Source organism: Funiculus sociatus GB2-C1 (genome assembly GCF_039962115.1).
GTDB lineage: Bacteria > Cyanobacteriota > Cyanobacteriia > Cyanobacteriales > FACHB-T130 > Funiculus > Funiculus sociatus.
The window spans coordinates 57672-115342 of sequence record NZ_JAMPKJ010000002.1 but is presented as its reverse complement, the minus strand read 5'-3'; the positions used below and the strand labels follow the sequence as shown (position 1 = coordinate 115342).

The 57671-nt window shown below is 46.0% G+C and carries 50 protein-coding genes and 1 tRNA gene (2 of these 51 cut by a window edge); 27 read left to right on the top strand and 24 right to left on the bottom strand.

Features of this window, described 5'->3' with window-relative positions:
• From NDI42_RS01760 to NDI42_RS01745, 4 genes are all read left to right on the top strand, one after another.
• Window positions 1–2299 carry the final stretch of a beta strand repeat-containing protein gene (locus tag NDI42_RS01760; RefSeq protein ID WP_190455854.1) on the top strand. It extends 3452 nt beyond the left edge of the window, so the window shows 2299 of its 5751 coding nt (coding positions 3453–5751); its start codon lies beyond the left edge, outside the window; the stop codon is at window positions 2297–2299.
• A 217-nt stretch (window positions 2300–2516) separates the two neighbouring features.
• Window positions 2517–3134, top strand: a complete 618-nt coding sequence (locus NDI42_RS01755; protein WP_190455853.1) for an rRNA large subunit pseudouridine synthase E — start codon at window positions 2517–2519, stop codon at window positions 3132–3134.
• Between the two features lie 459 nt (window positions 3135–3593).
• Window positions 3594–5804, top strand: a complete 2211-nt coding sequence (locus tag NDI42_RS01750) for a serine/threonine phosphatase (RefSeq protein WP_190455851.1) — start codon at window positions 3594–3596, stop codon at window positions 5802–5804.
• Between the two features lie 105 nt (window positions 5805–5909).
• Window positions 5910–7235 carry an FHA domain-containing serine/threonine-protein kinase gene (locus tag NDI42_RS01745; protein WP_190455849.1) on the top strand — a complete coding sequence of 442 codons (1326 nt, stop codon included), beginning with the start codon at window positions 5910–5912 and terminating at the stop codon, window positions 7233–7235.
• On the opposite strand, the gene NDI42_RS01740 is transcribed toward NDI42_RS01745, so the two are convergent.
• On the bottom strand, window positions 7232–7453 hold the full coding sequence (locus tag NDI42_RS01740) for a DUF4327 family protein (protein ID WP_190421959.1): 222 nt from the start codon (window positions 7451–7453) through the stop codon (window positions 7232–7234). The genes NDI42_RS01745 and NDI42_RS01740 overlap by 4 nt on opposite strands.
• Window positions 7454–7862: 409 nt before the next feature.
• Between NDI42_RS01740 and NDI42_RS01735 the strand changes: the two genes are divergently transcribed.
• Window positions 7863–8750: a lipid kinase gene (locus tag NDI42_RS01735; RefSeq protein WP_190455847.1), complete on the top strand. Its 888-nt coding sequence runs from the start codon at window positions 7863–7865 to the stop codon at window positions 8748–8750.
• On the opposite strand, the gene NDI42_RS01730 is transcribed toward NDI42_RS01735, so the two are convergent.
• Window positions 8747–9466 (bottom strand): Uma2 family endonuclease, encoded by a 720-nt coding sequence (locus NDI42_RS01730; RefSeq protein ID WP_190455845.1) that lies wholly within the window; start codon window positions 9464–9466, stop codon window positions 8747–8749. The two genes, NDI42_RS01735 and NDI42_RS01730, sit on opposite strands and share 4 nt — an antisense overlap.
• A gap of 41 nt (window positions 9467–9507) precedes the next feature.
• Window positions 9508–9723, bottom strand: coding sequence for a hypothetical protein (locus NDI42_RS01725; RefSeq protein ID WP_190455843.1), 216 nt, complete (start codon window positions 9721–9723; stop codon window positions 9508–9510).
• A 73-nt stretch (window positions 9724–9796) separates the two neighbouring features.
• On the opposite strand from NDI42_RS01725, the gene NDI42_RS01720 reads away from it, so the two are divergent.
• Window positions 9797–10039, top strand: a complete 243-nt coding sequence (locus NDI42_RS01720) for a helix-turn-helix domain-containing protein (protein ID WP_190455842.1) — start codon at window positions 9797–9799, stop codon at window positions 10037–10039.
• A gap of 56 nt (window positions 10040–10095) precedes the next feature.
• On the opposite strand, the gene cimA is transcribed toward NDI42_RS01720, so the two are convergent.
• Entirely contained in the window at window positions 10096–11739 is a 1644-nt protein-coding gene (gene cimA, locus NDI42_RS01715; protein WP_190455840.1) for a citramalate synthase, read from the bottom strand.
• 102 nt (window positions 11740–11841) lie between these two features.
• On the opposite strand from cimA, the gene NDI42_RS01710 reads away from it, so the two are divergent.
• The 3 genes from NDI42_RS01710 to NDI42_RS01700 all read left to right on the top strand — a co-directional run bounded on the left by NDI42_RS01710 (window position 11842) and on the right by NDI42_RS01700 (window position 13866).
• Entirely contained in the window at window positions 11842–12171 is a 330-nt protein-coding gene (locus NDI42_RS01710) for a 2Fe-2S iron-sulfur cluster-binding protein (RefSeq protein WP_190455837.1), read from the top strand.
• Between the two features lie 162 nt (window positions 12172–12333).
• Window positions 12334–12840 (top strand): hypothetical protein, encoded by a 507-nt coding sequence (locus NDI42_RS01705; RefSeq protein ID WP_199311192.1) that lies wholly within the window; start codon window positions 12334–12336, stop codon window positions 12838–12840.
• Between the two features lie 261 nt (window positions 12841–13101).
• Window positions 13102–13866 carry an ABC transporter ATP-binding protein gene (locus NDI42_RS01700; RefSeq protein ID WP_190455834.1) on the top strand — a complete coding sequence of 255 codons (765 nt, stop codon included), beginning with the start codon at window positions 13102–13104 and terminating at the stop codon, window positions 13864–13866.
• On the opposite strand, the gene NDI42_RS01695 is transcribed toward NDI42_RS01700, so the two are convergent.
• On the bottom strand, window positions 13863–14636 hold the full coding sequence (locus NDI42_RS01695; protein ID WP_190455832.1) for a winged helix-turn-helix domain-containing protein: 774 nt from the start codon (window positions 14634–14636) through the stop codon (window positions 13863–13865). The genes NDI42_RS01700 and NDI42_RS01695 overlap by 4 nt on opposite strands.
• A gap of 340 nt (window positions 14637–14976) precedes the next feature.
• On the opposite strand from NDI42_RS01695, the gene NDI42_RS01690 reads away from it, so the two are divergent.
• Entirely contained in the window at window positions 14977–15333 is a 357-nt protein-coding gene (locus NDI42_RS01690) for a hypothetical protein (protein WP_190455830.1), read from the top strand.
• A gap of 154 nt (window positions 15334–15487) precedes the next feature.
• Window positions 15488–15742: a DUF6761 family protein gene (locus NDI42_RS01685; RefSeq protein ID WP_190456026.1), complete on the top strand. Its 255-nt coding sequence runs from the start codon at window positions 15488–15490 to the stop codon at window positions 15740–15742.
• Between the two features lie 474 nt (window positions 15743–16216).
• Here NDI42_RS01685 and grxD read toward each other — a convergent pair whose 3' ends face one another.
• The 3 genes from grxD to NDI42_RS01670 form a co-directional block, all read right to left on the bottom strand.
• Entirely contained in the window at window positions 16217–16540 is a 324-nt protein-coding gene (gene grxD, locus NDI42_RS01680; RefSeq protein ID WP_190421978.1) for a Grx4 family monothiol glutaredoxin, read from the bottom strand.
• 72 nt (window positions 16541–16612) lie between these two features.
• On the bottom strand, window positions 16613–16870 hold the full coding sequence (locus tag NDI42_RS01675; RefSeq protein ID WP_190421980.1) for a BolA family protein: 258 nt from the start codon (window positions 16868–16870) through the stop codon (window positions 16613–16615).
• A gap of 44 nt (window positions 16871–16914) precedes the next feature.
• Entirely contained in the window at window positions 16915–17547 is a 633-nt protein-coding gene (locus tag NDI42_RS01670) for a hypothetical protein (RefSeq protein WP_190438914.1), read from the bottom strand.
• Between the two features lie 482 nt (window positions 17548–18029).
• On the opposite strand from NDI42_RS01670, the gene NDI42_RS01665 reads away from it, so the two are divergent.
• The 3 genes from NDI42_RS01665 to NDI42_RS01655 are packed head-to-tail and all read left to right on the top strand — an operon-like array spanning window position 18030 to window position 25152.
• Window positions 18030–20672 carry a response regulator gene (locus NDI42_RS01665; RefSeq protein WP_190455829.1) on the top strand — a complete coding sequence of 881 codons (2643 nt, stop codon included), beginning with the start codon at window positions 18030–18032 and terminating at the stop codon, window positions 20670–20672.
• Window positions 20651–23017 carry a GAF domain-containing protein gene (locus NDI42_RS01660; RefSeq protein WP_190455827.1) on the top strand — a complete coding sequence of 789 codons (2367 nt, stop codon included), beginning with the start codon at window positions 20651–20653 and terminating at the stop codon, window positions 23015–23017. Before NDI42_RS01665 ends, NDI42_RS01660 begins: the two co-directional genes overlap by 22 nt.
• A 56-nt stretch (window positions 23018–23073) precedes the next feature.
• Complete coding sequence (locus NDI42_RS01655; protein ID WP_190455825.1) at window positions 23074–25152, top strand: S8 family serine peptidase; 2079 nt, start codon at window positions 23074–23076, stop codon at window positions 25150–25152.
• Between the two features lie 45 nt (window positions 25153–25197).
• Here NDI42_RS01655 and NDI42_RS01650 read toward each other — a convergent pair whose 3' ends face one another.
• The 4 genes from NDI42_RS01650 to NDI42_RS01635 all read right to left on the bottom strand — a co-directional run bounded on the left by NDI42_RS01650 (window position 25198) and on the right by NDI42_RS01635 (window position 29731).
• Window positions 25198–25977 (bottom strand): lysophospholipid acyltransferase family protein, encoded by a 780-nt coding sequence (locus NDI42_RS01650; protein WP_190455824.1) that lies wholly within the window; start codon window positions 25975–25977, stop codon window positions 25198–25200.
• 164 nt (window positions 25978–26141) lie between these two features.
• Entirely contained in the window at window positions 26142–26630 is a 489-nt protein-coding gene (gene tadA / locus NDI42_RS01645; protein ID WP_190438701.1) for a tRNA adenosine(34) deaminase TadA, read from the bottom strand.
• 80 nt (window positions 26631–26710) lie between these two features.
• The gene (gene grxC / locus NDI42_RS01640; RefSeq protein ID WP_190421992.1) at window positions 26711–27025 is read right to left on the bottom strand and encodes a glutaredoxin 3; all 315 of its coding nucleotides are present in this window, start codon (window positions 27023–27025) and stop codon (window positions 26711–26713) included.
• Window positions 27026–27067: 42 nt separating this feature from the next.
• On the bottom strand, window positions 27068–29731 hold the full coding sequence (locus NDI42_RS01635) for a bifunctional diguanylate cyclase/phosphodiesterase (protein ID WP_199311178.1): 2664 nt from the start codon (window positions 29729–29731) through the stop codon (window positions 27068–27070).
• Window positions 29732–29927: 196 nt separating this feature from the next.
• Between NDI42_RS01635 and NDI42_RS01630 the strand changes: the two genes are divergently transcribed.
• The 5 genes from NDI42_RS01630 to thyD all read left to right on the top strand — a co-directional run bounded on the left by NDI42_RS01630 (window position 29928) and on the right by thyD (window position 34687).
• Window positions 29928–31223, top strand: a complete 1296-nt coding sequence (locus NDI42_RS01630) for an FAD-binding oxidoreductase (RefSeq protein ID WP_190455822.1) — start codon at window positions 29928–29930, stop codon at window positions 31221–31223.
• A 77-nt stretch (window positions 31224–31300) separates the two neighbouring features.
• Window positions 31301–32626 (top strand): (Fe-S)-binding protein, encoded by a 1326-nt coding sequence (locus NDI42_RS01625; RefSeq protein ID WP_190455820.1) that lies wholly within the window; start codon window positions 31301–31303, stop codon window positions 32624–32626.
• Between the two features lie 52 nt (window positions 32627–32678).
• A complete protein-coding gene (locus tag NDI42_RS01620) occupies window positions 32679–33248 on the top strand; it encodes a Uma2 family endonuclease (protein WP_190455818.1) in 570 nt (189 codons plus the stop codon).
• Window positions 33249–33386: 138 nt separating this feature from the next.
• The gene (gene psb28, locus NDI42_RS01615) at window positions 33387–33788 is read left to right on the top strand and encodes a photosystem II reaction center protein Psb28 (RefSeq protein ID WP_190455816.1); all 402 of its coding nucleotides are present in this window, start codon (window positions 33387–33389) and stop codon (window positions 33786–33788) included.
• Window positions 33785–34687 carry a thylakoid membrane protein ThyD gene (thyD, locus tag NDI42_RS01610; RefSeq protein WP_190455814.1) on the top strand — a complete coding sequence of 301 codons (903 nt, stop codon included), beginning with the start codon at window positions 33785–33787 and terminating at the stop codon, window positions 34685–34687. The genes psb28 and thyD overlap by 4 nt, the downstream gene beginning before the upstream one ends.
• Before the next feature lie 97 nt (window positions 34688–34784).
• Here thyD and murA read toward each other — a convergent pair whose 3' ends face one another.
• A complete protein-coding gene (gene murA / locus NDI42_RS01605) occupies window positions 34785–36155 on the bottom strand; it encodes a UDP-N-acetylglucosamine 1-carboxyvinyltransferase (RefSeq protein ID WP_206755928.1) in 1371 nt (456 codons plus the stop codon).
• A 211-nt stretch (window positions 36156–36366) separates the two neighbouring features.
• Between murA and NDI42_RS01600 the strand changes: the two genes are divergently transcribed.
• Both NDI42_RS01600 and NDI42_RS01595 read left to right on the top strand, forming a co-directional pair.
• Window positions 36367–36450: transfer RNA gene (locus NDI42_RS01600), tRNA-Leu, on the top strand.
• Window positions 36451–36558: 108 nt separating this feature from the next.
• Window positions 36559–37347, top strand: a complete 789-nt coding sequence (locus NDI42_RS01595) for a TrmH family RNA methyltransferase (protein ID WP_190455811.1) — start codon at window positions 36559–36561, stop codon at window positions 37345–37347.
• 52 nt (window positions 37348–37399) lie between these two features.
• Here the strand turns inward: NDI42_RS01595 and NDI42_RS01590 are convergent, their stop codons facing one another.
• Window positions 37400–37624, bottom strand: coding sequence for a hypothetical protein (locus tag NDI42_RS01590; RefSeq protein ID WP_190455808.1), 225 nt, complete (start codon window positions 37622–37624; stop codon window positions 37400–37402).
• A 222-nt stretch (window positions 37625–37846) separates the two neighbouring features.
• Between NDI42_RS01590 and lpdA the strand changes: the two genes are divergently transcribed.
• The 5 genes from lpdA (at window position 37847) to NDI42_RS01565 (ending at window position 43778) form a co-directional block, all read left to right on the top strand.
• A complete protein-coding gene (gene lpdA, locus NDI42_RS01585) occupies window positions 37847–39280 on the top strand; it encodes a dihydrolipoyl dehydrogenase (RefSeq protein ID WP_190455805.1) in 1434 nt (477 codons plus the stop codon).
• Between the two features lie 117 nt (window positions 39281–39397).
• Complete coding sequence (trpC, locus tag NDI42_RS01580) at window positions 39398–40282, top strand: indole-3-glycerol phosphate synthase TrpC (protein WP_190455802.1); 885 nt, start codon at window positions 39398–39400, stop codon at window positions 40280–40282.
• A gap of 398 nt (window positions 40283–40680) precedes the next feature.
• Window positions 40681–40962 carry a DUF5340 domain-containing protein gene (locus tag NDI42_RS01575; protein WP_190455799.1) on the top strand — a complete coding sequence of 94 codons (282 nt, stop codon included), beginning with the start codon at window positions 40681–40683 and terminating at the stop codon, window positions 40960–40962.
• Between the two features lie 112 nt (window positions 40963–41074).
• The gene (locus tag NDI42_RS01570) at window positions 41075–42397 is read left to right on the top strand and encodes a coiled-coil domain-containing protein (RefSeq protein WP_190455796.1); all 1323 of its coding nucleotides are present in this window, start codon (window positions 41075–41077) and stop codon (window positions 42395–42397) included.
• A gap of 226 nt (window positions 42398–42623) precedes the next feature.
• Window positions 42624–43778: a pyridoxal-phosphate-dependent aminotransferase family protein gene (locus tag NDI42_RS01565; RefSeq protein ID WP_190422018.1), complete on the top strand. Its 1155-nt coding sequence runs from the start codon at window positions 42624–42626 to the stop codon at window positions 43776–43778.
• Between the two features lie 513 nt (window positions 43779–44291).
• Here the strand turns inward: NDI42_RS01565 and NDI42_RS01560 are convergent.
• From NDI42_RS01560 to NDI42_RS01535, 6 genes are all read right to left on the bottom strand, one after another.
• Window positions 44292–44483: a DUF2949 domain-containing protein gene (locus tag NDI42_RS01560; RefSeq protein WP_190455793.1), complete on the bottom strand. Its 192-nt coding sequence runs from the start codon at window positions 44481–44483 to the stop codon at window positions 44292–44294.
• A 612-nt stretch (window positions 44484–45095) separates the two neighbouring features.
• Window positions 45096–45710, bottom strand: a complete 615-nt coding sequence (locus NDI42_RS01555) for a DUF192 domain-containing protein (protein ID WP_313931133.1) — start codon at window positions 45708–45710, stop codon at window positions 45096–45098.
• Window positions 45711–45733: 23 nt separating this feature from the next.
• Window positions 45734–46429 carry a response regulator transcription factor NblR gene (gene nblR, locus NDI42_RS01550; protein ID WP_190422023.1) on the bottom strand — a complete coding sequence of 232 codons (696 nt, stop codon included), beginning with the start codon at window positions 46427–46429 and terminating at the stop codon, window positions 45734–45736.
• Window positions 46430–46672: 243 nt separating this feature from the next.
• The gene (locus NDI42_RS01545; RefSeq protein ID WP_190455790.1) at window positions 46673–47371 is read right to left on the bottom strand and encodes a pirin family protein; all 699 of its coding nucleotides are present in this window, start codon (window positions 47369–47371) and stop codon (window positions 46673–46675) included.
• 554 nt (window positions 47372–47925) lie between these two features.
• Window positions 47926–48366 carry a Uma2 family endonuclease gene (locus tag NDI42_RS01540; RefSeq protein WP_242017662.1) on the bottom strand — a complete coding sequence of 147 codons (441 nt, stop codon included), beginning with the start codon at window positions 48364–48366 and terminating at the stop codon, window positions 47926–47928.
• Window positions 48367–48387: 21 nt separating this feature from the next.
• Entirely contained in the window at window positions 48388–48567 is a 180-nt protein-coding gene (locus tag NDI42_RS01535; protein ID WP_199311177.1) for a hypothetical protein, read from the bottom strand.
• A gap of 98 nt (window positions 48568–48665) precedes the next feature.
• Here NDI42_RS01535 and metH point away from each other — a divergent pair, with 98 nt between their 5' ends.
• A complete protein-coding gene (gene metH, locus NDI42_RS01530; protein WP_190455787.1) occupies window positions 48666–52250 on the top strand; it encodes a methionine synthase in 3585 nt (1194 codons plus the stop codon).
• A 100-nt stretch (window positions 52251–52350) separates the two neighbouring features.
• Here metH and NDI42_RS01525 read toward each other — a convergent pair whose 3' ends face one another.
• The 4 genes from NDI42_RS01525 to NDI42_RS01510 form a co-directional block, all read right to left on the bottom strand.
• A complete protein-coding gene (locus tag NDI42_RS01525) occupies window positions 52351–53130 on the bottom strand; it encodes a Uma2 family endonuclease (protein WP_190456017.1) in 780 nt (259 codons plus the stop codon).
• A 294-nt stretch (window positions 53131–53424) separates the two neighbouring features.
• Complete coding sequence (locus NDI42_RS01520; RefSeq protein ID WP_190455785.1) at window positions 53425–54759, bottom strand: MFS transporter; 1335 nt, start codon at window positions 54757–54759, stop codon at window positions 53425–53427.
• A gap of 579 nt (window positions 54760–55338) precedes the next feature.
• On the bottom strand, window positions 55339–56502 hold the full coding sequence (locus NDI42_RS01515) for a PepSY-associated TM helix domain-containing protein (protein ID WP_190455782.1): 1164 nt from the start codon (window positions 56500–56502) through the stop codon (window positions 55339–55341).
• A gap of 40 nt (window positions 56503–56542) precedes the next feature.
• Window positions 56543–57671, bottom strand: partial view of a TonB-dependent receptor domain-containing protein gene (locus NDI42_RS01510; RefSeq protein WP_190455780.1) — the 3' end only. It continues 1691 nt past the right edge of the window; 1129 of the gene's 2820 nt are visible here — the last part of the coding sequence; its start codon lies beyond the right edge, outside the window; its stop codon occupies window positions 56543–56545.

The window sequence follows — 57671 nt, the reverse complement described above, 5'->3', positions numbered from 1 at the left end:
GGTGGTCATCAAGTTCCGTGCTACGGTGACGGCGGCGGCGAATACGACGATTGCCAACCAAGCGAGTGCAACATCAGTGGGAGGATTGAGTCCTTCGATTACAGATGCGGTAGCAGGGCCTAGCGATTTGCCCCAGGGATTGGATGATGGAACTAATCAAGGAAACCAGGGCAATACTGGGGATGACGATCCGACATTGTTGACGGTGGTGGCAACGCCTGTGGTTTCGGGGACAAAAGCTGTCGCTATAGCTACCGATGCAGATGGTACGGGTTCGGTGACGACCGGTGATCGCGTCCGCTATACAATTACTTACACCAATACTGGTGCCGGGGCTGCCAATAGTTTCCAAATCAACGATGTCTTACCTGCTGGATTGACTCTCGCGGCAACGCCTACTGTAACCCCTTCTGGAAGCGGTACAGTGGCAGCAGTAAACCCAAGTTATAACGGAACGAACGCACCTACTTTACTCGCGGCTGGGGCTGTTCTAGCGCCCAATGGCACGATTACCGTCACCGTAGATGCCACCGTTAATAGTGGAGTTACCGGAAATTTATTTAACCAAGCGATCGCGTCCTCTCCCGCACCCGGATTCCCATCTGCCGGAGTACCCACCGATGCGATCACTCCGCCAGGTAGCATTAATCAATCCCCCTACGGCGATACAGGGCCAAGCGATCGCACCGGATTAACCATCGGCTTACTTTCCGTCCCCACCCTCAACAAATCCGTCCGCTTTGTCAGCGACAACGACAATACCACCTCACTCACCATCGGCGATGACATTCAATACACGATCATCGTCAGAAATCCCACATCGAGTCCCATCAATAACTTAGTCATCAGCGACGTAATTCCCGTTCAGTTGCTGGTGCTAAGAAATACCATAACTGTAGAGGGTCTTGCCCTTGCTGCAAGTCTGCCAGGTAGCGACTTCAACGGCACAGGCAACCCTGTGACATTAACCCAACCAGGAACCCTACCCCCTGGTGCCACCGTAACCCTAAGATTTAACGCCCGTCTCAGACCAGGGGCCGCTAATCCGATTACTAACCAAGCACGCGCTAACTACGCTGGAGATAACGGCACACCCCTACTTTCTGATGCCAGTAACTCCACCAACCCCACCGCACCCGGTTCCGGAGATAATCCAGGCAATCCCGGTAATATTGGCTCTGGCGGTAACGTCAACCAACCCAATCAAGGTAGTGCTGACCCCACCATTATTAACTTTGTTAACCCTGTTTCCCCCAGCGGTTCCAAATCCGTCCGTCTGTTCGCCGACACCGATGGCAGTGGCACTATAACCACTGGCGATGTAATAGAATACACCATCACTTACATCAACACTAACCCCACAGATGCCGTTAGCAACTTCTTAGCGATTGACAGCATCAACCCCAGCCAGTTGAGGTTTGTTCCCGGCAGTTATAGCTTTACGACAACTGGGACAACAGTAACCGAAAACCCCAGCTACAACGGCACAACCGACACAAACCTTACCAATCCCACCACTAGAGGTCAACTGAATGCAGGTGGCGGCAGGATAGCGATCGCATTCCGTGCCACTATAACGGCAGGGGCTGATGCCCAAATTAGCAACCAAGCCAGTGCAACATCCACAGGCGGAACCGTCAATAACTCTTTGACAGATGCTGTAGCAGGAGCAAACGATGTGCCACAGCTATTAGATGATGGAGTTAATCTTGGCAACTTAGCCGATCCTGGAGATGATGAACCTACTGTGCTGGTCATCGCTTCCCCACCATCACCGCGTCTGCGTTTGATCAAGCGAATTACAAATGCCACCAGAGGCGGTGTACCGCTGGGGGGTATCAATTTCGGTCAATTTGTGGATGATCCGGCTGATTCCAATGACAATGTTCCCGGCTTTTCTCAACTGTTGCCCATCGGAGTGAGTAAGTTGGGAGAAGAAACACCTTTGACAAGCGGTGATGAGGTAGACTACACCATCTATTTCCTCTCTGATGGTACTGGCTCAGTTAACAATGTTAGATTCTGCGACCTGATTCCATCTGGGACAACGTTTGTCCCTAATAGTTTTGGAGTTGGTGCCGGAATTTCGTTAAATCGAGCCGGGACAACGGGTTCGGTGACTAATGCGACGGATACAGATGCAGGGACATTTTTCTCACCGTTAACTCCTTTACCTCAGGGTAATGCTTGTCCTAGTCAAAATAACCCTGATGGTGCAGTTATTTTGAATTTGGGTAATGTTTCTAACACTTCTGGCAATAACTTTGGTTTTATCCGCTTCCGGGTCAAAATCAATTAATTGTCAGAAATTTCGTAGGCTGGGTTGAAGAACGAAACCCAGCACACTAATAAACTTATCCGCTAATTAACCTAGAACCCTGATAGATCAAGGGTCAAAACCTAATTTTCGGATATGTCTGATATGCCAGTTGTCAGAAATTGAGTAGGCTTCTTTTGAAGAATGAAACCGATTACGTTTGTTGGGTTTCTCGCCAACCCCCAATCCCCAATCCCCAATGACTCCTGACTACCGATATTTGCTTTTTTACAAGCCTTATGGTGTATTAACGCAGTTCACGGACAATAGCGTCGGAGAAGCTAAGCGTAGTACGCTAAAGGATTATATCCCGGTGCCGGATGTTTACCCGGTGGGTCGTCTTGACCATGATAGTGAAGGATTGCTGCTGTTGACTAATGATGGACAGTTGCAGCATCGTTTGAGTAATCCTCGATTTGGGCATCCTCGGACATACTGGGTGCAGGTGGAAAGGATTCCGGATGAAGATGCTCTGGAGCGTTTGCGTCAAGGTGTAGTTATTCAAGATTACCGGACGCGACGGGCAAAGGTGCAGTTGTTGCCAGCAGAACCATCGCTACCACCGAGAGATCCGCCGATTCGATTTCGGAAAAATGTGCCGACAGCTTGGTTAGAGATGACTTTGTTTGAAGGAAAGAATCGCCAGGTGCGGCGGATGACGGCGGCGGCGGGGTTTCCGACCTTGCGACTGGTGAGAGTAGCGATCGCTCATCTGAGTATTGTTGGTCTAGACCCCGGACAGTGGCGGGATTTAAGCTTAGTTGAGCTAGAACTATTAAAGAAGCTATGTCAGACTAATGGTAGTCGCATTAAGTAGTTGTTAGTTGTCAGCGATCGGTGAACAACTGTCAAGCACACCTCTAGGTAGTAGCTAGACTGCAAAGCCGTTGCTAGATTCTATCTAGCGTGATCGCGCAAAAGCAAAACTTATAGTTTAGGCATATCTCATCGGGTGCTATGCTTGCCTATTGCGTCAAAGTCGAATGGCATGCCCTACAATAAAGGACTCTTCGAGAAGCCCCTGGGCATCTACGAGGCTGATAACTGACAACCCGTTTCAAGGAGTTGAAAGTTTAGCCTACTTTAGCTTTAAGCCGGAAATTTATTTTTTCCTTTCAACCAGCCAATGCCATTCCATCAAAGTCTATTGACGCATACTAGAAACTTCTGCCTAATGAGGTTGGAAGCTTCGAGTGCGACATGGCAAACTAGAAAAGCAGTTAGTTTGTCTTTGTTTCCATTCAACACACCACAAGGGAATTGAGGAAGTTCCGCCATGCTTGTTTGTCCCCAGTGTCAATTTGAAAACCCCAATACCAACAAGTTTTGTCAAAAATGTGGAACTTCCCTAACCCACAAAGTTTGCCCTCAATGCACTACTCATGTGCCTTTTAATCTAGAAACTTGCCCCAATTGTGGTGAGGAGACGGGAACTGTCAGGTGGGCGATTCTTTCTATCGAGCCAAAATTGTCAGTTGTCCCACAAGCAACTTCAGAAGCGTCAGCGGATTCTGCCGATAAGGTTGCAGAAATTGTTTCTACAACTCAAACAATACAGCCGTCATCTGATGTCTCAGTCGTTCAGACAATACCAGCAGAAATTATTGTAGAACAGGAAGACATTACTACAGTCCCGCTACTGGATACCCCCAAGGTAGAGGTATCACCTGCATCTGTAGAGACCACAGAAGACACTCTCGATTTGACCTCAACTGCATCTCCAGTATCACCAGCGGTTTCTGTTTCATCATCTGATGACCAAACACAACCGTTGGGAGTAAATGAAGCAATTGACTTAAGTCCGGCTGAGGAAAGTTCTGATGATCAACAGAGCGTTGATAGCAGTATTCCAGAAACAGACAAAGAAACAAAGCCACCAGAACAAACATATTTAGACCAGCAAAAGCGTTATCAATTGCTGGATAGTCCGCCTCAAAATTCCGGAGTCACTGAGGTCATGGTGAGAGTTTTGGATACTCAACCGTTTCAACAGTCTTTGTTGGAAGCTGTCGTTGATAGTGCAACGTCAGAATCTACGACAGCTTCAGAAGACACTCTCTCCGCCAAAAGCATTCCGGGCATAGTTAGAGCATATTTGGATTTACACAATAAGTTTTACCCAACTGTGCCAGCAATTCACGATGCGTGGCAAGAAAATGAAACTTCGGTGGTGCTACTAGAAGACCGCTCCGAATTGCCTCTGCTCATCGAGCTGTGGAAAAATGCCCAAATGCCAATGTTGCAGATTTTGTACTGGCTAGATGAGATGGCAAAATTGTGGGCATCACTGGAACCCTGGCAGATGCGTCAGAGTTTGCTGGAATTGTCGAATCTGCGGGTGGATGAAGACCAAATACTTTGTCTGCAAAGGTTGTATGCAGAATCAGAAGATACGCCAATAACGTTACACGATCTAGGGCAAATGTGGCAGGGGTTATTCTACCAGTCCCAGCGAACGCAATTTAATTCTTTGGATCAATTGTTTCGGGATTTGCGCGGGAGTAAGATTTCTACAGCTTCAGAAGTGCGATCGCGTCTAGAAGAGATCGCTAGTGAAATCGAATCCAACCAACAACAAAAAATCAGTCGTCAGGATTTGCCCACATCAGCAGACAGCAGCGAGGGCGATGATATGCCCACCATCATCCTACCCATGCAGTTGCTCAGTCTCGATGATGCTGGTTACACCGATATTGGGCGACAACGCGAACACAATGAGGACAACTTCGGCATCCAGACACAAGTCAAGAAGCAGGAAACTCCATTAGGTCGCACTGTGCAGGCGCGTGGTTTATACATTCTCTGCGATGGCATGGGGGGTCACGCTGGCGGGGAAGTAGCGTCATTGATGGCTGTGGACACGCTGAAGCGATATTTCAAAGCTAATTGGCAAGACCATCTGCCATCGGAAGACAGCATCCGTGAAGCGATACATTTAGCCAACAAAGCAATTTACGATACTAACCAACAAAACGCCCGATCTGGCAGCGGCCGCATGGGTACTACTCTGGTGTTGGTGTTGGTGGAGGATACTAAGGTAGCGATCGCTCACGTCGGCGATAGTCGTCTCTATCGCCTCAGCCGCAAACTCGGCTTAGAGCAAGTCACCGTGGATCACGAAGTCGGTCAACGGGAAATACAGCGAGGAGTAGAACCCACGCTCGCCTACTCTCGCCCCGATGCCTACCAGCTTACCCAAGCCTTGGGGCCGCGAGATGAACAGTTTGTTCGTCCTGATGTCCAGTTTATCGAACTTAATGAAGATACTTTGCTAATTCTATGTTCCGACGGTCTATCAGATAATGACCTGCTTGAAACTCATTGGCAAACTCACTTGTTGCCTCTCCTCAGTTCCAGAGCTAACCTGGATCAGGGGCTGATGCAATTGATTGATCTGGCCAATCAGCACAACGGTCACGATAACATTACAGCAGTGGTAATCCGGGCGAAAGTGCGACCCGACCTGGAGCATCAGCAGCTTTTCTAAAAGTTGGGGGTTTTGGGTTTTGAGTTTTGAATTAAAGACTTAAAGCACAAAACTCAAAACTCCGGAGCAACGGAAATCTACGGCTCCGCAAACCTCAAAATGATTATGGTTACGCTGACCCTTCTAGATTCACAGTCATCCGCCCCCCAAGAGCATTGGGAATTCCAGCACGACACCATTAGGATTGGTCGCGCTCCTGATAATGACGTGGTTCTCAATGATGGCATGGTTTCCCGGCATCACCTGGAACTTCGGAGAATTGGCAATTCTGAAGCAAACAGTAATGGGACTCCTACGTCCGGACAATGGCTGCTAGTTAATCAAGGTACGAATGGTACCTTTGTTAATGGCATCCTGATGTCCCACGGAATTGTATCTGATGATTGCCTGATCCAGTTGGCGCGAGGGGGGCCAGTGCTGAAATTTCAAATCAGCGCCCAATCCTATGCGATCGCTCCAAGCTCTCTCCCAGCGCCAGTCCCGCTTCCCCTCATTCCCCCCTATAACCAAGGGGGGGATAAAGGAATTCTGCTAGGTGGAGGGCGTAAGCCCCTCCTATCCCCAATCTTAAACCCTTGCGCCCACCAAGGCAATCCACCTGGTAATTTGTTCTGCATTCACTGCGGTCAACCTGTGGTTCAGGTGCAGCGGTTCATTCATCATTACCAAGTTTTGCGGACGCTGGGACAAGGCGGAATGGGAACCACCTATCAAGCTTTGGACTCTCAACGTCCGCGTGGCGCATCTTTAGTGGTGCTAAAGGAAATGAACGCCGACATGGCTCAAAATTCCAAAGCTAAAGAACTCTTTGAACGCGAAGCCCGCACTCTAAAAACCCTGAATCATCCCGGAATTCCTCAGTATTATGACTTTTTTGTGGAAGAAGGCAAGAAATACCTGGCGATGGAACTAATCCAGGGGGAAGATTTAGAAAAACGCATATATAAAAAAGGGCCAGTCCTACTCAATCAGGCAATTGAGTGGATGATTCAAACCTGCGACATTTTGGGCTATATCCATAGCCAAAGCCCGCCCCTAATCCACCGCGACATTAAACCCGCTAATTTGATGGTGCGCTACCGCGACAATCAAATAGTCGTCTTAGATTTTGGGGCGGTAAAAGAAATTGGCACGCCTCCAGGGACGCGCATCGGTGCGCCAGATTACAGTGCGCCAGAACAAGACCGAGGTCAGCCAGTCACCCAATCAGATTTATATGCCATTGGCCCGACACTGATTTTCCTTTTAAGCGGCGAAAGCCCCCAAAAGTATTATCAACGGCGGGGTATGGGATACCGATTTAATGTAGAAGGGGTGCCGACAATTACACCCCAAGTGCGGCAACTGATTGAAAAGGCGACAGAACCCAGACCAAGCGATCGCTATCAGACAGCAAAAGAACTGTCTGAAGCTTTAACCGCCTGCCTTTAGTCCTCGTCGTCCCAGGCTTCCACCTCTAAAAAGGCGCTGACTGGATCTTGCATCGTGAAGTCAAATTCAAGTAGTTCTTTTTTCCAGTGAGGCCACTCATCGCCATAAAGGAAAGCAATTTTCCAGAGGCTATCAGTGGGCTTGAGGATATTGGATTCTACAAGTGAATGCACCTGACGCTGCATTTTCACCATTGGGTGAATAACTTGCTGTCTCATATAGTAGAAATCAGTTTTGCAAATACTAAAGTGAAAAAGCTTCCCGCTTCTTTTTATTGCGTGGAGTTCGGTGCGCTCGCGGAAGCAATCCTTATCTCTTGTAGCGTAAAATGGTGCATTCTGGCAAGTCTTTTTGGGACTAATGTACGGTAATTACTACCACCCGCCAATCGATTTTGGATTTTGAATTTTTGATTTTGGATTGTTAAATCTCAATTTTGGATTGGGAAATCCTTGCCCCTAGCCTGTTTGAGAAATTTAACCGGGAAAAATCTAACCCTGCTTGAGCGATTTGCAGCTTCCCCACATAATAAATACTACCTGATGCTGCAACCCTAATCATATACTTGAGGCTTGAAGGATGGCGGTGATTTCTTTCTCCTACGACTGATTGCCTTAAAAAATGCAGATGAGTCAGCGGGCATTACTATTAATTAATCCTAAGTCTCGACGCGGTTACAACGCTCGGCAGCAAGCAATGCAACAATTGCAACACCTAGGCTTTGAATTGCTGGAGCCACACAGTGAAAACCCCAAACAGTATTCGGAATTGATCCGGCAATACCGCCAACAGGTTGATATGGTCATTGTTGGAGGTGGAGATGGCAGTGTCAATGCCTCTGTGGAGGGATTGTTAGATACAGATTTACCTTTAGGAATTCTACCTTTAGGTACAGCCAATAATCTTGCCAGAACCCTCGGCATTCCCCAGTCATTGCCAGAAGCTTGTAAAATTATTGCCAGTGGTCAAGTTCACCAAATTGACTTGGGCTGGGTGAATGGTCAGTATTTTTTTAATATTGCAAGTCTTGGGCTGAGTGCGGAAGTAAATCGCCGAGTTTCCAAAAAATTAAAGCGGCATTGGGGAGTTTTAGCCTATATTGTCACCGCGTTACAGGTAATCTGGACAGTGCGACCGTTTTGGGTAGATGTTCTGTCGGATGGCCAATCTATCGAGTTTAAAACCTTGCAGATTACTGTGGCCAATGGTCGGTATTACGGCAGTGGCTTGGTGATTGCCGATGATGCCACCATTGACGACCAACGGCTGGATCTGCATAGCTTGGAAATTCAGCACTGGTGGGAAATGCTGCCGCTAATACCACCTGCATTATTGGGTAAATCTGTCAAGGGTAAGGGAGTGAGAACTATTAGCGGCAAAGACATCGAGTTACATACTCGCAAGCCTTACCCAATCAACACTGATGGCGAACGCACAACCGAAACGCCAGCACGATTCCGAGTTATCCCGAAAGCATTGTCAGTTATTGTGCCGTCATCTTTCCAGAGATATTAATCTGGATCTAGACCAAGCGATCGCAATCGTTCAGCCAGCAGTTGAGTGCGAAGGCGTTCTTGTTCTAATTCCGCTTGAGCTTGTTGAGCTTGGGCTTGAGCTTGTTGAGCGTTTTGGATTGCTTCTTGAGCTGCTTCCTCTGGTGTCGGTACGCGATCGCCTTCTGGAGTAAAATAACGTAGTTGCCCTTGTTCCACACCCAGATACAAGCCTAGTTCCTCACTCCAACCCCAGCCCATGTCGTTAAGGGCAATTTCCTGATACCGATTCCCCATCAGCCTCCAGCCCTCAAATTCCAGCGTATCTGGGGAAAACCAAAAGTATTCCGGTGTACGAAAGCGGTCTTGATACAAATCTTTCTTTAAAGTCCGGTCTGTCGTAGCGGTAGAAGTTGATAGCAACTCGATAATCAAATTGGGATACTTGCCATCTTCTTCCCAAACAACCCAAGCATTGCGAGGACGCTTTTGGGTTTGCTTGACTAAGAAAAAGTCAGGGCCGCGAAAATCGCGATTTCGCAGTTGTTGGCGACTAAAATATATTGTGAGATTGGCACCGATAAAAAAATCTTCTCTGTCACGCCACAGCCATTCTAGACAGCTGACGAGCAACAGCAGTTGCATATAGTGTAAGGAACTTTCCATTTCTGGCTCATCGCTATACAGCTGGGTAGCATCAGGCATCATCTCTTCTAGTTCCTGGGCAGATAGAACCATTTGCCTATACCTCGCAGTGACTTAGTTTTATTGTCGCTGATTCAATTAATCGGAATCCGCCGCCTCAAGATACTCATCACCTCGCCAGGATTTGAAGCAGCTGACAGCGGACTCCACTCGCTAACCTCCGCAAAACCCAAGCGGTACAGCGTGAGAATCTTACAGCTGACACCTTTGTTAGAACCAATCACCAACACCTTCGCTAGATGTTTCGCTTGCTTGGGAAAGAAGACAAAAACGTTAACAAGTAAGTTCACAGTTTAATCATACGTTATGTGAACAAATAAATTTACATTTACTAGATCATCCTCCTCTGAGACGATTAGAGGCATGGGAAGAGCAGGTCAAGCCCTCAAGCAGACGTTAGAAACCTACAGTATCAGCCAGAACAAGTTAGCGGTGGCTTTAGGCATCGAGAGAACGATTGTAAATCGTTGGTTTCACGAACGAGCCGATCCCACCGCTGAGACGGTTGCAGATATTGTTAAAGCTTTGAAGGGAATTGAGCCAGCCGCCGCTAAAAAGTTTGTAGAACTGTATCTAGGTGAGCTGGTTGAGGATGAGAATGAGTAGTGATCCTGTTCTTTTTAGGACATTGAGCAGGCGAGATGCCTGCGCTACGGGATTGGTCATATCTTTGTAGGAGAGGGGTTTCGCCTGTCATTTCGCCTTGCTCCCAACAGCAAACCGTATTCAATCCCTTCGACAACTGCCTGATAAGAAGCTTCCAGAATATTGCTGGAAACGCCTACAGTAGCCCAGCGCTGATGCCCATTACTTGATTCCACCAGCACGCGAGTTTTCGCCGCAGTACCCGCGCCACTGTCTAAGATTCGCACTTTGTAGTCTGTCAAGTAAAATGCGGCAATTTCCGGGTAGAAGTTCACCAACGCCTTGCGTAATGCTTCATCCAGCGCCGAAACTGGGCCATTTCCTTCCGCAGCTTCTAGAATGTCTTTGCCATTGACGGCGACTTTCACAGTAGCGAGGGCATTGGCATTCTGCACGATATCGCAGTGAACTTGAAAGCCTTTGAGTTCAAACATTTGCTCTCGCTGTCCCAAAGCTTCGCGCATCAGCAAGTCAAAACTCGCCTCAGCTGCCTCAAACTGAAAGCCTTCATTCTCCAGTTCCTTGAGTCGGCGCAGGATGTCGCGACAGGCGGGATCTCCCTTATCTAGGTCTATGCCAAAGCTACGCGCTTTTGCCAAAACATTACTTAATCCGGCTTGGTCGGAAACAACGATTCGGCGGAGGTTGCCTACCTGTTGTGGCTGAATGTGTTCGTAAGTAAAGGGGTTGCGTTCGACGGCGGAAACGTGAATGCCGCCTTTGTGTGCAAAGGCAGAACGCCCGACAAAGGGGGCGTATTCGTCGGGGGCGAGATTGACGATTTCGCTAATCAGGCGAGAAGCTTCTGTAAGTTGAGCTAGTTGTTCGTCTTGGATACAGCTATATCCCATTTTTAGCTGCAAGTTGGGAATTACTGAGCAGAGGTTAGCGTTGCCGCAGCGTTCCCCGTAGCCGTTGATGGTGCCTTGAACCATTCTGGCTCCTTCCATGACAGCTGCGATCGCATTCGCCACCGCTGCATCAGAATCGTTGTGAGTGTGAATCCCTATCTGGGGAGTTGGGAATTGGGAATTAGGAATTGAAAATTGCGAAATTGCTGTGACGACATTTTTCACAATTTGACTAATTTCGTGGGGAAGGGTGCCGCCGTTGGTGTCGCACAGTATCACCCATTCTGCACCAGCAGCGATCGCACTCTCTAACGTCTGCATCGCATAATCTGGATTCTGCTTGTAACCATCAAACCAGTGTTCCGCGTCGTAAAACACTCGCCGTCCCTGACTTCGCAGATACTCAATCGTATCCCGGATCATCTCTATATTTTCTTCTAGGCTGGTCTTCAGCCCCTCTGTAACGTGCAAATCCCAGGATTTGCCGAAAATTGTCACCGAACGAGTACCAGCCGCCAGAATCGCTTGCAGCATCGGATCTTCAGCCGCACTGATGTTGGGGCGGCGAGTCGAACAAAACGCCACTACTTCCGCTTGGGTGAGTGGTTCTTCTTTGAGTTGCCAGAAAAATTGCACATCCTTGGGATTCGCCCCAGGCCAACCGCCCTCAATGAAGGGAATGCCCATTTTGTCTAACTTTCGGGCAATCCGCAATTTGTCTTCCAACGACAGCGATAGTCCTTCGCGTTGTGCGCCGTCGCGCAGTGTCGTGTCGTATATCCAAATCTGGTTTGTTTGATCTGAGTTCATGGACAGGTTAGATGGGGAGATAATTTAGAAACTTTTTGTAAATAAATGTAAAAATATACTTAACAAAAGTAACCAGTTAGCAGAGTCATTGAATTAATCATTATGCCAAAGGTGACAGCTCAAGGGAAAACATTTGAGTGCAGTCAGGGTGCGAATCTTCGCCAAGTTTTACTCTCAAATGACATCGACCTGTACAACGGCAACGCGAAAATTATAAATTGTATGGGAATTGGCACCTGCGGCACTTGTGCAGTCGAGGTAGAAGGGGAAGTTTCCCAACCGAACTGGAAGGATAAAACCAGGCGATCGCTTCCTCCCCATTCTCCCACTTCAAATCTTCGATTAGCCTGCCAAACTCAGGTTTTAGGCGATATCAAAGTCTCTAAATATGACGGCTTCTGGGGACAAGGTTCGTCCCTCGTCTGGAGTTAATTTCTCGTTCCCAGGCCTAAGCCCGAAGAATGTCAGTAGCAAGGCAAAAGCGTCGTTTTGAGGAGCTTGCTTCATCTATATCAGTTTAAAGCCGTGTCAACAAACCTTGAATTAGAATCACAATCTATTTTCCGCATTTCGCCGCTGATTCGGATCACGCTAATGGCGCTATACTTGGCGCTAACGATTCCCTTACCGTTTTTGGCGCAAGTGTCAGATACTCCCATCTCACCTAAGTTACTTTGGGTGGGAATTGGCTTAGGGTTTATGGCGCTTTATGCTGCCTTAAGCGAACGGGTAATTCTGGATGAGGAAAAAATCCAGGTGACTTATCCTAAATGGGTTCCCCGTTTTTTCCGCAAGGGTTGGTCGTTACCTTGGGCAGATGTGAAGGAATTAAAACTTCGCACTACTGGGCAAGGTGGAATAGTTTACTATTTTGTCAGCAAGTCGGAACAAAAAGCTTATTTGCTGCCGATGCGGGTAGTTGGTTTTGTGCGGTTGGTTAAGTTGGTGGAAGCGAAGACGGGAATTGATACAACCGATGTGCGTCCTTTGGCGCAACCCTGGATGTATCTAATTTTGTTGGGGTTTACGCTGTTGCTGTTGTTGATAGATGGTTGGACAGTGTGGACGGCGACGACTCAAGGAATCTTAGGAGGTGTCTAAGAGGATGTTTGAAAAGTGCTTTTTCAAACGCTATGGGTTAGAGATCGCCCTTGCATCCCCCTTAAAAAGGGGGACTTTGAAGATTTCCCCCCCTTTTTAAGGGGGGCTAGGGGGGAGCTCCAAGATTTCAGCGTCACATAGATAACTTTTCAAACATCCTCTAAGCACCACCTCACCCCCTAACCCCCTCTCTCCACTGCCTAGAGGGGAAGAAGAAAAATAATCTCAAATTGTTTTTATACGCCTTTTTAATCTAATTTTTTGAACTACGAAGACACTAAGACAAAAAGAGAAGTGTTGCGGCTAGAACTGGTGAGTTTAGCGGCTTCGGTGGGTTCGCAGTATTTGCTTAAGGATATTTCTTTTGAGGTATTCTCAGGCGATCGCATTACTATCATCGGCCCTTCTGGTGCCGGGAAAACTTCGCTGTTGCGCCTATTAAATCGCCTAAGTCAACCAACATCTGGCAAGATTTATCTGGAAAATCAAGAATACGGTCAAATCCCCGTTATTCAGTTGCGACGGCAAGTGATGCTGGTTCTTCAAGAACCAAAACTCTTGGGTATGACTGTCAGAGATGCTTTAGCTTACCCTTTGGTTTTAAAGGGCAGCACAAAGCAGGAAATTAGTCAACAATTGCTACAGGTAAGCGAACAACTGCACATCCCCGAAGATTGGTTAGGCCGCACGGAGGTGCAATTATCGGTAGGACAACGGCAACTGGTAGCGATCGCGCGTGCTTTAGTCATCCAACCGAAAATATTATTACTTGATGAGCCGACATCTGCTCTAGATGCTGGTCGTAGCGATCGCGTTCTACAAGTTTTGACCCAGCTTTGCCTACAGGGATGTGCGGTGGTGATGGTCAATCACCAGTTAGATTTAGCCCAGATGTTTTGCGATCGCGTTTTATATTTGCAGGATGGTCGTCTGCTTACCGACAAAACAGCACATCAAGTAAACTGGGCTAATCTACGCGAAACCCTGATTCAGGCAGAAGCTCAGGCAGCTGAAGAATGGAGTTAATAACTGGTAAGCGCCGAACGCTGACCGTTTCCATTTCCATTTCTGGTGCGAGTCTCTCTACCATTTGTCTTGGGTTCCAGCGCATTGAGAATCTCCGGATTAAACCGATAGCCGACGTTGCGGACAGTTTGAATCAAACTGGGTTGTCGCGGCACATTCTCAATTTTTTTCCGTAGGGACAAAACGTGAGTATCAATAGTGCGCGGGTTATCGATGGCATCAGGCCAAGCGCGGCGCAGCAGTTCCGAACGGCTTAAGGGCAATCCCCCAGCCTGAGCCAGTACATAAAGTAAACTGAACTCCTGGGGCGTTAAGTCAATAAACTCCTCTTTGAAACGGACTCGACGCTGTACTAAGTCTATTTTCAGGTCGCCATAATCTAAATACATGGGCGCTGCTGTGACTCGCACACGGCGAACCAAAGCCTCAACCCGTGCCATAAATTCTTGCATCCCAAAAGGCTTAGTTAGATAGTCGTCAGCTCCCGCTTTTAAACCATTAACGATATCTGCTTCTGTGTTGCGGGCAGACAGCATCAAGATGAGTGATTGTCCCTGTTCCTGGAGCCATCGGCAAAACTCGATACCATCACCATCCGGTAAGTCGGAATCAAGGATAACGACTGTAGGTTGGCGGGTGAGATATATCTCTCTAGCGTGATGAATTCCAGCAGATTGACACACCCAGTAGCTTGCTTGCTGTAAATGCCAGCCCAGTAGCGATCGCAGGTGCGGGTTTCCCTCGATGATCTGAATACAAATCGATCCCACGGCAGCAGGCTTCCTTCAAGCTGGTGTGTTTCACATTAACAAAGCTAATGTCATGATTCTGTAACTACTGCTACGGAGGCGCGTTATCCCACCCCATTTTTGATTTTGGCCCTTCGATCTAAACTCAATAGTGGGATCGCCGCTCGCATCTAGTTACAATAAAGTTAACGAAGCTTAACGTTTAGTAATCATCCCCTGAACGATGCTATGTCAGAACCCTAGAGTTAGTAAAAAATTTTCCCCGCTTACCTAAAGAGTGTCTCCCACTCTGGAAAATAGCTTAAGGAATCCACGAGCAGATAGTAGAGAAGCGATCGCTCTCTAAAGCAGGTTGTAGCAGATGAATCCAAAATGGGTAGGTTGGTGGAAACAGAACATTGTAGAAATCGCCCAAGGGATGTATGCCGCTGATGCTCTAGTTTTCTACGATAGAAGTAATCAAGGAAGCGATCGCTTTTGGTGTACGCGCTCTAAAAAGCACCTCGCCTCTATCGTTCGCCCCGGAGATATGAGTTTTGATGTTTCTCTGAGGTACAAAATCAAGGACGTCCCGCAGCGGCAATGCTGGATGCCTCCCGACGCTTGCTACAAAGGCACTGACACCTTTTTAAAGGCAATTACTCAAGGAACACAATCGAGATTTCCACCATCACAAAATTTGTATATAACAGAAGAGTGTTTTGGGCTATTCGGCTGAAAAAAGACCTGTAGTTCTGGCTATGGAATTTTCAGATAAAGTAGGCGATCGCTATAGCCCACCGCCCAAACGGCCTAACAACCCGCAGAACCAAACTTTCCTTGTTCCTGCTTCACCCTTTATACTTCATAATTCACACTTCTTACTTCCGACCATGCTACAGGATACACAAACCATCCGCTACTACCAAAGACTCACCGACGCCCTCGTCGAAATGTGGAACCGGGGTTATCGCTTCGATGATTTGCGGCTGTTTTTAGATGGCTATCTCGCCGCCCTGCGTCAAACTAGCGCCCTCGAACCGTTTCATATACACCGCTTAGAAGAAGAAGTCAGCAGATACATTTACGATCCGTCCAACTTTGAAATGACACAGACACAGACACAGCCAAAATCGGACTACTATTAGCTATTTTGGGTTGCATTGGTAAAAAGAAACATCTTTCAAATCGTTGCCTGTGGATAATTAATGATTTTGTTACGAACTTGTCCACAGGCTGGCGATTTTTGGTTAATAGAATCCATTTTTTGAAGTCTCAGAAATATCCTACTTTGAGTACGATTGCCCTCCTATCAAATTGAATTAATAAAAAATACCCTCAGATAAATCTTTATTTTAAAGAACTTTCTGAGGGTATTTTTTTGTTAGTTCCAGACTGTTCACTTAAGAATAATCGTAGAACGAAACCTAACGAATGCTTATTCGTGTTGGCTTTCGTTCCTCAACCCAACCTAAGTAGGTTTTGGATCTTGAACTTCTAAGTGAACTGTATTGAGGTTCGATGGAGTGGTAAAGAAACCCAACGAGTATGCTGGGTTTCGTTCCAAGGGTTTAGCCTACAAAATTTTTCAAAATTGATGAACAGCGATGCAAGATATGAGTTTAAGAAGCCAGAGCAACTTCAACCATTTCCTGCAATTCACCCTTCTGGTACAGCTCAATCAAAATATCCGAGCCGCCAACAAACTCGCCATTAATGTAAACTTGGGGAATTGTAGGCCAGCTGGAATACTCCTTAATTCCCTGCCGAATTTCCCAATCATCCAGAATGTCAACAGTCTGGTAGGGAACACCCAGAGTATTTAAAATCTGCACCACATTGTTAGAAAAACCACATTGGGGCATCAGCTTGTTGCCCTTCATAAAGACCACAATTTTGTTTTCTTTGAGCAAGCTATCAATCCGCTCTTTTAGTTCTGGGGTCATAATTTTGCTTGAAATGCCTCTATTGTCTAGTTTACTTCTAGTGCGCTTGCATAGCACCGTCCTCAGGTAGGCTTAAACAACCCTAACTGCCTCCCAATCCTGGGGAGTATAAGTTTTCAGGGCTAGAGCGTGAATAGCTTCAGTTGCCATAGCTTGCTGCACAGCACCATAAACAATCTGGTGCTGTTGCACGAGCCGTTTACCTTCAAACTGAGACGAAACCACAGTCACCTGATAATGGTCGCCACCGCCAGTCAAATCTTGAACCTGTACCTGAGCATCCGGCAACTTTGCCTTGATCATTTCCTCTACTTGAGCTGGGCTAACCATTTCTACTCCCGTTTACACTTCACAATTCAATCTTTAACTCTAATTTAGCGTTGGGGGGCAGAAGAAGATGAGGCGGGGGGATTATTGCTGGCGGGAGTGGTGCTGGGTGTATCGATAAAGCCTAGTTCCACTAGCTGCTGATAAGCCTTCTTCCCTAAGTCACGAGTTGGCTGCTGAGAGCGCACAATCTGAATCAACAAAGGTACTGCCAAATCTGGCTGATTTTGCGCTCGATGTACAAGTGCCAACTGATAAGTCGCCTCATCCCGAAGTTGGGCAGCTTGTACTGCCTTTTGGCGTTGACTTTCGTAAACTCGGTTATCAATTCCCGAAAAACTAGAACCTAGTTGTTGATAAAAATTAGATAGCTGGTTGAAAACTTGACGAGCGTCTTGGAGTTTCTTGGCAGCGATCGCGTAGTTTTGGGACGAAATCGCACTATTGGCTTCCGATAGCAAACGTTGCCCTCCCGGCATACTCAGGAGGCTACTATCTTGACTCAAGGGACGGATATTGTTCGGATCGGTAAAATCCGGCTGTGACTGACTGGCGTCTTCTGGTAGAGCAGGAACCTGGGTCTGAGCCTGCACGGGTTGTAGCAGGGTCAAAGTCACACTCAAGGGTAAAAAAGCAAGGCAGGTAAAGCCGAGGCGGCAAGCAGTTCCAGAAGATACCATAAACTAACTTAAGAGTGAGAGGGATGAAAACACGACGATGATAAACTTTGGGTATATTAACATTGCCTGGTTCTACTGCGAAAAGAAACAGCAGCAGTAAAAGCCCCAAAGCCTTGCATGGTCGGACTCACAGAACGCTCAAAAAGTTCCTGAATTTCTAAGGATGCAAGCCGGGCATATCCATACCCCTAGCACCTCTAATCGCTAAATTTTTTTTTTTAAAATCGGCGGAACTGACTCAACACCAGAAAACACGCTGGTAGCGTGTTTGTGAAAGTCTCAGTTTTATTTTAACTACAGAAAAGAAAGGGAAATTAATTTACGCCTCTAGCCTTGATGAATCTTGTACCATTAATATTTGTAATATATAATATACGATTTTAATTATTGGCACTTCCGAAATATTTTTGATTATTTAATCTTAGTTTTAGCTACCCTATTTTAGCTACCCTATTAATTAAACCTTAGATAAAAATCCTTTGATGATTCCTACTAATGAACTAGAGCGACTAGCAGCCGTTCGTCGATATAATATCCTTGACACTCCCCCCGATGGAGCCTTTGACCGCATTACAGCCTTAGCTGCCCGTTCCTTCAACGTCCCCATCTCAATTGTCACTATCGTTGATCATGACCGGATTTGGTTTAAATCCCATCACGGATTAGACGTACAGCAGATTGGGCGGGAACCTGGACTTTGTGCTAGTGCGATTTTGCAAGACGAAGTTTACACCGTCTTAGATGCCAAAGTAGACCCGCGCACCTTAGCTAATCCATTGGTAGCTGGAGAGTTTGGACTGCAATTTTATGCAGCAGCTCCCTTGCTTACCCGCGATGGTTTTAGGTTGGGAACGTTATGCGTCATCGACTACGAACCTCGTGAGGTGACAGAAGCAGAAATGCAAACTCTCAGGGAACTAGCCGCGATTGTTATTGATGAACTAGATTTACGACTTGCTGCTCAAAGAACCGTGCAGGCTGAAGTTGCCTTACGAATGGCAGCAATGCAAGCTAGCCGTGCCAAAAGTGAGTTTTTGGCAATGATGAGCCATGAAATCCGCACTCCCATGAATGGGGTAATTGGCATGGCAGAGTTGTTACTACTGACCGACTTAACACCTCAACAAAAAAACTTTGCCGAAACAATTCGTACCAGCGGCGATGTATTGCTGACAATAATTAACGATATACTTGATTTCTCAAAAATAGAATCAAAAAAGCTGGAATTGGAAGAACAACCCTTTAGTTTAATAAGTTGCCTTGAGGGAGTATTAGATTTATTAGCGCCTAAAGCAGCTGAAAAAGGTTTAGAGCTAGCATATTTGATCGAGCCAGGAACGCCTAAGACAATTGTGGGCGATGTTACAAGAGTGCGGCAAATTTTGCTGAACTTAGTGAGTAATGCTGTTAAATTTACCGCCCAAGGAGAAGTGACGGTATTAGTATCAGCAAAAAAACTCATTAATAATCGAGAATCGGTAATAGGTAACAACGGTGAACCCCAATTATCAATTACCAATGGTAGCTCGGAAGTCAGTCATTATGAAATTAAATTTGTTGTTAAAGATACAGGCGTTGGCATTCCTTTAGACCGCAAAAATCGCCTATTTCAACCATTTAGTCAGGTTGATTCTTCCACTACTCGTCAATATGGTGGTACCGGGTTGGGATTGGCGATTAGCAAGCAGTTGAGCGAAATGATGAGCGGGCGAATGTGGTTTGAAAGTGAATTAGGGCGCGGTTCTAGCTTCTATTTCACGATGCTTACCCAGTGTTCTGCTGACGGCGTGGAAGATGATGATTTTAAGTCGCAATTAATTGGAAAGCGACTGCTAATTGTAAATAACAATGCCACTAATCGTAAAAATTTAATTTCAAAAGCCAAATCCTGGGGAATGTCTAGCCAAACAGTTGCATCGGGAGTTGAAGCTTTAAGCTGTTTGCGTTCAGGAAGCGGCATTGATGTTGCAATTCTGGATATTCAAATGCCAGAAATGGAGCATTTGAGGTTAGCGAGAGAGATTCGCTCATTACCGGGTGGTAAGACACTACCTTTAGTAATATTGACTCCGTTGGGTAGGCAAGAAAAAGAGAAACAGGTAGAAGAACTAAACGCGACTTTGTTATACAAGCCGATTAAACAATCCCAACTTTATGATGTTTTGGTAGGGATTTTAGCGCCAGAACAATTGAAGCTACGAGAAAGTGATGAAACTCTCCAGCGATCGCTTTCTACTTCTACTTTATCTCAAGCTGACTTTCTAGTAGAGCAAAGGCTACCTTTGCGGATTCTCTTAGCTGAAGACAATCAGATAAATCAGCAAGTAGCGTTACATCTACTAAAAAAAGTTGGCTATGAAGCTGATGTAGCTAATAATGGGTTAGAAGTGTTAGAAGCTTTGCGCCACAAATCTTATGATGTGGTGCTGATGGACGTGCAGATGCCAGAAATGGATGGATTGGAAACAACAAGGCACATTTGTCAAGACTGGCAGTTATTTGGAAGCCAGCAGAATGCGCGATTACAAAGACCTCGAATTATTGCCATGACAGCTAATGCTATGGAAAGCGATCGCTTAGCTTGTCTTGAAGCTGGTATGGACGATTATATCAGTAAGCCGATTCGATTTGAAGAGTTGATTTCCACTTTGAGGAAGTGTCAACCTTTAAACGGGAGTGAGGCTAAAAAGCTGATGGCTGAGCAAGAAGAATCGCTAAAAATGTCAATAAAAGAATCGTCATCCTCGTCTTTACCCATAGACTTCAGGGATGCCATTAATACCGAAGTGCTGCAATCATTTTTGGAACAAATGGGTGGAATTAACTCGGATTTAGTAGAAGATTTAGTTGAGTGCTATCTAGAAGATTCCCCCCAATTACTGCAAAAAATGAAAAAAGCTATTAGCAATGGAGATGCGATCGCGCTTGAGGGAGCAGCCCACACTTGGAAGGCAAACAGCGCTACTTTTGGAGCTATACAACTAGCCGAACTTTGTAGACAGATGGAACTCATGAGTCATGAGAAAAACTTTTCCGCTGCATCCGCTTTAATTTCTGCTATGGAATTAGAGTATGGCAAAGTTAAAGCTGCTTTACAGGTGGAATGTCAGCCCAGTCAGGTATGAATATAAATTCCTCGTCAACGCTGAATACCGCCGCAACTGGAAAACAACCTTACCTAGTCTTGATTGTCGAAGACGACAGGTTAACCCGGCTTCAGCTGCGCGCCATGATGGAAAAAGACGGATATCGGGTAGCAGAGGCGAGTGATGGTGCGGAAGCTTTAGCTGAGTATTTTCGACTGCGCCCAGATATTGTTTTACTAGATGCCTTGATGCCGACAATCAATGGCTTTAATTGTTGTACCCTGCTGCGAAAACTTCCTCAAGGCGATCGCATTCCTGTTTTAATTATCACTGCTCTTGAAGATTCTCATTCAGTGGATCGGGCGTTTGCTTCTGGTGCTACCGATTACATTACCAAGCCTATCCACTGGGCAGTGCTACGTCAACGGGTGCGCCGTCTTCTTGATGCTAGTCGAGCTACAGCAGAATTGCAACAGCAAAACGATCGGTTGCGGTTGATGGGAAATATTACCCAGCAAATCCGTCAGTCTTTAGATTTAAGAGAAATTCTTCAGACTACAGTAACTCAAGTAAGAGAATTTTTGCAAACGGATCGCGTCGTTATTTATCGTTTCCTATCCAACTGGAGTGGATTTATAGAAGTAGAATCTGTAGATGAACGCTACAAACCTATTTTAGGCTCAAAAATTACAGATCCCTGTTTTAATGAAAAGTATATTAACCTTTACAAACAAGGTCGGGTCAAAGCAACAACGGATGTTAACAATGGTGGGTTAAGCCGGTGTCACCTTGATTTACTAACCAGTTTTCAAGTTAGAGCTAATTTGGTAGTACCAATTCTGCAATCAGAAGCAATCGAAGATGAGCTAAATGATGCAGCCAATGATGAAGGAAAAATAATAAACTATGAACAAGTTTCAGAGCTTCATCCCTCATCCCCAAAGCCTAATCGTACCAAGTTATGGGGATTGCTAGTTGCTCATCATTGTTCCTCAACCAGACAATGGAATCAGTTAGAGATTGATTGTCTTTCTTCATTGGCAACCCAAGCAGCGATCGCTATTCAACAATCTGAACTTTACCAACAAGTGCAGCGGCTTAACAGCAACCTCGAACGTCAGGTACAGGAACGTACAGCTCAGTTGCAGCAAGCTCTCAAATTTGAAGCGATGCTAAAACGAATTACTGACAAAGTGCGTGACAGCCTCGACGAAAGCCAAATTCTACAAACAGCCGTACAAGAATTAGCCATTGGACTTGAAGTAGGTTACTGTGGTACAGCCTTGTACAACCTTGAAGAAGCAACTTCCACTATTTGCCAAGAATATACAACTTATCTGCCTTCACATCAGAATTATGCAGTGCAAATGGCTGCTTTTACTGAGATTTATTCTAACCTTTTGCAAGGGCAGTATCTGCAATTTTGCCAATTAGATTCTAAACTTACTAATCCTATCCCTAGTCATGTTGCAGCACTGGCTTGTCCTATTTTTGATAACCAAGGAGTTTTAGGGAACTTGTGGTTACTTCATCACCAGGAATATCTGTTTAATGAATTAGAAATTCGATTGGTGCAACAAGTAGCGAATCAATGCGCGATCGCAATTCGACAAGCCCGCCTTTTCCAAGCGACTCTTGTTCAAGTAAAGGAACTAGAGAAAGTCAACCAGCTAAAAGATGATTTTCTCAGTACAGTTTCTCACGAATTACGCACGCCTATATCCAACATGAAGATGGCAATTGAAATGTTGGAAGATATAATAATTCAAACGAATAATTCTTTCGGTAATTCAACAGCAGAAAATCCAGATAATAGCCAATCTATTATCTACCTGGAGATGTTGAATGACGAATGCGAACGAGAAATAAATTTGATTAACGATTTACTGCAATTGCAGCAAGTAAATGCGGGTTTATACCCTTTAGAAAGAATAGATATTGAACTCCAACACTGGATTCCTTATGTAATGGAGCCTTTTGAACAGCGAACCAAAAACCAGCAGCAAATTTTCCAAGTAGAAATATCCAAAGAATTGCCTATTTTATATTCCGACTCCTTCAGTTTGGAGCGGATAATTACAGAGTTAGTAAATAATGCTTGTAAGTACACTCCCCCAGGCGAAAAAATAACCGTGGCTGTCCGTGAAGTGGCGGGAATGATTCAGATAAGCGTGAGCAATTCTGGTGTTGAGATTCCAGAAAGCGAATTACCCCGCGTTTTCGACCAATTTTACCGCATTCCCAGTAACGATCGCTGGAAACATGGTGGAACTGGTCTAGGACTGGCGCTAGTGCAGAAATTGATAACCTATTTAGGAGGTTCAATTCAAGTAGAAAGTAAATTGGGGAATACTTGCTTTTTGGTTGAGTTACCGATTACCTAAATGGGACTGGGTAAGATAATGAGCAATATTTCAATCCTTCAATTAGCAATACTTCAATGACCAATTACCAATCCGCTAGTGGTGTACCAGAAGAGAGTGTAGGGAATATTTTACAACGGGGAGGAGAAGAATTGGCGCTGGAGAAAGTGAGCGATCGCTTTACAGTCCGCCCAACTTCACAAGCAGCTGACGTAACCCAAAGTGTCCCCGCCAAACCAACTTTAGAAATTCCTAAAGCCGACTTACAAGAATTTATAGTAGACCCATCCGGGCGAGACAAAGCAATGCAAGCGGCACGAGCATCAGAAGATGTTGCCTTTGCCAGCCACGTCTACCAGCTCAAAGAGAATCCGCAAACGCTAGTTTACCTCACAGATCAGGTGACAATACAATTTGCGCCCTCTGTGGAGGAAGAAACGAGGAATGCGATCGCATCCGAACATGGTTTACAACTACTCAAACCAGTCAACGGCATTCCCAACACCTTCGTCTTTCACCTTACCCCACAAGCCACAGAAAACCCCGTCAAAATAGCTAACCGACTCATGGGGCGAAAAGAGGTACTAACCGCCGAACCTAATATCGTCGTGCGACAAGAGCAACACTACCGCCCCAAAGATTCCCTCTATCCCCAGCAATGGTATCTCAACAACACAGGTGCTAATCAAGTAACAGCTAGTTCCCATATTTCAGTTGAGAAAGCCTGGGATATCACTCGCGGCGTGCGTTCCGTAGTCGTCGCCGTAACCGATGATGGCTTTGACCTCAACCACCCAGACTTTCAAGGTGCCGGAAAAATCGTCGCCCCCAAAGACTTCAAAGACCAAGACTTCTTGCCCCTACCGGGAGAGCAAGACGAAAACCACGGTACCGCCTGCGCTGGAGTTGCAGTTGCCGAAGAAACTGGCAGTGGCATTGTGGGAGTTGCGCCTGGTTGTGCCTTAATGCCCCTCCGCACCACAGGATTCTTAGATGACGAAAGCATCGAACAACTATTTGAGTGGGCAATCCAAAACGGTGCCAGCGTCATCTCCTGTAGCTGGGGGCCAGCAGCCGTATACTTTCCTCTTTCCCTACGACAACGCGCCGCCCTCACCCGTGCTGCTACAATAGGACGCGATCGCAAAGGCTGCGTCATCGTCTTTGCTGCTGGTAACGCCAATCGCCCCATCAGCGGTACCATCAACGAACAAGGCTGGCCAAATAACCTCCTAAAAGGCCCCACCCAGTGGCTAGGCGGTTTCACCGTTCATCCAGACGTAATCACCGTTTCCGCCTGTACCAGCCTGAGTAAAAAATCCGCCTACAGTAACTGGGGGAACGTAACCATCTCTGCCCCCAGCAACAACGCCCCACCGGGGATGTGGTTTGAACAAACCGGATATATCAGCACCGCCCCGGAAGTCCGAACCGCCCTGCCCGGACTAGGAGTCTTAACCGCTGACCGACTAGGCGCAGCCGGATACTCCTCTAACAACTTTACCAACGATTTCGGCGGCACCTCCAGCGCTTGTCCCGTCGTCGCAGGTGTCGCCGCCCTAGTTTTGTCAGCCAACCCCGATTTAACTGCACAAGAAGTCAGGCGAATTTTGCAACAAACCGCCGACAAAATTGTAGACCCCGACCCTGACCCCCAACTTGCTTTTCGGCTAGGCACTTACGATGTCAACGGTTACTCCCAATGGTTCGGTTATGGCAAAGTCAATGCTTTTAAAGCCGTTCAAGCTGCCAAAGAACAACGAGTCCAACAGTCCAAACCCTCCCAAGTCTTGAATGGACGTAACAACAACAGCCTAGCCATTCCGGACGACAACCCTCAAGGTATCACCAGTCCCATTCAAGTTCCCCAAACCGGAAGCGTTCGGGATATTCACATTGGTATCAATATTGAACACAGCTTCCTGGGGGATATCGAGGTGAGTTTAATCCCACCCACAGGACAAACTGTACTGTTGCAAGGTCGCACCTTGGGTTCTGCAACCCAGTTGCAAGGCACCTACACGCTGCAAAACACACCCGCACTCAAGCAACTACTCGATTCACCCGCAGCAGGAGTTTGGCACCTGTTAGTAGTGGACTATGCTCAGTTAGACACAGGTACTGTAAAAAGCTGGGAATTAACCTTGGGTATCTGATATTTTCCTCACCCCTCGTTCCTAGTCGGAGGCTGGAAGGAGCATCTATCCTTGAGCGCTTGATACCTTCTCTAATGGAGTTGGCGCACAAACCGTATCCACCGTCACCGCTTCGCTTTCATCCAACTGTATCAGCGCAGCTTCTAAATCAGCAGTCAATTTTTTCGCACTTGTTTTCGGCTTACCAGTACAAGAATAATTCGCCACTGAGATCGGAGTACCGATGTTAACCTTGACACCGCAACCCCAGTGTGGTACTCGGCTGCCGTAACGAATACTGATTGGGACAATTTTAACGCCCAATCCTGGATTTTCCGATTCTACTTGCACTGCGATCCGCGCCAAGCCAGCTTTCAAGGGATGAAGTCGCCCATCCTGGTAGATGTTACCCTCTGGGAAAATGACCATCACTTCCCCTCTTTCGAGAAGTTCGACACCATGACGAAAACTGCCTAAGCCCGGATTTCTCGTATCTACCGGGAAACCTCCCATGCGACTGATAAACCAGCCTTGTAACCCTGTCATTTCATCCGCTGATACCATAATCCGCAAGTCACGACCTGTGACTGGTTTCCCAACTGCGTAAGGTACGACAAAGGCATCCCAGCGAGAGCGATGGGTAGGAGCTAGGATGACAGGACCAGTAGCGGGGAGATTTTCCTGTCCAGTTATTTCGCTGCTGCCAATGTAAAACGGCATAACAACGCAGCTTGTCAGCTTGTAGCCTGCGGACGCTAGCCAGGGTAAGACGCGGGAATTAACTGAAACTCCTTTGGCAGGGGTTGCAGTTGCTATGGTTGTTTCAGAGGGGTCGAGCTGAGTCATCGCGGATAAAATTTCTCACGGCATCCATAATTACACCTTAAGTATTATTAAGGCATCTGTCTTCTATAAGATGGACAGTTTTCCGGCTGTCATTGATAAGACAAAATAAAGACAAAATTAAAAACCTAAAAGAAAAGAATTTGTCTTTTTTTCGATTCTAATTTTTAGTTTGTACTTTTTGAGCGCCGTTGGGCAAACCAGGATTGCAGTTGTTGGCGACAGACAGATTCTAAGATACCACCCAATACAGGCAAGTGGTGATTAGAGCAGGCACTATCTGGGATATTAGCAACTGTACGAATGGCACCAGTTTTTGCGTCGTCGGCTCCGTAAACTAGAAGCCGCAGACGTGCTAGGACAATTGCACCAGCGCACATTGGGCAAGGCTCCAAGGTAACGTAGAGGGTGCATTGATTGAGGTGCCAGTTTTGCCTCGCTTGCCCCGCTGTTCTAATAGCGATAATTTCGGCGTGGGCTGTGGGGTCTTTGTCGCGCTCTTTGCGATTTTCACCTTCTGCTATTAAGTTACCATCCACGTCAACTATCACTGCTCCGACTGGGACTTCCCCAGCTTCACCAGCATTTTGAGCGAGTTCTATCGCCCGGCTCATCCATTGTCGATGAATTAGATATGCCGGATTGTCAATTGTCATAGTCGCTCCTTGCCCTCAGCCGTCTATGCTACGGCTACGCCCCTTTCAGTAAACGGGAGACAGAGGCAGGTTTTGCCTGTCTAAACAGCTGCTTGAACCAGTAGGGGATCTAGTTTCCCTTCTTTATCCATCTGATACATATCATCACATCCACCAATGTGCTGCTCGTTGATGAAAATCTGGGGGACGCTGCGCCGCCCGTTGGCACGTTGGGCCATTTTCGCTCTGGCTGCTTCATCGCCATCAATTTTATATTCTTTGTAGTTGACTCCTTTCCACCAGAGGAGCATTTTGGCGCGGATGCAGTAGGGGCAAGTTTGCCAGGTGTAGATTTCGACGTCGGCTTTGATGCGCTCTGGATCGCGCCCTAACAGAGGATTAAGAAAGTTTAGCATTTTCAATTTCCCAAGTTGTGAATTTTTTGTGTGCTATGAAATCTAGTTTTTCATATTTAATTTTCCATTTTTAATAATTTCCGTTGCTGCTTGGGCGGCTACAGGCGGACTAAATAAATAACCTTGCAAACCATCACACTCAACCGAGCGCAAAAACTCCAATTGTTCTGGTGTTTCCACTCCCTCAGCAATCACTTTTAAATTCAGTCCATGACCCAGAGCCATGATGGCCTTGACAATAGCCGCATCATGGGGATTCCTCATCAAGTCACGAATAAAAGAGCGGTCAATTTTCAGCGTATCTAGAGGAAAATGTTTCAGATAACTGAGCGAAGAATAACCAGTTCCAAAATCATCCATTGAAATTTGGATTCCCATATTTTGCAACTTTCGCAACACAGAAATAGTCAAATCCACATCCTGCATAGCAATACTTTCAGTAATTTCCAGCTCCAAAAAATAAGGTTCCAGACCCGTTTCAGCGAGAATCTGACCGATAATTTTTAGCAGGTTATTTTGCTGAAACTGACGCGCTGAAAGATTTACTGCAATGCGGAATTGGGGCAATCCTTGAGACTGCCAGAGGCGATTTTGGGCGCAAGCTGTCCGCAAAACCCATTCCCCAATTGGGCAAATAAGACCAGTTTCTTCTGCCAGTGGAATAAATTGATAAGGCGAAATAAATCCTAAATCGCTAGAGTTCCAGCGAATCAGCGCTTCCATCCCCACAATCTGACCCGTGATTAAATTCACTTGCGGCTGGTAATGCAACAGAAATTCCTCGCGTTCCAACGCTTTGTAAAGTCTGTTTTCTAACACCAATCGCTCTAGCGCTCTTGCCCCCAGTGCTGGCGTGTATAGCTGATAGTTATTTCGACCTTGCTGCTTGGCTCTATACATAGCAGCATCGGCGTTTTTCAAGAGAGTTTCTGCATCTTCTCCATCGTAAGGAGCCAGAGCGATTCCCAAACTTGCTTTAATATAAAGTTCCTGTTCCTCAAAACGAAAAGGAACATTTAGTCCGCCTAAAATTCGCTGGGCAATTTTAGTGGCATCATCGGCACAGGTGACGGGGGAAAGCATAATAGTGAATTCATCTCCACCCCAACGAGCAACAATGTCAGTGTCCCGCAGACAATCCTTTAAGCGTCGCGCCGCAGCTTGCAGTAGCTGGTCGCCTACAGCATGACCCAGAGTATCGTTGATCCGCTTGAAGCCATCCAGGTCGAGAAACACCACCGCCAGCATTTCATCGCGGCTGAGATGGGCGTTTGCCAACGCTAAAGAAAGTCTGTCATTAAATAGCAACCGATTCGGCAACCCCGTCAGGAGGTCGTGAGATGCCTGATGCCGGATTGTATCCTCCACGCGCCTTTGCATCACAGCCATGTAGAGGTGAGTTCCAATAGCTTGAGCTAGTTTGAGTTCTTCGGGACTCCATTCTTTGGCTTGTGCTTGCTTGATTTCTCGCCATGCTTCAAAAGATAGACGGGGGCGCAGGTTGCGGCCGTCGAGATTCTGTTTTCCTGCCCATAAGGTTTCGGTACTGATCTCATTGCGGAAGATGGTGAGGCACCCGACGCACTGCTGATGATATCTCAAAGGCACGATGAGAATAGACCGAATGGTAGTTAACCCGAAACTAGAGGCTAAAGACTTTAGTTGCGGTTCTCGGTAGAGATCCTTAATGGTGTAAGGAGAGGATGAAGGATGAAGGATGAAGGATGACTTTATGCTTCTGCCTTCGGAATTGTGAAGATTGTGAGACTGGATATCTTGATTGTTTTCTCTGTAAGACTGACTAGCGACACCTTTTTCCCCATTAAGGATGCTTTGCCACAAGGAAGTTTCTTCTAGCCAGGGCAAACTGGGCTGATCGCCATAGGTATAAATTTGAGCAGGTCTTCCTGTGGCATCTGCGGTAATAAACAGTCTGCCACCATTGCCCTGTAAGGCTTCGACAGTTTCTTCTAGAACGGCTTGCCGGATTTCTGTAAGTTTAAGTGGGGAGTGAAGCAGGCTGCTAATGTGGTTGATCGCTGCTTCATGGTGAGCCTGTTGTCTGGCTGTGTGGAGAAGATGGGATTGAGCGATCGCAATCGACATCTGATCCACCAACAGCTGCACAACTTGCAACTCTTGTTCGCTAAATCGTCGCTGTATCGCGTTGTGGCACGCCAACAGTCCCCACAAGGTGTTTTGATGCAAAATCGGAATGGTTAGAGAGGATTTCACCCCCATCGCCATCAGATATTCGATATGGCAAGGATCGACTGGGGAATAGCGGATGTCTTCGCTGGCAAAAGTTTTGCCACTTGAGGGGCAATCTAACTGCTCTTGAGTCTTGTGTCCAGTGGCTACATTTATAATCACTCGCTGACGAGCTTTGACAAACATTTTGCGGGCTTGGGGAGGAATGTCCTCGGCTGGAAACCGCAGCCCCAGCAGGGAAGGCAGGCGATTTTCCCGGATCGACTCGGCAATGACTTCGCCACTCCCATCCAGAGCAAATCGGTAAATTTTGACCCGATCCATACCCAAAAAAGTACGGATTTCTCGCGCCGTTGTCGCCAAAATCTCTTGCAATTCTAAAGACTGGCGAATTCGGGTAGTAATCCGATTCAGCAAACTCTCCCGATCGTAGGAGCCAGCTGGCATTGTCCGTACTTTTTGCTGTATGGCTTGTGTCTTTTTTCGTCGAACCATTCAGTTAAACCTACCCCTGGAGAGTGTCATTTACCTCTACTACAAGTATGAAACCTTGGACTCTATCCTAAGAAATAAAATACAAATTTATTATTAATATTACAAAGGATTAAGTGTTACTTATGTGTAAAGCTCGTGCAATGCTCGTATTTAGCTCCACTCTAAATGTGTTTTAGCCTAGCTGTCTTTATAAGCCATGAATAGCGTAGCCCAAAAATTGAAAAGCATCCTCAGCAGCTCAACCATTATTCCCTGGGAAGATGCAAAAGTCGCCCGCAAATCAGAAATATCCCAAGCAGTTACACCTTCAACCACCGTTGATTGCCTAGTCTATCCCGATACCCTGGAAGAACTCGCCTTAGTTATGACTTTTGCCCACCAGCAGCGATCGCGCGTCCTACCCTGCGGCAGTTGTAGCAAAATTGGTTGGGGTGGATTAGTAGATGGGGTTAATTTAGTTGTCAGTACCGAACGCCTCAATCGTTTGATAGATCATGCCGTCGGTGATTTAACCGTCACAGTCGAGGCAGGCATGAAGTTTGCCGAATTGCAAAAAATTTTAGCGCAACAAGGTCAATTTCTCCCCCTAGATCCAGCTTATCCTGAAACCGCTACTATTGGTGGCATTGTCGCCACGGCTTCGGCTGGGTCTTGGCGACAACGTTATGGGGGGGTTCGGGATATGCTTTTGGGGCTTTCTTTTGTCCGAAGCGATGGTCAAATTGCTAAAGCTGGGGGGCGGGTGGTAAAAAATGTTGCTGGTTATGACTTAATGAAGTTATTTACTGGCTCTTTTGGAACGCTAGGAATTATCTCTCAAGTGACATTTCGAGTTTATCCCCTGCCAGAGCTGTCTGGAACTGTGGTGCTTATTGGCACAGATGAAGGAATTGCCGCGGCAACTAAAACTTTGCTGGCTTCTGCTTTGACTCCCACTGCGGTTGATTTGCTATCGCAGACTCTAGTGGCAAAGGCAAATTTAGGTGAGGGGATGGGTTTAATTGTTCGCTTCCAAAGTGTGGCGGCGAGTGTTAAGGAACAGTCGGCTAGACTTCTGGAAGTAGGGCAACATCTGGGTTTACAGGGGACAATATATTCTGATGCCGATGAGTCAAAGCTATGGCTGTTGTTACAAGAACAAATGTGGATATCCCCCCAAGATGCTGCTGTTACTTGCAAAATAGGAGTAGTACCCTCGTCGTCAGCGGCAATCCTTGCTGAAATCCCGTCTTTATTGTGTTTGATTCACGCTGGTAGTGGGTTAGGGATGGTGCAGTTTGATAGTACAGATGTTAAGCCAATTTTGGAGATGCGATCGCGTCTATCTTCCCAAGGCGGTTTTTTGACTATTCTGGAAGCACCCATCGCTTTGAAGCAGCAGTTGGATGTCTGGGGTTATACGGGTAATGCTCTTGATTTAATGCGGAAAATTAAAACACAGTTTGATCCAGAAAATATTTTGAGTCCTGGTCGGTTTGTGGGAGGAATTTAAACGAACCGCCGAGGCGCAGAAGACGCAGACTTAAGAGAAGAAAGAAGAGAAGAAAGAAGAGAGAGAAGAGAGAGAAGATGCAAAGTTTATCTGAAGAGTCTAGTTTTGATGCTAAAAATCCCCCAGATCCGAAGTTAATTGATAGTTGCGTTCATTGTGGTTTTTGTCTTTCTACTTGTCCGAGTTATCGGGTAATTGGTAAGGAAACTGATTCGCCAAGGGGCCGCATTTATTTGATGGATGCGATTAATGAGGGGAGAATTCCTCTTAATACTGCTACTGTGCAGCATTTTGATTCTTGCTTGGGTTGTCTTGCTTGTGTAACAACTTGTCCTTCTGGCGTTCAGTATGACAAGTTGTTATCTGCTACTCGTCCTCAAATTGAACGAAATTATCCTCGCAATTTGCCAGAAAAGTTATATAGGCAACTCATTTTTTCCCTGTTTCCTTACCCGAATCGGCTGCGAGTAATGCTTGCTCCTCTGATGGTTTATCAGAAGTTAGGGTTGCAAAAAATTGTGCGTTCTACTGGCTTACTTAAGCGGATTTCTCCTCATTTGGCGGCGATGGAATCTAATCTGCCAGAACTCTCTTTAAAAGCTTTTCAAGATACTTTACCAGAACTTATTCCGGCTGAAGGTGAGAAACGCTATCGGGTAGGTGTAATTTTAGGTTGCGTTCAGCGTCTTTTCTTCTCAAAGGTGAATGAAGCGACGGTGCGCGTCTTAACTGCGAATGGTTGTGAGGTGGTGATTCCCAAGAGCCAGGGATGTTGTGCGGCGCTACCACATCACCAAGGACAGGAAGAACAAGCGAAAGCGATCGCTAGGTCTATGATTGATAGTTTCGCCGACACAAATGTAGACTACATTATCATCAATGCTGCTGGTTGCGGTCATACTTTAAAAGAGTACGGACACATCCTACAAGATGACCCAAAATATAAAGAAAAAGCTGCAAATTTTGCCTCTAAAGTTAAAGATGCACAAGAGTTTCTTTATGAAGCAGGCGTGACAGCAAAACTTTCACCGCTTTCTGATCAACCCCTAACTTTAGTTTATCAAGATGCCTGTCATTTATTGCACGGGCAAAAGATTAGTTTGCAACCTCGCCAACTTTTGCGACAAATACCGGGCGTACAACTTCGAGAACCAATTGATGCTGCTTTGTGTTGTGGTAGCGCGGGTGTTTACAATATGCTTCAGCCAGAAGTTGCTGAAGAATTAGGTAAGCAAAAAGTAGAAAACTTGCTCAATACTGGTGCTAAATTAATTGCTTCTTCCAATCCCGGTTGTACTTTGCAAATTACTAGGTATTTACCGAATCAAGGTAAAGACATTTCCATTTTGCACCCGGTGGAGTTACTAGATTACTCAATTCGCGGCGTAAAGCTGCAAGAGTAGAGTAATTTTTGTTTAGCGCTAAGTTGACGGTAGAAGAAGCAGGCGATCGCTAATGGTACAAGCACCTACAAAAACACTGGCTTTGGAGGAGTTTCTGAAACTACCAGAAACTAAGCCTGCTAGTGAATACATAAATGGTCAAATTATCCAAAAGCCGATGCCACAAGGTAAGCATAGCAAGTTACAGGGAAGGCTAGTCACTGCTATTAACGAAGTAGTTGAAGCTAAGAAAATTGCTCTAGCCTTTCCAGAATTGCGGTGTACTTTTGGCGGACGGTCAATCGTGCCAGATGTGGTAGTGTTTGCTTGGGAAAGGATACCTCTTGATGAAAATGGTGATGTTGCTAATGTATTCGAGGCGGCTCCCGACTGGGCGATTGAAATTCTCTCTCCAGAACAAAGGCAAACCAAAGTAACCGGAAATATCTTGCACTGCCTTCAACACGGTAGCAAATTAGGCTGGCTGCTCGATCCAGATGAACGCTCCGTGCTAGTCTACCCACGCGGACAGCAACCAGAATTATTGCAGGAAGCAGGTAATGTGCTACCCGTTCCAGACTTGGTAGCAGAACTGCGGCTAACGGTTGGGGATTTGTTTGGATGGTTAAAGTTGAGAGTATAAATAGGAAAGACAAAAGATTGAGCAAGTAGAAATAAAGGTGAATGGCCAATACCGGAAGTAAACCGTAGGGCAGCAGGAGAGCCTTTCGCTCTCGTGATGCCTGCGGTACAATGCTTAGGAATTTCGTTTAATTTTTTCATGACTTCCGATACACCATTAATTCAATTTTTTGAAGGTATTCCTGAAGAAATCAGTAATGTCAGCTTACGCCGGAACAAGAGTTCTGGAGTTCGTACCGTATTGATGACGTTTAAAGAGTTGAAATCCATAGAAAGATTCAACAGCTTTAGAAAAAAATTTTCTAATTCGCTGCGCTTAAGTGATGAAGAAGGTGTGATTAGTGTCGAGCCTTCTTCGGTTAAATTTATTTTCTCAGGGCCAGAAGGGGATGATTTTGAGCGGCTGGACTGCGAATTTGAAATCCCGCGAGACGACCACTGGGAAAGATTTATGCGGTTTATGAATCGCTATGCCCAAGCGAATGACATGGCTTACAGCGAAACCCAAAAAACAGCAGCTAGCCAAGCAGGTGCATCATGAAAGTAGCGATCGCAGGAGGAACCGGATTTGTCGGCTCTCGTTTGGTAGAGCGACTACTAGCTGAAGGTCATCAGGTGCTAATTTTAACTCGCAACCCCGCTTCTGTGAAACCCGCTCCAAGTGTAGAGGTTGTTGCCTATAATCCCAAAGAATCGGGAGCTTGGCAACAGTCGATTTCTGGATGCGATGCGGTGGTGAATTTGGCGGGGGAACCCATCGCCGAAAAGCGCTGGACACCAGAACACAAGCAGGAAATTGTCAATAGTCGCAAAATTGGCACTCAAAAAATTGTAGAAGCCATTTCTAAAGCCAACCCGAAACCATCAGTTTTGGTGAGTGCTTCCGCAATTGGTTACTATGGCACCAGCGAAACCGCCACCTTTGAAGAAAGCAGTCCTTCTGGTAATGATTTTTTGGCACAAGTTTGTCAAGAATGGGAAGCAGAAGCCCAAAAAGTAAAAGACACGGGTACGAGGCTGGTGATTGTGCGAATTGGGATAGTTCTGGCTATGGGAGGAGCAATTGGTAAAATGATTCCTCCCTTTAAAATGTTTGCTGGCGGCCCTATCGGCACAGGGAAGCAGTGGTTCTCTTGGATACACCGAGACGATCTAGTGAACCTAATTTTATTCGCACTACAACAAAGAGAAGTTGAAGGTGTTCTCAACGCCACAGCCCCGAACCCAGTCCGCATGAACGAAGTATCGCAAACCTTGGGGGAAGTTTTAAATCGTCCCTCCTGGTTGCCAGTTCCCGCCTTTGCTTTAGAAGTTCTTTTGGGAGATGGGGCCCAAGTCGTTTTGGAAGGACAACAAGTTCTACCAAAACGCACCATTACCCAAGGCTTTGACTATCAATATCCCAGCCTCAAACAGGCGTTGGAGGAATTCTTGGACTAATGCTAATTGCTAATTGCTAATTGTGTTCCTGGGTACTGGGTACTGGGGCAGTATTTTTCCTAGTCCCTAGCCCCTAGTCCCTAGTCCCTCTTAGCCATTAGCCAACCTTTACACTTTCAACGGGCAAAGTATCCTCATCCTGCACCCGCTCTAATTTAGCTCCCAGTTGCCGCAGTTTCTCCTCCAGCTTCTCATAGCCTCGGTCTAGATGCTGCAATCCTTGAATCGTCGTTTTTCCTTCTGCCGCCAGCGCCGCCAGCACCAGCGCCGCCGAAGCGCGTAAATCTGTCGCTAATACTGGCGCGCCCGATAGCATCGACACACCCCGCACTAGCGCATGGTTGCCTTTGACGCGAATATCTGCACCCATGCGATTTAATTCGGCAACGTGACGCAAACGATTTTCAAACACGGTTTCACTGATGGCGCTATCGCCATCGGCAAGTGTCAGCAACGCCATAAACTGCGCCTGCATATCTGTCGGGAAACCCGGATAGGGCAAGGTTTCGATATCAGTACCTACGTATTGGTGTCCGCCGATAATCCGCAGACAGTCGGGTGCATCTTCAATCACCTTAGCGCCAATTTCTCGCAGCTTAGCGATCGCTGCCGTCAGATGATCTGGAACCACAGGCGAGATACTGATTTCTGAATGCGTAATTGCCCCTGCTACTAGCAACGTCCCCGCCTCAATCCGGTCGGGAATAATGCTGTAGTCGGTAGAATGCAATTTGGGAACACCGGAAATTACAATTGTGTTGGTGCCTGCACCGCGAACTCTCGCGCCCATCGAATTGCAGAAATTAGCCAGATCCGCGACTTCAGGCTCTTGGGCGGCGTTTTCTATCGTAGTTTCGCCTTCCGCCAAGGTCGCCGCCATCATCAGCGTCTCTGTAGCACCGACGCTGGGATAATCTAAATAAATTTTTGCCCCTTTTAACTTTCCGCTGCTTCCATTGACATAAGCATGGACAATTCCATGCTCAATTTGCACATCTGCCCCCATGTCCCGCAAACCCCGGACGTGGAGATCAACTGGTCTGGCACCAATAGCGCAACCGCCTGGTAAAGGCACCCTTGCCACCCCCAGACGCGCCAGCATCGGGCCTATGAGAAAGAAGCTTGCCCGCAGTTGCGAAACCAACTCATAGGGCGCTTTTGATTCTCCGATGTGGCTGGCGTTGATGTCGAGAATGTCGCCATTTCGTTCTAGCTTTACACCCAAGGACGACAAAATTTGACCCATTCGTTCCACATCGACAAGCGAGGGAACATTCCGGAGGCGAAAATCTTCCGGACAAAGCAATGCTCCCGCCATGATCGCCAGGGCTGAGTTCTTGGCACCGCTAATTTTGGCGTGTCCTTTGAGAGAGTTTTTGCCCCAAATCTGTAGGACGGATTTGTCTTCTTCGGGCAGAGAGTAGGTGTTGGTCAGGTTGAGAGAGGGGTTAATAGGTCTATCCTCCAAATTTCCGGAAATAGTGTTGCATTTTTTTAAATTTGGTTTTGATTCTACAGTAAAGATTTTAAATGTCTACATTATTGGCACTCCAGATATCATTTTCAGCCGAGTTAAGCATTTTACCTTGTCCTGGTTCCAATTTCCGGAGCAAACAAATTAGTTGACTAATGCCAAAACTTGCGGCAATATGATAATTTGGAAATGTAGTCAAGGCTACGCGGAACTGGCGGAATTGGCAGACGCGCTAGATTCAGGTTCTAGAGTCCGCAAGGATGTCCGGGTTCAAGTCCCGGGTTCCGCATCTCAATTTTGGATTTTTGTGGGATTACTAGGCTAGTAATCCCAAATTTTTTTGTACTAAGCAAGCCATCCCCAATCCAAAATCCAAAATCTAAAAATCCAAAATCGAATGTTGACCAGTCTCCAGAATCCTCTGGTAAAGCAAATCCGCAAGTTGCATACTGCTAAAGAGCGGCGAGAGCAGCAGCTGTTTTTGTTGGAAGGGACGCACTTGCTGGAGGAAGCGATCGCAGCTGATTATCCTCTGGTGACAGTTTGCTGTACGCTGGAATGGCAGGAGCGTCACCCGCAACTCTGGAACAGCATTTGTCAACGTTCCCCGCGCACCGAATTGGTGAGTCCAGAAGTCTTGAAGGCTGTTGCTACCACAATTCAACCAGATGGTGTAGTCGCTACAGCACCGCGAGTCTCCAATCGGGCGCAAAGTCTACCTGTCACTGGTTTGGGGCTGGTATTGGAAACAATACAAGATCCCGGCAACCTGGGGACAATGATTCGCACCGCCGCCGCATCTGGTGTAGATTGGCTTTGTGTCAGTGCAGATAGTGTAGATTTAGATAATCCGAAGGTGCTGCGAGCCTCAGCCGGACAGTGGTTTCGGCTACCGATGAGCGTCAGTTCCGATTTAATAGCTGACATTTCCCAGTGTCGGAAACAAGGGATGCAGGTAGTAGCAACTGTTCCCACAGCAACTTTAACTTATTGGGAAGTTGACTTGCGCCGTCCGACGCTGATTTTGATGGGCAATGAAGGCGCTGGGTTGTCAGATAATTTAAGTATAATGGCGGATGTGCAGGTGAAAATTCCCCTGAGTCCGGGGGTAGAGTCTTTGAACGTAGCTGTAGCAGCTGCCTTGATGTTATACGAAGCGCAGCGTCAGAAAAGTTTTAGCAATTAGCCATTGGTTTGCTACAAAATCAGACTTTGAGCGGAAAATGCCCAAAGACCAATTATCCATTCCCGATTTCTTGGAAATATTGCTCAATGTCAGCAACGGCATCCTCTAAATCATCTACGGCAATCGGATATTGTTGATGATTATTCCCCTTAACGGCCTGCAACTTTGAAGTATCTCTCTGAATTTCCTGAGATAGCAACAATTCCTGCAATTCGTCGAGGGACTTGCTGAAAGAATCATCGGTATCGCGTTCGTTCTCTTGGTGACTGTAATTCATGCGTCTGATTCCTAAAACACTGCTCATCCTAGCAGCGGACTCTGATAGTTATGAGACGATCGCCAAAACTCGACAATCGCGATTATGTTAGCTTCTACAATACAACAGAGACTTTAAAGATGTCCCCCGTCAAATTACTGACTAATAACTGATCGTTTGGGACTTGCGCTCACTGTTGGTCAAGTTCAAAATAAGTAGGGCATCGCGCACTGGGAGAGTAACGTGACTGAGGGATTTGATTACGATTTAGTGATTATTGGGGCGGGCGTAGGCGGACATGGTGCTGCATTACACGCCGTCAGCTGCGGACTGAAAACCGCTATTGTAGAAGCAGCAGATATGGGCGGTACTTGTGTTAACCGAGGCTGCATTCCTTCAAAAGCACTGCTTGCGGCATCTGGTCGGGTACGGGAGTTACATAACGCCCATCACCTGAAATCGCTGGGTATTCAAGTATCTGGCGTTGAGTTTAACAAAGAAGCGATCGCGTCCCACGCCAACAACCTTGTTTCCAAGATTCGCGGTGATTTGACAAATAGCCTACAACGATTGGGTGTAGATATCATCCGAGGTAGGGGTAAAGTAGCTGGACAGCAAAAAGTATCTATTACCACAGAATCGGGCGAAAAAACTGTCACCGGAAAAGACATTATCATTTCTAGTGGATCAATTCCTTGGGTTCCTCCAGGGATTGAAATCGACCACAAAACCGTCTTTACCAGTGACGAAGGCGTAAAATTGGAATCGCTACCACCGTGGATAGCCATTGTTGGCAGTGGTTACATCGGTCTGGAGTTTTCGGATATTTACACAGCTTTAGGCTGTGAAGTGACGATGATTGAAGCTTTAGACCAGCTGATGCCTGGTTTTGACCGCGACATTGCAACTATAGCTGAAAGGATACTGATTAAGCCCCGCGACATCGAAACCAAAGTCGGCATTTTGGCAAAAAGTGTCACCCCTGGAACGCCAGTAGTTATTGAGCTAGCCGATGCTAAAACTAAAGAAGTGGTGGACGTACTGGAAGTAGATGCTTGTCTGGTTGCTACCGGACGCATTCCAGATACTAAAGACCTGGGATTAGAATCTGTGGGCGTAGAGACAGATAGAAAGGGCTTTATCACCGTCGATGACCGGATGGCAGTTTTGTCAGGCGGCGAAGTAGTACCCCATCTGTGGGCGATTGGAGATGCCACTGGTAAGATGATGCTGGCTCATGCTGCGTCTGCTCAAGGTGTCGTAGCAGTAGAAAATATCTGCGATCGCCATCGATTGGTAGACTATCACAGTATCCCAGCCGCAGCATTTACCCACCCAGAAATCAGCTTTGTCGGCTACACAGAAACAGCAGCAAAGGATGTGGGCAAAGAACAGGGATTTGAAGTAGGGGTAGCGAAGAGTTACTTCAAAGGTAACTCGAAAGCGATCGCTGAAGGAGAAGCGGACGGCATGGCAAAGGTCGTCTACCGCAAAGACAGCGGGGAAGTGCTGGGCGTTCATATTATTGGAATGCACGCAGCAGATTTGATCCACGAAGCCGCAAATGCGATCGCTTCTCGTAACACTGTCAACACCTTAGCCTACTATGTCCACGCTCACCCCACCCTCTCGGAAGTGCTGGATGAAGCCTACAAACGGGCTGTAGGAAGTCACTAGCCAATGCCAGGATTTTAGATTTTGGATTTTGTTTTCAATCCAAAATCTAAAATCATCGGAGGCGGAGAAACTCCGACCTCCGCAAAATCCAAAATCGAATTGTGCCAAACTATATCTATGCAAATTCGCCGTCGTCCACCAAACCCATCTGTTTCCATCAGCAATTTCGGTTATCGAGTTGTCGTACCTGGTAATGAACCAAGTCACATTTTGGAGGAAATTGTCTGGCATAAAGAGACGGAAGTTGACCGGATGCGAGAACGTCTCCCCTTGAACGAGTTGCAGCGTCAAGTACAGACAGCACCAGCAGTGCGTGACTTTGTTGGGGCATTACGACAAGGTAAGACAAAACCTGCCTTAATTGCGGAAGTAAAAAAAGCCAGTCCCAGTAAGGGAATAATTCGGGAAGATTTCGATGCGGTAGCGATCGCTACCGCATACCAGCAGGGACAAGCGAGTTGTTTATCGGTACTCACTGATAAAAAATTCTTCTCTGGTAGCTTTGAAAACTTGACTGCTGTTCGCGCTGCCGTAGACTTGCCCGTATTGTGTAAGGATTTTGTAATATATCCTTATCAAATCTATCTCGCCCGACGACACGGAGCTGATGCCGTCCTGCTAATTGCGGCAGTTCTTAACGACAAAGACCTGCAATACTTTGTCAAAATTACCAACGCTTTGAGGATGACACCCCTGATTGAAGTGCATACTCTAGCAGAACTAGACCGCGTATTATCTCTGAAAGACGTTACCCTAGTTGGTATAAATAATCGCAACTTGGAAGATTTTTCTGTGGATCTGCAAACAACCTGTCAGATTCTGGCAGCGCGAAGCAGCGAGTTGCAACAGCGCGGCATTCTTGTCGTTAGTGAGTCCGGGCTGCACACCCCATCTGACCTTAGCACGGTTCAGGCTGCTGGTGCAGATGCAGTGCTAATTGGTGAATCTTTGGTAAAACAGCCTGACCCGGCTGCGGGTATCGCCAAGCTGTTTTCCAATTGACACGCTTTTGAATCAGGAAGAAGGATGAAAGAGGAAATATGAATAAATTAAATCTGGCTAATTGCCCCTAATTAAATAGTTCATGGTTCATAGTTCATCAATAGACTTGTTACATTGATTCAGTCCAGAACTGAAGTTCTGGGCATCATAGCTAAAATCATCGCCGCGATTCTTGGGTAAATGTTTCAACCCGTTGAAACAGGTTGAAGTTTTAAACCAGAAATTTATTTTCAAGGCGATGACTGCAAGAAGTCTAATGGACAATCAACCATCAACAACCTGAAAAATAATCTGGGTAATAAGACGGATTTGAGCTATAAAATTTCTTCCTTCAGCCCCCATCCTTGCGCCTTTATCCTTAATTTAGATATCCGTCCCCTTGAGGTAAATCAGGTTTCATGGAGCCAATTCCCCTTCCGTCTCACATTCACTACGAACTACTACTGCAACTTTTAGAACGCCAAACCTCCTTTGCTGCAAGACAACAACCAGCAGTGCGGGAGCAAGTTCACCAGCTTATAAGTACCCTACGCAAAGCGATGGCTCAACAAAAGCAAATTGAGCAAACCTGCGCCAGAGCAAATTTACCAGTTGATTACCGTTGGTCTGTGAATAATATCGCTTTTGAGGAGACACCGCCGCCGGATGTCGTCACCGGACAACGGGAACCGAAGGGTTAGAAAGTTAAAAGTTATGAGTTTTGAATACACTGAGAGATGTAACTCATAACTTGTAACCACGAAATGGCTGCTGGATGCACCAAAACTATTATTGATTTCTGGGAGGTTAGGAGTGACTGAACCAGATTCAAGTAATCGTTTCTGGTGGGACTCCCAGGAGGCGTTAGCAGAAGCAGAACAAACGAATGCTGATGCTACCCAACAACCTCACGAACCAGACCAGGGACAATCTTGGGAGCAGGAACGTCAAGCTTTACTCAAAGAGTTGGAACAATGGCGAGAAGCAGCTAAGGCGGCGGATGCTCGTACAACTCATGACCAACAGCAATTAGAGCGCATTAATCAGTTAGAGCAGGCTTTGCAAGAGTCCCAAGCTTGTGTAAATGAACTAAGACTCGAACTTGGCGAACGCAACCTTTTGAAAGCCCAGCTAGCCTCAACAGAGGAAGTAGCTAACCTTCAACAGCAGGCTCTTTCTCAACTAAAACAAGAATTAGCTGAGCAGCAAAAGGCTCTGGAAGCGCAAGAAACACAAGCGCTACTCAAAGACCAAACTGTTCAAGAATTGTTGGTGACTATTGAAAAAAACGCTTTATCGCAGCAAGGAGAACTAGGACACCTGCGAAAAGAGTTAGCTCAAAGCCGTCGGGCTGTTCAAGCTGGTCAAAAGTTGTTGCAGCAGGAGATAGAGACGAGACAAACATCTCTGGAAGCTCAAGTTTTACGAGTGCAGGAGCTAGAAGCAGAAATTCTGGAGGCTCGAAGCTTGAGGAGAAGTGTGGAGGTGCAGCTAGCCGAGTCTCATCGGCAAATTGAGGCGCTGTATCGTCGGTTAAGCGATCGCGCTGCTACTCTAAATCAGCTAGAAGATCATCTCCAGCAAGCCCACGAAGCCCTGGAAGACCAGCAACAACTAACGGTGACACTCCACCAGACTGAAACCCTCGTCTCGGAACAAAACGCCACCATTGACACCCTCTACCGCCAAATTGAAGCCCTAGAAATTCAGCTGGAGCAACAGCTAAAAATTCAAGCTCGACTTCAACAAGCTTGTCATGAACTGGCAGAATCACGCGATCGTCATTCCTCCCGCACCGCCGAACTTGAGTTACAAATAGGCACCCTGCAAGAGCAAATTCTTAAATCTGCCCAGCAAGCAGGCGAATATGAAGCAGCTATCCAGTATTGGAAAGATCGCTACGGTACAGCCAACGCCTTTGCTCAACAACTCAAGGAAGTAATGGAAAAAGTTATCGCAGACTGTCCAGATGAACTCTTGGAACTGTTGATGACAACCCAATCCGCCGCCGCTTCCCAACTCTCTAAGCCAGTTTCCCCAACACCTATAGCATCTCCTCCACCAAACAAAAATTTGCAAGTAGATTTGCCAGCTTTCTTAAGAAAGACTCCGCCAGCGAACCCAGAAGTTAGTTAGTAGTTATTTGCTAATGGCTAATGTAGCGATTCTAAGTTACTCGATAAATCTTCTTAAGCGCGATCGCTTACGCCAACGCTCCGCCAAAGCGGTTCATGAATTTTGACAACTCATTTATTAATTGCTAATAGCTGATGGTAATTGACAACCTGGTAATTAGCCATTAGCAATCAGCTATAGATGTGCGATCCTAAATAATGCGCTCTTCAACTTTAAGGACAGATCAATGGATGACAAGCTAATGCTGATGATTCCCGGCCCTACCCCAGTGCCGGAACAGGTACTCCTAGCCTTAGCCAAGCACCCCTTCGGACACCGCAGCGGCGAATTTGGCAAGTTGATGGCAGAGGTGACAGAAAACCTCAAATGGTTGCACCAGACACAGAATGATGTACTGTGTTTAACTGCCAGCGGTACGGGAGCGATGGAAGCTGGCATTATTAACTTTTTGAGTCCAGGCGATCGCGTGTTGGTTGGCTGTAACGGCAAATTTGGCGATCGCTGGGCAGAATTACCCGAAGCTTTCGGTTTAAATGTTGACAAAGTTACAGCCGAATGGGGTCAACCTCTAGATCCAGAACAAATTCGCGCCAAACTCGAAGCCGACACCGACAAACAAATCAAAGCGGTTATTATCACCCATAGCGAAACTTCTACGGGTGTTCTCAACGATCTGGAAACCATTAACCGTCATGTCAAAGCCCACGGCGAAGCTTTAATAATCGTTGATGCTGTCACCAGCTTGGGGGCTGTGAATTTGCCTATTGACGAATGGGGGCTGGATGTGGTCGCTTCCGGTTCCCAAAAAGCCTACATGATTCCCCCTGGTTTAGGCTTTGTATCCGTCGGCCCAAAAGCCTGGGAAGCTTACAAAACCGCTAAGTTGCCCCGCTTCTACCTGGATTTAGGCAAGTATCGCAAAGATGCTGCTAAAAATACTACCCCCTTCACTCCGCCAGTTAACCTGATGGTGGCATTGCATACCGCCTTACGGATGATGAAGGCTGAGGGGTTGGAATCTATCTATGGGCGGCACCAGCGCTTGATGAATGCTACCCGCGAAGCGATGAAAGGGCTGTCGTTACCTTTATTTGCCCCTGATGGTTTTGGTAGTCCGGCAATTACTGCTGTGGCACCAACTGGGGTGGATTCCGAAAAAATCCGGTCGGTGATGAAAAAGCGGTTTGACATCGTTCTGGCTGGCGGACAAGACCATCTCAAAGGCAAAATCTTCCGTATTGGTCACTTGGGGTTTGTGAGCGATCGCGATATTCTCGCTGCTGTTGCCTCCCTGGAAGCCACCCTGCGCGAAGTAGGATATGAAGGCTTTACTCCGGGTGCTGGTGTTGCGGCTGCTGCCAGAGTGTTTGCCCAATCTTAAGCGATTAGTAATTAGTTTCATAGGGTGGGCATTGCCCACCCTACAATTATCAAATTGTTGTGACCTAGTCCCAGACTTTAGCTTCCGGAAGTTCTGTGTACTTTGCTTTTAACGTTGGCAGATGTTTTCGCACCAGTTTTACGCCTGTCTAGCCCGGACGACCAACGGGTGTTACCACTATATATTTTATCAAAGTTTGCACTTTCAGTTAAGTTGTATTGATGTTAATTAAGCTAAAGCTGCAATTAAAGCAATTCAAGGGTTGGGTGCGGTACTTCTGTAGGGGCTAATTAATATATTCTAGCCAACTGACAAACGCTATAAAGACATTTATTACTGAAAAACGAAACCCTTGTCCTAATAACAAAAAAGAGCGGGTCTTTTATCGACCTGCTCTCTTTGTTTGGATAAATTGTAACAGATTGAACCTCTTAGGTCTTCTTCTGTGGGTCAGGATCATACCAAAGCCCAATATTGACATGACTTTTTTGCTCCTCGCCGAGTCATGAATTCTTATGCAGTTTCCAGCCAATCATAAATTTGATCTAACTGTTCTAGCGTTACTAAACCGTACTGCCATAAAATCATCGGCAAAGGCCCTGGATCGTTTTCCCGATGCCGCAAAGCGATCGAAATTGAAGCTTTGGATATTGCCAAATCTTCTTGTAAAAACCGAATAAACCGAGAATAGCTTGCAGGTGCCATATTAGCTTTCACCACCTTTTGTCAAAGTCTGTTTTGTTATTTTGTAATTAAAACGCTGCTTGTTTAAAGTATCGATAGACAGAATCATATCTGTCCACCGTTATCAAAGCTGCTTCCCTACTATTTTCCTTTTACCTGACCGAATTCAGGTGTCACAGATCACCAACTTCCTGTGACAATTGGGCAGATGGTTCTACCATTAACGAAGATAGGGATATAACTGGCTTAGTTTCCAGATACCTTTGAGCGGGGTTGTTTGGTGACAAAGACACCGGAAACCTAAGTGTAGTTCCATTGTTTCCGCCAAACCCCAACCCATTGTCAAAAAGTAAACTTTGCTTAATATTTTTTTACTTCACCATTTAAATTTCATCCCTCTCTAAAAGGAGAGATTTACTTTTTAAGAGCGCTTCTGTTACACCCACCCCACACCTACACACCGAAACACTCTCTCATCCTTAGAGGAACCAACTCTCTTGAAGCGAGAAGAGGTTTAAGCGTTAACTTTAAATTAAAAATTCACCCTCAAACTCTATCTTGGGAAAGATTACCTTACTTTGGTAACAAATGCGCGAATAGTAGGAGTTAAATTTTAAATTGGTTTCATAAGAATTACAAAGCTGGGCGTGTAGGGGTATCCGTATTTGTATCCAGCTGCTCAATGGTAACGCGATCGCCTACTTTTAGACCCAGTTCGGCGGCTCGTCCTCCCCGGAGTTCAATCACCCGATCGGTAGGTGTATCGGGGCCATAGGTAGGACAGATACTGGTAGTGCAGGGAGGGACATTTGCCGCAATAAATTTCACCACACCATCCCGCATAAAAATCATATCTAGAGGAATAAGCGTATTCTTCATCCAAAAGCCAATTGGTCGCGGTGTCCCGAACTCAAACAGCATCCCCCGGTCATCAGCCAAAGACGTGCGGTACATCAAACCCATAGCCTGTTGCTCTGGGGTACGCGCCACTTCTAACGCGATCGCCTCGCCTGCAATAATAGCTTTAGCAGAAATTGGCAAAGTTTGACCCAAATTATCCTTGATTCCCGAAGCCTGCGCCTCACCAGAAAGCGTTTTAGATTCTAATGGCACTGACAAAGAAGTTGGTGTTGGTGACAACTGCACTTCACCAGAAGGCGTTTTTAGTTCTGACTTTGATACTGGTGGCGAACATCCCATCAGCAACACGCACAGCATTATCCACAGCAAACTAACCCGACTACTCACAAATTCATCCCTCTTCCTTATACTTACGCTTCCCGCAAAACATACCCCACACCCCGCACCGTCTGAATCAAACGCTTCTCCCCCTCCTCCTCAATTTTGAGACGTAAATATCGAATATACACCTCAATGACATTCGACTCACCCATAAACTCATAACCCCAAACATTTTCTAAAATCTGTTCGCGAGTCAAAACCTCACGGGGATGGGACATCATATACTTCAACAGTTCAAATTCCTTCATTGTCAGATCAATCGTTCGCCCGTTACGCATCGCTCGGCGAGTAGCTAAGTCTAACACCAGATCGCTAAATCGTAACTGTTCATTAGCACCAGCTTCCGGCTGTAAATAGAGGCGTACCAGCTGCAAAAAGGCATCAGTGCGATAAGGTTTGAGAAAATAATCATCAGCACCAGACTCCAAACAAGCAACCCTATCCTCAACCGTATCCCGTGCCATTAACAGAAGCACAGGCACACGAGAGCCTGCATTTCTCAGCTGAGTACACAACTTTAGCCCAGAATCTCCTGTCAAAACTCGATCTACAACAACCAAAGCTGGCTGGAGTTCGCACGCTTGATGGAAACCGCTAGTGGAGTCGGGCGCAACAACAGTAGTATATCCCGCTTCTCTTAAGTCCAGACTCACACGCTGAACAAGAACTTCGTCTGTTTCCACAAGTAAAACACACGGACTGCGGTCAAATGCAACATTAGACATAAGCAAAAGTGGTGCAACGCTGCTTTTTTATTTCAGTCTAGCTGAAACCACTGCATCCCTATTTGGAAAGAGTTTTATTTTCAATAGCAGTCCTAAATAATTCGTGAAGGCGAGATGCCCGACTTCTCTAAGAAGTCGGGCATCTGAAGGGCTGGCTCACAACTCTGCCGAGGATTGATACAGCACTTCCCTCATCCCCTAACTCGACTACCAAAGGAGAGAAATTAGGGTGAAATTTGCCGATTATGCCATGTCGAAGAGTAGCACTTCTGCCATTTCCTTACCGACTAGTTTTAGTGACTCCTCGTTACTCACAGCCGCACCATCACCTGCTTCTAGCAAGTTGTCGTTCAGCATTACACTACCTCGCGCTACCTGCACCCAAGCATGACGGTTGGGTTGAAGTTGGTGAATAACTTGCTCACCAGTATCAAGTAAGGTGGTATAGGTATCGACATCTTGATGAATAGTCACCGAGTTACTGCGCCCATCTCCAGATAAAATTAGGCGAAGATTAGCCCGCTTTTCCTCATCAGAATAAGTCTTCTGCTCGTAAGTTGGTTTTACCCCTTTTTTATTCGGTAAAATCCAAATTTGCAGAAAATGCACTCCTTCAGTTTGAGAATGATTGTATTCGCTGTGAGCAATACCTGTACCAGCGCTCATTCTCTGCACATCACCAGGACGAATTATCGAACCAGTACCCAAGCTATCTTTATGTTCTAAAGCACCTTCTAGCACATAGGTGACAATCTCCATATCATTGTGGGAATGGGTCGGAAAACCCTTACCTGAATGTACCCGATCCTCATTAATCACGCGCAGACTTCTAAATCCCATCTGAGCAGGATCGTAATAGTTAGCGAAGGAAAATGTATGGTAACTGTTTAGCCAACCGTGATTAGCGTGCCCTCGATTTTCTGATTTCCGAAGCGTAATCATTTTCTACTCCTATTTACCTCAAAGATGTAGCAGCAGGAATTACAGCTTAAAGTTTGCTATGGCTACCGTCACAATATGGGGGATTGCCTGGGTATTTGCAGATACAAATTGCTTTTGGTCGTTTTTCCGTAATCTCAAAAGTCCCAGGAGCAAATTCGGTTTCTTTGTAACCGTAAGACGGATTTTTAGATTGTCCGCTACTGCACCAGTAATACGTGTTTGTTTCAATTTCTAAAGCAATTGGATTTCTATCAGCGATAACTGGTTATTTCATTGTTGCCGGGTTACTTTTAGATTCAATAATTAAAATATAATCCAGATTAACTAAAGTTGTAAAGTATGCACTTAAAAGTAAGATAGTACCCAAAAGGATACTGTATCCAAATAAAAAGCAAGGACAAAACAGCCAAAAGATAGGGCAGTTTTATAATTCCATAGGAATAACGTTATTTAATGAATAAAAACGGTAATTCTGCTGGGGTTATGAGGGATATCGGAGATGAGCAATACTTTCGATACTAACCCGCGTTCCCTTAATCCGGATGTAAATTTTATTAGATTAGCGCACGAGATAAACGCGCAGCAGCTCTTTGTCCGATAGTTTTAGTTTGTTCAATAAATTCAGGCAATTCTGCTATTGGCAAAAATGGAAAAGTAAGGCTATTTACCGATAGCTCATATTGTCTGTTTACCAAATGATAAACCTCTAGTGTTTGCTGCGTATATCTCCACAATTCAGGCACACCGAGAGAGGCATAAATTGTAAATTTATCCAGGGAAGAACTCGTATAGTCAGGCTCTATTGCCAAGTCTGGTGGTGGGTCAGTCTGCAAGTCAATTATTTTGCTTCTGACTAGAGATTCATTCTGAATGTAAAAACAGGTATCTGGCTCAATAGCACGGCGTAAATCTTCCCCTTCAAGGAGCAGCACACCCAGTTCCATAGTCTCGATTTCTAGCAAATCTGCTATGGTTGTGACGAAATACGCCAACATGATTTTAGGTTGTTCATGTTCTTATAATGGCATCCTGATTTCTAAAACTCCTTGGTCATAAGCAATTCTCCAAGCGCGACCATCTCCAACATCTGCCATCAATGCCTTAAAAGTTTGCCATTTAACGCCATTTAAAATAATTGCTTGTGTGGTAACTTGCTCTTGTGGGAGAGTAGATGTATTCACTGTCTGCACGTTCATCGCTTTGATTACTCCAGAAATCTATTAAATATTGCAAAATATATTTAGCTGATCCTTCAAAGCCTAACTCAATTCATATTTTAAAGCCGTCGCCATCTATGACTAGCCCCTTCTTGACTCGCCTCCACAGTCCCGAACGCCCTGTCATCGTCTTCGATGGCGCAATGGGAACCAACCTGCAAACGCAAAACCTCACCGCCGAAGACTTTGGTGGGGCGCAATATGAAGGTTGTAACGAGTATCTGATATACACAAAGCCGGAAGCCGTAGAGAAGGTACATCGCGACTTTCTGGCGGTTGGTGCGGATGTGATTGAGACGGATACCTTTGGCGCTGCGTCTATTGTGCTGGCTGAGTATGACTTGGCGGATGAAGCGTATAGTTTGAATAAAAAGGCGGCGGAACTAGCGAAACGGGTGGCGGCAGAATTTTCTACGCCGGAGAAACCCCGATTTGTTGCTGGTTCGATGGGGCCAACGACAAAGTTACCGACGCTGGGACATATTGACTTTGACACGATGCAAGCTTCTTTTGCAGAACAAGCAGAAGGGCTGTTTGATGGTGGCGTAGATTTGTTTATTGTTGAGACTTGTCAGGATGTGCTGCAAATTAAGGCGGCGCTGAATGCAGTTGAGTCAGTATTTGAGAAGAAAGGCGAAAGACGAGCGCTGATGGTGTCGGTGACGATGGAAACCACTGGGACGATGCTGGTGGGTTCTGATATCAGCGCAGTTTTGACGATTCTGCAACCTTACCCGATTGATATTTTGGGGTTAAATTGTGCCACTGGCCCCGACCGGATGGCGGAGCATATTAAGTATCTTTCAGCACATTCGCCTTTTGTGGTTTCTTGTATCCCGAATGCGGGACTTCCGGAAAATGTCGGCGGTCATGCACATTATCGTCTGACTCCGATGGAATTGCGGATGGCGCTGATGCACTTTGTAGAAGATTTGGGCGTGCAGGTGATTGGCGGTTGTTGCGGTACGCGCCCTGCCCATATTGAACAGTTGGCCGAAATTGGCAAGAGTTTGAAGCCGAAGGAGCGACAACCTAGCTATGAACCTGCGGGTGCGTCGATTTACAGCGCTCAGCCTTATGACCAGGATAATTCATTCTTGATTGTGGGTGAACGCCTAAATGCTAGTGGTTCTAAGAAGTGCCGCGATTTGCTGAATGCGGAAGACTGGGATGGGCTGGTGTCTTTGGCTAAGTCGCAGGTGCGCGAGGGGGCGCACGTCCTCGATATCAACGTGGATTATGTGGGACGCGATGGTGTGCGTGATATGCACGAGTTGGCATCGAGATTAGTAACAAATGTTACTTTGCCGCTGATGCTGGACTCGACGGAGTGGGAAAAGATGGAGGCGGGGTTAAAGGTTTCTGGTGGTAAGTGTTTGCTCAATTCGACTAACTATGAAGATGGTGAGCCGCGCTTTTTGAAGGTGTTGGAGTTGGCGAAGAAGTACGGGGCTGGTGTAGTAATTGGTACTATCGATGAAGATGGGATGGCGCGGACGGCTGATAAGAAGTTTGCGATCGCGCACCGGGCATATCATCAAGCTGTTGAATTCGGTATTCCAGCTCATGAGATATTCTTTGATACACTAGCTCTACCTATTTCTACTGGCATTGAAGAAGACCGCGCCAACGCTAAAGCCACAATTGAATCTATCCGTCGCATCCGGGAAGAATTGCCTGGATGTCACGTTATGCTGGGCGTTTCTAATGTCTCTTTCGGCTTGAATCCAGCGGCGCGAGTGGTGCTGAATTCCATGTTTCTGCACGAGGCGATGGCGGTGGGAATGGATGCGGCAATTGTTAGCGCCAGCAAGATTCTACCATTGGCAAAAATTGAGCCAGAACATCAAGAAGTCTGCCGCAAGCTAATTTACGATGAGCGCAAATTTGAGGGCGATGTTTGCGTTTATGACCCCTTGGGAGAGCTTACCACACTGTTTGAAGGAAAAACCACAAAACGCGATCGCTCTGGGGATGAAAATCTACCAGTCGAAGAACGTCTCAAGCGTCACATCATCGACGGAGAACGCATCGGTTTAGAAGAACAACTTACCAAAGCTTTAGAAAAATATCCGCCTCTCCATATTATTAATACTTTCCTGCTTGATGGCATGAAAGTTGTTGGCGAGTTGTTTGGTTCCGGACAAATGCAGTTACCTTTCGTGTTGCAATCAGCAGAAACAATGAAAGCGGCTGTTGCTTATCTAGAACCATTGATGGAAAAGAAAGATGCTGGAAATAATGCCAAAGGAACTGTAGTAATTGCCACCGTTAAAGGAGATGTCCACGATATCGGTAAGAATTTGGTGGATATTATTCTTTCAAATAATGGTTACAAGGTGGTTAATATTGGCATCAAGCAGCCAGTTGATAACATCGTTGATGCTTTTGAACAGCACCAGGCTGATTGTATTGCGATGAGCGGGTTGTTGGTGAAATCCACCGCTTTTATGAAAGAGAATTTGGAGGTTTTTAACCAAAAAGGAATTACAGTTCCAGTAATTTTAGGCGGTGCGGCACTAACCCCAAAATTTGTCTATGAAGATTGCCAAAACACTTACAAAGGTAAGGTGATTTACGGCAAAGATGCTTTTTCTGACTTGCATTTCATGGATAAATTGATGCCTGCAAAATCTGCGGGAAATTGGGATAATTTACAGGGATTTTTGGATGAAGTTGCAATATCTGACTCCCTCTCCAACCCTCCCGCGTCAACGACGGAAGGAGAAGAAAGTAACACCCTTCCCGCAGGCGGAGACGGCAAGAATGAGGTGGTGTCCCAACCTGAAGATACACGGCGTTCTGAGGCAGTAGCAACCGATATTGAGCGTCCAATTCCGCCTTTCTGGGGTAGTAAGTTATTGCAGCCTGAAGATATCCCGTTGGCGGAGGTTTTTGAGTATCTGGATTTGCAAGCTTTGATTGCTGGACAGTGGCAATTCCGCAAGCCGAAAGAGCAGTCTCGTGAGGAGTACAATCAGTTTTTAGAGGAGACAGTTTATCCGATTTTGAAGGAGTGGAAGCAGCGAGTTTTAGAGGAGAATTTGCTGCGTCCGCAAGTTGTTTATGGGTATTTCCCGTGCCAGTCTGAAGGGAATTCGTTGTATTTGTACGATCCGGAGGGGATGAACCGCAAAGACGCGAAGGAAGAGAGGGAGAAGAAGGTTGTGGCGACGTTTAATTTTCCTCGCCAGAGGTCTATGCGTCGGCTGTGTATTGCTGATTTCTTTGCGCCTGTTGAGTCAGGACAAATTGATGTGTTTGCGATGCAGGCGGTGACTGTAGGGGATATTGCGACGGAGTTCGCGCAGAAGCTTTTTGCGAATAATCAATACAGCGATTATCTATATTTTCACGGTTTAGCGGTGCAGACGGCCGAGGCTGTGGCGGAGTGGCTTCACGCCCGAATTCGGCGGGAGTTTGGGTTTGGTGGTGAGGAACCGGATAATATTCGGGATATTTTGGCGCAGCGTTATCAGGGGAGTCGGTATAGTTTTGGGTATCCGGCTTGTCCGAATATTCAGGATCAGTATAAGTTGTTAGAGTTGTTGGGAAGCGATCGCATCAATCTCCACATGGATGAAAGCGAACAACTTTATCCGGAACAATCTACGACTGCGATTATTGCCTATCACCCAGCAGCTAAATACTTCAGCGCCTAAGCGGGTGGCGTATCGGTTAAGCTCTCCCCAACCCTCTCCTAGCAGGAGAGGGGAGTCATAATTCCCCCTTCCCTCACAGGGAAGGGGATTATATCTGGCTTCACAACTGTTCCGGATTAATCCCCCGTTCTCGCAGGAGTTCCTCTAAGGCTTGATAACGCTGTCTTTCTTGTTCCAACTGGGATAGTGCTTCATCAGCCCGTTGGCGTTCCTCATCAGCCCGTTGGCGTTCAGTTTCCGCCCGTTGGTGTTCAGTTTCCGCCCGTTGGCGTTCCTCATCAGCCCGTTGACGTTCCTGTTCCCTAAGTTGAGCCAATTCAACAAAGGTCAGAAACCGTTCTCCTGTGGGTGAAAAAATTTCCAAATTATCGGATGTCACCTGGAACCTTACCCCTAGACGAGGGCTAACCCATCCGTTCATCTCTTCAATTATCTCTAATTGCTCTCCAGAACGCAGCCAGCCGATTAACTCAATGTCATCCGGATCGTAAATGTAATATTCTTCAACGCCGTAGCGTTCGTAGAACTTTAATTTATGAGCCATTGCTTTAAGACGATTTCCGGGAGATAAGATTTCAAAAACAACCTGTGGGGGAATATTATCTTCTTCCCATTGTTTATAGGAACCCCTATCACCTTTTGGTCTACCAAATATTACCATTGCATCTGGCGCTTGGCGAGTCTTGTTATCTCCTTCGACGGGATACCAAAGTAAATCACCTGCGACAAATACATCCATGTAAGCAGCAAACAATAATTCTAAGTTTTCCTTAATTATTACAATCCAACGGAATTGTTTAGTGTTGTCTGACATTTGCTGACCGTCGCTGTCAGGGTAGATGATGGCTGGTGCGGTATCTGTTGGTAGTTGTTGTACCATACTGCTGTGTTTGGAGCTTGGGGAAATTGTTTTAATTATAGCGATGCCTTCGGTGGGCTTTGCCAACGCATCAATCTCCACAAGCAATCCTATTTGAGTTGTGAAGGATAGCCTTTCAGATACCCGACTTCTTGAAAAAGTCGGGTATCTCGCCTTCTCGAATCATTTAGAACTGCTATATCTCAGTAATTGCTATCTCGTTGAAAGGGTGTATTTATGCCTGAAAAAATTACTTTTAAAAGTTTTTTTTAGATTTTATAGACCATAAATCTACAAAAATTTATGCTCATTTTTTCAGGGATTAGGCTCTGTAGCCCGATCGCAGTCTGGGACAATAGTTTCTACATCGCGCAACGCAGGGAAAGCATACCCACCCAAGCCGATGAGCAAACCACAAAAGGAGAAGAGAGTATATTGAAGTGCCATTCCAGATCCAGAGGTAGTACCAAATATACTACCCAAGCTCCCAGCCAGGAAGCCTCCTGGTACCATCCCTGGCTCAAAAACATAGTCAGCTAAAAGTCCAGCGATCGCTAACCCCAGTGGTGCAGTAATCTGAGCAATTAAGTAGCGAGTAGCAAAAACACGTCCTTGGACGTTGGGTTCCACCTTTGATAGCCAAATAGCTTGATTAGAACTACCGATAAAAGGTGAAAAGAAAGCCATAAAAAAGCCAGCTATCATCCAAATTGAGGGCAAATTCCCTAAACCCAACACCATCATGCCAGTAAAGCTCAATGCTGTCCCTAACAACAACCCGTGAATGCGGTGCTGGGAAATGCCCCAAATACTAAGTACCACAGCACCGACTACACCACCTATACCGATGGCGGCTTGTACGCTGGCGAGTACCCCTGCATTATCACCACTACGAGCTAAAATCATCGGAGAATGAATCGCACCATTAGCAGTATCAAATAAATTAGAACTTAGCAGGAAAATAAGGATTGTTAAAAGGCTAGGACGCTTCAAGATGTAACTGAAACCAAATGTCAACTCTTGCTTAATGTTTTGGCTATGGCGACTCTCTTGGCTTTTTTGGGGTTGTGGGATAGCTATAAACCAAAGCGTACTGATAGCGATCGCAAAGGTAATAATATCAATTGTCAGGATTCCTTGGAACCCAATCGTATAGTAAAGCGCCCCCGCTAACGCTGGTGCAATGATGCTAGAACCAGAATAGGTGATGTATGAACTCATCGCAGTAGCACGAGTGTAATGCTGTTTGGGTACGATCGCTGACATAGAGGCTGAGTAAGCCAGACTCTGGACGTAGCCAAAGAAACCATTAATGGCTCCTGTCACATAAAAATGCCAAATTTGCAAGTGATTGGTCAACAGTAGTAATAAAATGGCAACTGTCGAGAAACCTGCGGCTGTATCACCCAGCATCATTAAGTATTTACGGTTCCAGCGATCGACAAATAACCCAGCGAAAGAGGCGGCGATTACTTTTGGGATGTGGGTAAAAAATATAATTAAAGACAAGGGCGTTGCTTGATTTGTAAGTTCCCAAGCCCATAAAGTAATAGCAAAGTTAGTCATCTCGGAGCCAAGAACTGATGCCAACTGTCCGATCCAAATAATAAGAAACTTGTTAAGGTTAGTTGGCTGATTTTCTGGTTCCATTAGTTTTTTCTCCTATATAGCAATCCTATTTAATGTGTAAACACCTTGTAGGCAACGTCTCTATTTTTTTTGACGAACTATTGAGACGCTTGACTGATAAAAAAGAGAAGTTCATAAATAAATAAGTTATTAATTTTAGGTTAGCTTAATCCCAGGATAACCCATAAAAATTAACACATATGCGTTGATTTTTGGTAGGTTGTAACTAACTTAAGAATATGATTACTGTTTAACTAATCTTGAAATTTTTATTTTAAAAACTTGATAAAAAAAAGATTTATCAGGTTTTTATAAACTCATACATAGCAATCCATGTAGGAATTAAAAAAATTGCTCTTTTTTCCAGACTCTTCTATATCCCCGGAGGAGCTGTTTTTTACTAAATAAAAATAAAGCTTTTATATAGCAATACTAACTCATTTAATAACTTCTCACCTTGCCTTCTCCTCAACACCCTGTGTGCCTTAGCGGTTCGTTTAAAAGGTAGTCACAGCTCAAATAGGGCTGCTATACACAAGTAAACAGTCAAAGTTTGGATAGGAAAAGTTAAGTTTAAATGGTCGATGGATGTTAGAACTCTCAAATCCAAGGCCATGCAGTAGTCGTAAGTATCTTTTCCTTCTCTTCTGGTAAGCTTTGGCTTTGGAACATAGCTTCTTTACGACGTGCCATCGCCCACTGACGCTGACGCCACAACGCGAAGCCCGTGATAAATAAAACAGTGGGTGTGAAGCCTATAAACACGTATAAAATTCGCATAGGAATCCCACCAAAGTTACCCATGTGCATAGGAAACAGTGCATTCATAATCTTGGTTCCCAAGGGTAACTTAAGAGAATTTTCTACCCGTAAAACCTCACCGCTGTATTGGTCAACATAAACATTACTGCGACCGCTGGGAGTTGCTTCTTGGGGTAATTTGATGGTGACTCGAAAAGCCACATCCGGTTCGCTAGGAAGGGAAATATAGGTAGCTTCCCCCTCTGGCAATGCTAAAGAAGCTTTTTGTAAAGCTGCATTTAATGGTATTGGTGACTTATTTGGAACAAGGGTAGATTTTGGTTCGGCGGGTGTTTGTGTATTTGTCAACCCATAAATTACACTTTCAAACTGAGAGTTAAAAGCCAACGCTGCTCCTGTGGAAGCAAGGAGGATTAGGAACGCAGCGGACAAAATCCCTCCTACTTTGTGGATGTCGTAGTTAACGAGTTGCTTAGGAGAATTCCAGCGGATTTTGAAACCTTGACCGAACCGTTTCCAGCCAGGCCATAGTATTAATCCAGTGATTCCAAGTAGCAGCAGCAATATGCCACAGACACCCACGACTATTTGACCAGTTTCGCCAGCCAGGAGGGTCTTGTGAATGTCATAGATGAAAGTCATCAGAGTTTTTCCCCACTGACGAGAACCTAGAACTGCTCCCGTGTAAGGATTAATGTAAATTTTGTTCCATTTATCATCTTTTGATTTCATCCAGACTTGGTGAGTTAATTCTGGCGATCGCGCTAGTTCGATGGAATCAGGCATAAAGTCTGGGTAGGCTTGACGGGCATTTTTCGCTACAGTCTCTAGGGATATGCGATCGCTTTGAGGGACAACTTCCATCAATGTTAAATTCCGGGAGTGGTCGATCTCGTGCCAGAAGACTAAGGCGCTACCAGTCAAGCCAATTACAATCAGCAATAGTCCTACTATTACCCCAACAATTCGATGCAAAATCAATGCGGGTTTGCGTAGTTTCATGTTTCCTATCCTGATTACCCAGCTGTGAGCAGTTACGATATTACCAAGTCAGACGATAGCCAATGCTGATACTTCTACCTCTGGCAGCAAGGTAACTACTATCATCATCACCAGTCGTAGATTGAGAAAAGACTGGGAAATATTGATTGTTTAGTAAGTTCTCAATGCCTACATACAATTCCCCTTGACCCAACTTTATGCCACTGATGTAGTCAACCACCACGTAGCTGCTGAGTGGTTGACGGAAACCAACCCCATCTTCAAATCCCCGCCTGCGATCGCCACTATATAAAAGTTGTAATCGATTTCGCCAGCCGGGTGTAGTTTGATGTTCAACATATGCTGTGATCTTTATGGGTTGGATGTCGCGGTTGCTAAGAGGTCTAAAATCACCTGTATCTTCTTCATCAATATCGCCTTCAGTCCAACTCACTGTACCACCAAGGGCAAAGCCTCCTCCAGCTTGCCAATCAAGAGTAGCTTCAACGCCGTAGTTCCGTTGTGGAGAACGCAGAAGTTCAAAGTCACCGAAATCATTTCCTGTGAAGCTAAGAACTGAACCTAAAGCTGAGTAGTTGTAGAAACCAGCTATAGATGCTTGCACATTGTTCCAGTTACCTCGCACTCCAATTTCGTAATTATCGACTTTCTGCGGTTCTAAAGCTTGAAAGTCTTTTTCAACTGCAAATCCATCCGGGGGAAAACCGAGGGCGAAGCTAACGTTAGGTACAGAAAATCCTTGAGAAAAGCTGGTAAACAGACTTACTTCATCTGTTAAGTTATACACGGCACCGATATTAAAAAGGGTGGCGCTAAAGTTTTTCTCTCCCCCTTCAATGTCTCTACCTGGATTTTCCGGCCCTTCATAAGTCGTGTAGTTGTCAATACTTAGACCGCTACGTTCGTGACGCACTCCGCCATTGATTCGGAAGCGATCGCTTAAGTCCCATTGCATCTGGGCAAACACTCCCAAACTTTCAAAGTCATACGCTGGGGTGTATGGAGTTAGAGAACCAATTTTTCTTAAAGTTCGACCGCCACTGTTGTCAAAAGCTTCTGAGTCAAAAACGTCTACATCGGAAGCCGTATTTTTTTGTTTTTCATAGTCAACGCCCCAGAGTAAACTAGCATTCTCGAATAAGGGCGTGTCTATTTGTAATCGTCCTCCC

Coding starts and splice junctions, on each gene's coding strand:
- NDI42_RS01705 (WP_199311192.1), top strand. CDS start 12,334: ATGGCGCTATACTTGGCGCTAACGATTCCCTTACCGTTTTTGGCGCAA.
- NDI42_RS01670 (WP_190438914.1), bottom strand. CDS start 17,547: ATGGTATCTTCTGGAACTGCTTGCCGCCTCGGCTTTACCTGCCTTGCT.
- NDI42_RS01735 (WP_190455847.1), top strand. CDS start 7,863: ATGAGTCAGCGGGCATTACTATTAATTAATCCTAAGTCTCGACGCGGT.
- NDI42_RS01745 (WP_190455849.1), top strand. CDS start 5,910: ATGGTTACGCTGACCCTTCTAGATTCACAGTCATCCGCCCCCCAAGAG.
- NDI42_RS01740 (WP_190421959.1), bottom strand. CDS start 7,453: ATGAGACAGCAAGTTATTCACCCAATGGTGAAAATGCAGCGTCAGGTG.
- NDI42_RS01660 (WP_190455827.1), top strand. CDS start 20,651: ATGTCAGCCCAGTCAGGTATGAATATAAATTCCTCGTCAACGCTGAAT.
- NDI42_RS01635 (WP_199311178.1), bottom strand. CDS start 29,731: ATGGTTCGACGAAAAAAGACACAAGCCATACAGCAAAAAGTACGGACA.
- NDI42_RS01755 (WP_190455853.1), top strand. CDS start 2,517: ATGACTCCTGACTACCGATATTTGCTTTTTTACAAGCCTTATGGTGTA.
- trpC (WP_190455802.1), top strand. CDS start 39,398: ATGCAAATTCGCCGTCGTCCACCAAACCCATCTGTTTCCATCAGCAAT.
- cimA (WP_190455840.1), bottom strand. CDS start 11,739: ATGAACTCAGATCAAACAAACCAGATTTGGATATACGACACGACACTG.
- NDI42_RS01620 (WP_190455818.1), top strand. CDS start 32,679: ATGGTACAAGCACCTACAAAAACACTGGCTTTGGAGGAGTTTCTGAAA.
- NDI42_RS01515 (WP_190455782.1), bottom strand. CDS start 56,502: ATGAAACTACGCAAACCCGCATTGATTTTGCATCGAATTGTTGGGGTA.
- thyD (WP_190455814.1), top strand. CDS start 33,785: ATGAAAGTAGCGATCGCAGGAGGAACCGGATTTGTCGGCTCTCGTTTG.
- NDI42_RS01595 (WP_190455811.1), top strand. CDS start 36,559: ATGTTGACCAGTCTCCAGAATCCTCTGGTAAAGCAAATCCGCAAGTTG.
- NDI42_RS01655 (WP_190455825.1), top strand. CDS start 23,074: ATGACCAATTACCAATCCGCTAGTGGTGTACCAGAAGAGAGTGTAGGG.
- NDI42_RS01750 (WP_190455851.1), top strand. CDS start 3,594: ATGCTTGTTTGTCCCCAGTGTCAATTTGAAAACCCCAATACCAACAAG.
- NDI42_RS01650 (WP_190455824.1), bottom strand. CDS start 25,977: ATGACTCAGCTCGACCCCTCTGAAACAACCATAGCAACTGCAACCCCT.
- NDI42_RS01675 (WP_190421980.1), bottom strand. CDS start 16,870: ATGGTTAGCCCAGCTCAAGTAGAGGAAATGATCAAGGCAAAGTTGCCG.
- NDI42_RS01690 (WP_190455830.1), top strand. CDS start 14,977: ATGAATCCAAAATGGGTAGGTTGGTGGAAACAGAACATTGTAGAAATC.
- NDI42_RS01625 (WP_190455820.1), top strand. CDS start 31,301: ATGCAAAGTTTATCTGAAGAGTCTAGTTTTGATGCTAAAAATCCCCCA.
- nblR (WP_190422023.1), bottom strand. CDS start 46,429: ATGTCTAATGTTGCATTTGACCGCAGTCCGTGTGTTTTACTTGTGGAA.
- NDI42_RS01560 (WP_190455793.1), bottom strand. CDS start 44,483: ATGGCACCTGCAAGCTATTCTCGGTTTATTCGGTTTTTACAAGAAGAT.
- NDI42_RS01540 (WP_242017662.1), bottom strand. CDS start 48,366: ATGTTGGCGTATTTCGTCACAACCATAGCAGATTTGCTAGAAATCGAG.
- NDI42_RS01565 (WP_190422018.1), top strand. CDS start 42,624: ATGGATGACAAGCTAATGCTGATGATTCCCGGCCCTACCCCAGTGCCG.
- NDI42_RS01520 (WP_190455785.1), bottom strand. CDS start 54,759: ATGGAACCAGAAAATCAGCCAACTAACCTTAACAAGTTTCTTATTATT.
- metH (WP_190455787.1), top strand. CDS start 48,666: ATGACTAGCCCCTTCTTGACTCGCCTCCACAGTCCCGAACGCCCTGTC.
- NDI42_RS01525 (WP_190456017.1), bottom strand. CDS start 53,130: ATGGTACAACAACTACCAACAGATACCGCACCAGCCATCATCTACCCT.
- grxD (WP_190421978.1), bottom strand. CDS start 16,540: ATGACCCCAGAACTAAAAGAGCGGATTGATAGCTTGCTCAAAGAAAAC.
- NDI42_RS01590 (WP_190455808.1), bottom strand. CDS start 37,624: ATGAATTACAGTCACCAAGAGAACGAACGCGATACCGATGATTCTTTC.
- NDI42_RS01665 (WP_190455829.1), top strand. CDS start 18,030: ATGATTCCTACTAATGAACTAGAGCGACTAGCAGCCGTTCGTCGATAT.
- NDI42_RS01730 (WP_190455845.1), bottom strand. CDS start 9,466: ATGGTTCTATCTGCCCAGGAACTAGAAGAGATGATGCCTGATGCTACC.
- NDI42_RS01710 (WP_190455837.1), top strand. CDS start 11,842: ATGCCAAAGGTGACAGCTCAAGGGAAAACATTTGAGTGCAGTCAGGGT.
- NDI42_RS01545 (WP_190455790.1), bottom strand. CDS start 47,371: ATGATTACGCTTCGGAAATCAGAAAATCGAGGGCACGCTAATCACGGT.
- tadA (WP_190438701.1), bottom strand. CDS start 26,630: ATGACAATTGACAATCCGGCATATCTAATTCATCGACAATGGATGAGC.
- psb28 (WP_190455816.1), top strand. CDS start 33,387: ATGACTTCCGATACACCATTAATTCAATTTTTTGAAGGTATTCCTGAA.
- NDI42_RS01575 (WP_190455799.1), top strand. CDS start 40,681: ATGGAGCCAATTCCCCTTCCGTCTCACATTCACTACGAACTACTACTG.
- NDI42_RS01685 (WP_190456026.1), top strand. CDS start 15,488: ATGCTACAGGATACACAAACCATCCGCTACTACCAAAGACTCACCGAC.
- NDI42_RS01720 (WP_190455842.1), top strand. CDS start 9,797: ATGGGAAGAGCAGGTCAAGCCCTCAAGCAGACGTTAGAAACCTACAGT.
- NDI42_RS01535 (WP_199311177.1), bottom strand. CDS start 48,567: ATGAACGTGCAGACAGTGAATACATCTACTCTCCCACAAGAGCAAGTT.
- grxC (WP_190421992.1), bottom strand. CDS start 27,025: ATGCTAAACTTTCTTAATCCTCTGTTAGGGCGCGATCCAGAGCGCATC.
- NDI42_RS01630 (WP_190455822.1), top strand. CDS start 29,928: ATGAATAGCGTAGCCCAAAAATTGAAAAGCATCCTCAGCAGCTCAACC.